Annotated in this window: 56 protein-coding genes and 1 pseudogene (2 of these 57 running past the window's edge); 26 read left to right on the top strand and 31 right to left on the bottom strand. The window is 61.6% G+C overall.

From position 1 onward, the window contains the following. On the top strand, positions 1-1,359 hold the 3' portion of the coding sequence (locus FFR93_RS22800; RefSeq protein ID WP_064708745.1) for a sigma-54 dependent transcriptional regulator. 186 nt of this gene lie to the left of the window's left edge; only the last 1,359 of its 1,545 coding nucleotides appear in the window; its start codon lies off the left edge, out of view; its stop codon occupies positions 1,357-1,359. Between the two features lie 178 nt (positions 1,360-1,537). Then, a complete protein-coding gene (locus FFR93_RS22795; protein WP_138394874.1) occupies positions 1,538-3,379 on the top strand; it encodes a DUF882 domain-containing protein in 1,842 nt (613 codons plus the stop codon). Positions 3,380-3,536: 157 nt separating this feature from the next. On the opposite strand, the gene FFR93_RS22790 is transcribed toward FFR93_RS22795, so the two are convergent. From FFR93_RS22790 to FFR93_RS22780, 3 genes are all read right to left on the bottom strand, one after another. Beyond that, positions 3,537-3,800, bottom strand: coding sequence for a DUF2312 domain-containing protein (locus FFR93_RS22790; RefSeq protein WP_008533181.1), 264 nt, complete (start codon positions 3,798-3,800; stop codon positions 3,537-3,539). Between the two features lie 91 nt (positions 3,801-3,891). Next, positions 3,892-4,197: a DUF1244 domain-containing protein gene (locus FFR93_RS22785; RefSeq protein WP_138394873.1), complete on the bottom strand. Its 306-nt coding sequence runs from the start codon at positions 4,195-4,197 to the stop codon at positions 3,892-3,894. Positions 4,198-4,223: 26 nt separating this feature from the next. Then, positions 4,224-5,012: an N-formylglutamate amidohydrolase gene (locus FFR93_RS22780; RefSeq protein ID WP_138394998.1), complete on the bottom strand. Its 789-nt coding sequence runs from the start codon at positions 5,010-5,012 to the stop codon at positions 4,224-4,226. Positions 5,013-5,211: 199 nt separating this feature from the next. Between FFR93_RS22780 and FFR93_RS22775 the strand changes: the two genes are divergently transcribed. From FFR93_RS22775 to FFR93_RS22765, 3 genes are all read left to right on the top strand, one after another. Continuing rightward, positions 5,212-5,697: a DUF1036 domain-containing protein gene (locus FFR93_RS22775; RefSeq protein WP_138394872.1), complete on the top strand. Its 486-nt coding sequence runs from the start codon at positions 5,212-5,214 to the stop codon at positions 5,695-5,697. Further along, complete coding sequence (gene pyk / locus FFR93_RS22770) at positions 5,697-7,136, top strand: pyruvate kinase (RefSeq protein ID WP_064712174.1); 1,440 nt, start codon at positions 5,697-5,699, stop codon at positions 7,134-7,136. The genes FFR93_RS22775 and pyk overlap by 1 nt, the downstream gene beginning before the upstream one ends. A 124-nt stretch (positions 7,137-7,260) precedes the next feature. After that, positions 7,261-7,896 (top strand): LysE family translocator, encoded by a 636-nt coding sequence (locus tag FFR93_RS22765; protein WP_064708750.1) that lies wholly within the window; start codon positions 7,261-7,263, stop codon positions 7,894-7,896. Positions 7,897-7,898: 2 nt separating this feature from the next. On the opposite strand, the gene FFR93_RS22760 is transcribed toward FFR93_RS22765, so the two are convergent. Both FFR93_RS22760 and FFR93_RS22755 read right to left on the bottom strand, forming a co-directional pair. Further along, on the bottom strand, positions 7,899-8,453 hold the full coding sequence (locus tag FFR93_RS22760) for a DUF4865 family protein (RefSeq protein WP_138394871.1): 555 nt from the start codon (positions 8,451-8,453) through the stop codon (positions 7,899-7,901). Further along, positions 8,450-8,869 carry a tautomerase family protein gene (locus FFR93_RS22755; RefSeq protein WP_064712171.1) on the bottom strand — a complete coding sequence of 140 codons (420 nt, stop codon included), beginning with the start codon at positions 8,867-8,869 and terminating at the stop codon, positions 8,450-8,452. The genes FFR93_RS22760 and FFR93_RS22755 overlap by 4 nt, the downstream gene beginning before the upstream one ends. A gap of 115 nt (positions 8,870-8,984) precedes the next feature. On the opposite strand from FFR93_RS22755, the gene FFR93_RS22750 reads away from it, so the two are divergent. Both FFR93_RS22750 and FFR93_RS22745 read left to right on the top strand, forming a co-directional pair. Then, complete coding sequence (locus FFR93_RS22750; RefSeq protein WP_138394870.1) at positions 8,985-9,881, top strand: LysR substrate-binding domain-containing protein; 897 nt, start codon at positions 8,985-8,987, stop codon at positions 9,879-9,881. A 235-nt stretch (positions 9,882-10,116) separates the two neighbouring features. Beyond that, a pseudogene (locus FFR93_RS22745) lies at positions 10,117-10,925 on the top strand (phytanoyl-CoA dioxygenase family protein). 35 nt (positions 10,926-10,960) lie between these two features. On the opposite strand, the gene FFR93_RS22740 reads toward FFR93_RS22745, so the two are convergent. After that, positions 10,961-11,905: a GlxA family transcriptional regulator gene (locus tag FFR93_RS22740; protein ID WP_138394868.1), complete on the bottom strand. Its 945-nt coding sequence runs from the start codon at positions 11,903-11,905 to the stop codon at positions 10,961-10,963. 114 nt (positions 11,906-12,019) lie between these two features. Between FFR93_RS22740 and FFR93_RS22735 the strand changes: the two genes are divergently transcribed. Continuing rightward, positions 12,020-12,817 carry an SDR family oxidoreductase gene (locus tag FFR93_RS22735; RefSeq protein ID WP_138394867.1) on the top strand — a complete coding sequence of 266 codons (798 nt, stop codon included), beginning with the start codon at positions 12,020-12,022 and terminating at the stop codon, positions 12,815-12,817. Positions 12,818-12,836: 19 nt separating this feature from the next. Here the strand turns inward: FFR93_RS22735 and FFR93_RS22730 are convergent, their stop codons facing one another. The 8 genes from FFR93_RS22730 to FFR93_RS22695 all read right to left on the bottom strand — a co-directional run bounded on the left by FFR93_RS22730 (position 12,837) and on the right by FFR93_RS22695 (position 19,748). Continuing rightward, the gene (locus tag FFR93_RS22730) at positions 12,837-13,811 is read right to left on the bottom strand and encodes a threonine/serine dehydratase (protein WP_138394866.1); all 975 of its coding nucleotides are present in this window, start codon (positions 13,809-13,811) and stop codon (positions 12,837-12,839) included. 122 nt (positions 13,812-13,933) lie between these two features. Then, positions 13,934-15,670: a gamma-glutamyltransferase gene (gene ggt / locus FFR93_RS22725; protein WP_138394865.1), complete on the bottom strand. Its 1,737-nt coding sequence runs from the start codon at positions 15,668-15,670 to the stop codon at positions 13,934-13,936. Positions 15,671-15,776: 106 nt separating this feature from the next. Next, entirely contained in the window at positions 15,777-16,832 is a 1,056-nt protein-coding gene (locus tag FFR93_RS22720; protein WP_064708758.1) for an alpha/beta hydrolase, read from the bottom strand. A gap of 113 nt (positions 16,833-16,945) precedes the next feature. Next, the gene (locus tag FFR93_RS22715) at positions 16,946-17,560 is read right to left on the bottom strand and encodes a hypothetical protein (RefSeq protein WP_138394864.1); all 615 of its coding nucleotides are present in this window, start codon (positions 17,558-17,560) and stop codon (positions 16,946-16,948) included. Positions 17,561-17,669: 109 nt separating this feature from the next. After that, positions 17,670-17,795 (bottom strand): type B 50S ribosomal protein L36, encoded by a 126-nt coding sequence (gene ykgO, locus FFR93_RS22710; protein WP_003582204.1) that lies wholly within the window; start codon positions 17,793-17,795, stop codon positions 17,670-17,672. A gap of 165 nt (positions 17,796-17,960) precedes the next feature. Then, positions 17,961-19,037 carry a 5-(carboxyamino)imidazole ribonucleotide synthase gene (locus FFR93_RS22705; protein ID WP_138394863.1) on the bottom strand — a complete coding sequence of 359 codons (1,077 nt, stop codon included), beginning with the start codon at positions 19,035-19,037 and terminating at the stop codon, positions 17,961-17,963. After that, positions 19,034-19,528 carry a 5-(carboxyamino)imidazole ribonucleotide mutase gene (purE, locus tag FFR93_RS22700; protein ID WP_138394862.1) on the bottom strand — a complete coding sequence of 165 codons (495 nt, stop codon included), beginning with the start codon at positions 19,526-19,528 and terminating at the stop codon, positions 19,034-19,036. The genes FFR93_RS22705 and purE overlap by 4 nt, the downstream gene beginning before the upstream one ends. Positions 19,529-19,544: 16 nt before the next feature. Beyond that, positions 19,545-19,748 (bottom strand): DUF465 domain-containing protein, encoded by a 204-nt coding sequence (locus FFR93_RS22695; RefSeq protein ID WP_010028538.1) that lies wholly within the window; start codon positions 19,746-19,748, stop codon positions 19,545-19,547. 227 nt (positions 19,749-19,975) lie between these two features. On the opposite strand from FFR93_RS22695, the gene FFR93_RS22690 reads away from it, so the two are divergent. Continuing rightward, a complete protein-coding gene (locus FFR93_RS22690) occupies positions 19,976-20,149 on the top strand; it encodes a DUF465 domain-containing protein (protein WP_008533139.1) in 174 nt (57 codons plus the stop codon). A gap of 185 nt (positions 20,150-20,334) precedes the next feature. Here FFR93_RS22690 and FFR93_RS22685 read toward each other — a convergent pair whose 3' ends face one another. Continuing rightward, entirely contained in the window at positions 20,335-20,595 is a 261-nt protein-coding gene (locus tag FFR93_RS22685; RefSeq protein WP_003552646.1) for a metalloregulator ArsR/SmtB family transcription factor, read from the bottom strand. A gap of 66 nt (positions 20,596-20,661) precedes the next feature. Beyond that, the gene (locus FFR93_RS22680; RefSeq protein ID WP_138394861.1) at positions 20,662-21,426 is read right to left on the bottom strand and encodes a sulfite exporter TauE/SafE family protein; all 765 of its coding nucleotides are present in this window, start codon (positions 21,424-21,426) and stop codon (positions 20,662-20,664) included. 108 nt (positions 21,427-21,534) lie between these two features. Here FFR93_RS22680 and FFR93_RS22675 point away from each other — a divergent pair, with 108 nt between their 5' ends. Then, positions 21,535-22,188 carry a thiamine phosphate synthase gene (locus FFR93_RS22675; RefSeq protein WP_138394860.1) on the top strand — a complete coding sequence of 218 codons (654 nt, stop codon included), beginning with the start codon at positions 21,535-21,537 and terminating at the stop codon, positions 22,186-22,188. 10 nt (positions 22,189-22,198) lie between these two features. Then, positions 22,199-23,281 (top strand): tetratricopeptide repeat protein, encoded by a 1,083-nt coding sequence (locus FFR93_RS22670; RefSeq protein ID WP_138394859.1) that lies wholly within the window; start codon positions 22,199-22,201, stop codon positions 23,279-23,281. Between the two features lie 18 nt (positions 23,282-23,299). Here FFR93_RS22670 and FFR93_RS22665 read toward each other — a convergent pair whose 3' ends face one another. Continuing rightward, complete coding sequence (locus FFR93_RS22665; protein ID WP_138394858.1) at positions 23,300-25,042, bottom strand: chemotaxis protein; 1,743 nt, start codon at positions 25,040-25,042, stop codon at positions 23,300-23,302. A gap of 338 nt (positions 25,043-25,380) precedes the next feature. Here FFR93_RS22665 and FFR93_RS22660 point away from each other — a divergent pair, with 338 nt between their 5' ends. The 10 genes from FFR93_RS22660 to FFR93_RS22615 all read left to right on the top strand — a co-directional run bounded on the left by FFR93_RS22660 (position 25,381) and on the right by FFR93_RS22615 (position 37,012). Next, entirely contained in the window at positions 25,381-25,710 is a 330-nt protein-coding gene (locus tag FFR93_RS22660; protein WP_138394857.1) for an STAS domain-containing protein, read from the top strand. After that, on the top strand, positions 25,707-26,075 hold the full coding sequence (locus FFR93_RS22655; protein ID WP_064708768.1) for a response regulator: 369 nt from the start codon (positions 25,707-25,709) through the stop codon (positions 26,073-26,075). The genes FFR93_RS22660 and FFR93_RS22655 overlap by 4 nt, the downstream gene beginning before the upstream one ends. Continuing rightward, positions 26,072-28,117 (top strand): chemotaxis protein CheA, encoded by a 2,046-nt coding sequence (locus FFR93_RS22650; RefSeq protein WP_064708769.1) that lies wholly within the window; start codon positions 26,072-26,074, stop codon positions 28,115-28,117. The genes FFR93_RS22655 and FFR93_RS22650 overlap by 4 nt, the downstream gene beginning before the upstream one ends. Continuing rightward, on the top strand, positions 28,114-28,623 hold the full coding sequence (locus tag FFR93_RS22645) for a chemotaxis protein CheW (RefSeq protein ID WP_064708770.1): 510 nt from the start codon (positions 28,114-28,116) through the stop codon (positions 28,621-28,623). The genes FFR93_RS22650 and FFR93_RS22645 overlap by 4 nt, the downstream gene beginning before the upstream one ends. Before the next feature lie 31 nt (positions 28,624-28,654). Further along, positions 28,655-30,367, top strand: coding sequence for a methyl-accepting chemotaxis protein (locus tag FFR93_RS22640; protein ID WP_138394856.1), 1,713 nt, complete (start codon positions 28,655-28,657; stop codon positions 30,365-30,367). A gap of 261 nt (positions 30,368-30,628) precedes the next feature. Continuing rightward, positions 30,629-32,554, top strand: coding sequence for a methyl-accepting chemotaxis protein (locus FFR93_RS22635; RefSeq protein WP_138394855.1), 1,926 nt, complete (start codon positions 30,629-30,631; stop codon positions 32,552-32,554). Between the two features lie 168 nt (positions 32,555-32,722). Continuing rightward, the gene (locus FFR93_RS22630; RefSeq protein ID WP_138394854.1) at positions 32,723-34,540 is read left to right on the top strand and encodes a methyl-accepting chemotaxis protein; all 1,818 of its coding nucleotides are present in this window, start codon (positions 32,723-32,725) and stop codon (positions 34,538-34,540) included. Continuing rightward, positions 34,537-35,019, top strand: a complete 483-nt coding sequence (locus tag FFR93_RS22625) for a chemotaxis protein CheW (RefSeq protein WP_171049239.1) — start codon at positions 34,537-34,539, stop codon at positions 35,017-35,019. Before FFR93_RS22630 ends, FFR93_RS22625 begins: the two co-directional genes overlap by 4 nt. 29 nt (positions 35,020-35,048) lie before the next feature. Continuing rightward, the gene (locus FFR93_RS22620; protein ID WP_064708773.1) at positions 35,049-35,906 is read left to right on the top strand and encodes a CheR family methyltransferase; all 858 of its coding nucleotides are present in this window, start codon (positions 35,049-35,051) and stop codon (positions 35,904-35,906) included. Between the two features lie 8 nt (positions 35,907-35,914). Next, positions 35,915-37,012 (top strand): chemotaxis response regulator protein-glutamate methylesterase, encoded by a 1,098-nt coding sequence (locus FFR93_RS22615; RefSeq protein WP_138394853.1) that lies wholly within the window; start codon positions 35,915-35,917, stop codon positions 37,010-37,012. Positions 37,013-37,084: 72 nt separating this feature from the next. Here FFR93_RS22615 and FFR93_RS22610 read toward each other — a convergent pair whose 3' ends face one another. Next, entirely contained in the window at positions 37,085-37,825 is a 741-nt protein-coding gene (locus FFR93_RS22610; protein WP_138394852.1) for a 3-oxoacyl-ACP reductase family protein, read from the bottom strand. A 76-nt stretch (positions 37,826-37,901) separates the two neighbouring features. Further along, positions 37,902-38,480 (bottom strand): TetR/AcrR family transcriptional regulator, encoded by a 579-nt coding sequence (locus FFR93_RS22605; RefSeq protein ID WP_138394851.1) that lies wholly within the window; start codon positions 38,478-38,480, stop codon positions 37,902-37,904. Positions 38,481-38,692: 212 nt separating this feature from the next. Here FFR93_RS22605 and FFR93_RS22600 point away from each other — a divergent pair, with 212 nt between their 5' ends. The 3 genes from FFR93_RS22600 to FFR93_RS22590 all read left to right on the top strand — a co-directional run bounded on the left by FFR93_RS22600 (position 38,693) and on the right by FFR93_RS22590 (position 41,743). Next, positions 38,693-39,493: an inositol monophosphatase family protein gene (locus FFR93_RS22600; RefSeq protein ID WP_138394850.1), complete on the top strand. Its 801-nt coding sequence runs from the start codon at positions 38,693-38,695 to the stop codon at positions 39,491-39,493. A gap of 111 nt (positions 39,494-39,604) precedes the next feature. Next, positions 39,605-40,708 carry a MotA/TolQ/ExbB proton channel family protein gene (locus FFR93_RS22595; RefSeq protein WP_064708777.1) on the top strand — a complete coding sequence of 368 codons (1,104 nt, stop codon included), beginning with the start codon at positions 39,605-39,607 and terminating at the stop codon, positions 40,706-40,708. A 3-nt stretch (positions 40,709-40,711) separates the two neighbouring features. Then, the gene (locus tag FFR93_RS22590; RefSeq protein ID WP_138394849.1) at positions 40,712-41,743 is read left to right on the top strand and encodes a peptidoglycan -binding protein; all 1,032 of its coding nucleotides are present in this window, start codon (positions 40,712-40,714) and stop codon (positions 41,741-41,743) included. Here FFR93_RS22590 and FFR93_RS22585 read toward each other — a convergent pair whose 3' ends face one another. From FFR93_RS22585 to FFR93_RS22565, 5 genes are all read right to left on the bottom strand, one after another. Next, positions 41,744-42,994 (bottom strand): DUF6596 domain-containing protein, encoded by a 1,251-nt coding sequence (locus FFR93_RS22585; RefSeq protein ID WP_138394848.1) that lies wholly within the window; start codon positions 42,992-42,994, stop codon positions 41,744-41,746. Positions 42,995-43,001: 7 nt separating this feature from the next. Further along, positions 43,002-43,334, bottom strand: a complete 333-nt coding sequence (locus FFR93_RS22580) for a YciI family protein (RefSeq protein ID WP_138394847.1) — start codon at positions 43,332-43,334, stop codon at positions 43,002-43,004. A gap of 251 nt (positions 43,335-43,585) precedes the next feature. Continuing rightward, on the bottom strand, positions 43,586-43,774 hold the full coding sequence (locus FFR93_RS22575; protein WP_064694384.1) for a YegP family protein: 189 nt from the start codon (positions 43,772-43,774) through the stop codon (positions 43,586-43,588). Between the two features lie 147 nt (positions 43,775-43,921). Further along, positions 43,922-44,914, bottom strand: coding sequence for a tripartite tricarboxylate transporter substrate binding protein (locus FFR93_RS22570; protein WP_064708781.1), 993 nt, complete (start codon positions 44,912-44,914; stop codon positions 43,922-43,924). 139 nt (positions 44,915-45,053) lie between these two features. Continuing rightward, on the bottom strand, positions 45,054-46,856 hold the full coding sequence (locus tag FFR93_RS22565) for an ABC transporter transmembrane domain-containing protein (RefSeq protein WP_138394846.1): 1,803 nt from the start codon (positions 46,854-46,856) through the stop codon (positions 45,054-45,056). A 192-nt stretch (positions 46,857-47,048) separates the two neighbouring features. Between FFR93_RS22565 and rpmE the strand changes: the two genes are divergently transcribed. Continuing rightward, entirely contained in the window at positions 47,049-47,270 is a 222-nt protein-coding gene (gene rpmE, locus FFR93_RS22560; RefSeq protein ID WP_003566413.1) for a 50S ribosomal protein L31, read from the top strand. 133 nt (positions 47,271-47,403) lie between these two features. On the opposite strand, the gene FFR93_RS22555 is transcribed toward rpmE, so the two are convergent. The 3 genes from FFR93_RS22555 to FFR93_RS22545 all read right to left on the bottom strand — a co-directional run bounded on the left by FFR93_RS22555 (position 47,404) and on the right by FFR93_RS22545 (position 49,939). Next, positions 47,404-47,919, bottom strand: coding sequence for a DUF1465 family protein (locus FFR93_RS22555; RefSeq protein ID WP_064708783.1), 516 nt, complete (start codon positions 47,917-47,919; stop codon positions 47,404-47,406). Between the two features lie 390 nt (positions 47,920-48,309). Continuing rightward, positions 48,310-48,501, bottom strand: a complete 192-nt coding sequence (locus FFR93_RS22550) for a DUF1192 domain-containing protein (protein ID WP_064708784.1) — start codon at positions 48,499-48,501, stop codon at positions 48,310-48,312. Between the two features lie 157 nt (positions 48,502-48,658). Further along, the gene (locus FFR93_RS22545) at positions 48,659-49,939 is read right to left on the bottom strand and encodes an MFS transporter (protein ID WP_064712153.1); all 1,281 of its coding nucleotides are present in this window, start codon (positions 49,937-49,939) and stop codon (positions 48,659-48,661) included. 172 nt (positions 49,940-50,111) lie between these two features. Between FFR93_RS22545 and FFR93_RS40985 the strand changes: the two genes are divergently transcribed. Further along, positions 50,112-50,276, top strand: a complete 165-nt coding sequence (locus FFR93_RS40985) for a hypothetical protein (RefSeq protein WP_167358967.1) — start codon at positions 50,112-50,114, stop codon at positions 50,274-50,276. Positions 50,277-50,297: 21 nt separating this feature from the next. On the opposite strand, the gene FFR93_RS22540 is transcribed toward FFR93_RS40985, so the two are convergent. The 4 genes from FFR93_RS22540 to FFR93_RS22525 all read right to left on the bottom strand — a co-directional run. Further along, entirely contained in the window at positions 50,298-51,221 is a 924-nt protein-coding gene (locus FFR93_RS22540) for a PhzF family phenazine biosynthesis protein (protein ID WP_138394845.1), read from the bottom strand. A 140-nt stretch (positions 51,222-51,361) separates the two neighbouring features. Further along, the gene (locus FFR93_RS22535; protein ID WP_138394844.1) at positions 51,362-52,387 is read right to left on the bottom strand and encodes a class I fructose-bisphosphate aldolase; all 1,026 of its coding nucleotides are present in this window, start codon (positions 52,385-52,387) and stop codon (positions 51,362-51,364) included. Between the two features lie 221 nt (positions 52,388-52,608). Continuing rightward, complete coding sequence (locus FFR93_RS22530; protein ID WP_171049238.1) at positions 52,609-53,811, bottom strand: phosphoglycerate kinase; 1,203 nt, start codon at positions 53,809-53,811, stop codon at positions 52,609-52,611. A gap of 70 nt (positions 53,812-53,881) precedes the next feature. After that, a protein-coding gene (locus tag FFR93_RS22525) for a potassium/proton antiporter (protein WP_064708898.1) crosses the window boundary here: on the bottom strand, positions 53,882-55,193 show its 3' portion. It continues 563 nt past the right edge of the window; 1,312 of the gene's 1,875 nt are visible here — the last part of the coding sequence; the start codon falls outside the window, past its right edge; the stop codon is at positions 53,882-53,884.

The raw sequence follows: 55,193 nt of genomic DNA, 5'->3' as shown, positions 1-55,193 counted from the left end.
GACCTGATGATGCCCGAGATGACCGGCCTCGAATTTCTCGACGCGCTTCACGAATTCGGCACGCAGATCCCCGTTATCGTGCAGACCGGCCAGGGCGGTATCGAGACAGTGGTGCAGGCGATGCGCGCCGGCGCCTTCGATTTCGTTGTCAAACCGGTCTCGCCCGAACGGATCGCAACCTCGATCGCGAATGCGATGAAGCTCGACCAGCGCGAGGTGAGGGCGCGGGCCGGACGCCGGTCGCGCTCGGGCTCGGTCGGGTTCGATGACATCGTTTCGGCAAGTCCGGCGATGATCCGCGTCATCGATCTTGCCCAGCGGGCCGCGCAATCGAATATTCCCGTCGTGCTCGAAGGTGAATCCGGCGTCGGCAAGGAACTGGTGGCGCGGGCTATCCAATCCGGCGGCGAACGCTCCAACAAACCGTTCGTCACCGTCAATTGCGGGGCGATCCCGCACAACCTCGTTGAAAGCATCCTCTTCGGTCACGAAAAGGGCGCCTTCACCGGCGCGACCGAACGTCACATCGGCAAGTTCATGGAAGCCGATGGCGGCACCATCTTCCTTGACGAGATCGGCGACCTGCCGCTCGAGGTGCAAGTGAAACTCCTGCGCGCCGTGCAGCAGGGCGAGATCGAGACCGTCGGCGCGCGCACCGCCCACAAGGTCAATGTGCGGCTTATCTCTGCGACGAACAAGGATTTGATCGAAGAGGTCAAGAACGGCCATTTCCGCGAGGACCTCTACTATCGCCTCAACGTCTTCCCGATCACCATTCCCGCGCTACGCAAGCGCAAGGAAGACATCCCGCATCTGGTGCGCGTCTTTACCGACCGCTTCTCAAGCGAGCAGAAGAACGGCCGCCGCATGACCGTGAACTCAGGTGCGCTGGCGCTGCTGACCGCCTATGACTGGCCCGGTAATATCCGCCAGCTCGAAAATGCGATCTTCCGCGCGGTCGTTCTCGCCGAAGGGCCGGAGCTGACGGAGGCGGATTTCCCGCAGATCGCCGCCCAGCTTCCGGAATATGAAGTGGTGGACCACCTGGCGCTCGTTGCCGACAATACCGGCCTCGATCCCGACGAGGGCTATGGAGAGGACTTCCGGACGTCGCCGCCCGCCGAGGTGCACCACCGCCTTTCCGAAGTTTCGGAAAATGCGATTGCCAGTGTCAATCCCTCCGGAGACGTGCGCAAGCTTGCCGATGTCGAGGAGGAACTCATCCGATTCGCACTGAAATTCTATCGCGGGCAGATGAGTCAAGTGGCTCGCAAGCTTGGCATCGGCCGATCCACACTTTATCGCAAGCTCAAAGATTACGGCATAGATCCCGATAATCCCCAGAAAGATGCGGCTTAGGCCTTATTTATTAAGACTCGGGCAACCACGATTTGTTACTGATCATAAACCACTTGTTAGTGGCTCGTTCACTATGTAAAGAAAAGGTTGATCATGTGTGGCATTTTTGCCATCGTGTGACCGCATTTGACAGTCATCTGAGACAGTACGGGACATTGTCTGTCTGACGGGGATCGAGTTGCCGAATCTGAATGGGAATTCCAAGCCTTCGCGCTTGAGCTGGCGTTCTTTGTGCGCCGACATCTGCGGAAAGGCAGTAAGGACGGCAGGGGCCGCCCTTCTTGCGCTTGCGGTTTCCTCGCCGGTATTCGTCAGTACGCCTTCCGAGGCAGCGGGCGATACCCGCAGCCTCAAGCTCTATTTCATCCATACCGGCGAAAAAGCTGTCATTACCTATAAGCGGAACGGTAAGTTCGACCCCAAGGGTCTGGAGCAGTTGAACCGCTTCCTGCGCGACTGGCGCAAGAACCAGCCGACGAAGATGGATCCGCGCCTGTTCGACCTGATCTGGGAAGTCTATCGCCAGAGCGGTTCGAGAGATTATATCAATGTCGTCTGCGGGTTCCGTTCTCCGGCGACCAATGAAATGCTGCGCGGCCGCTCGCGCAAATCCGGCGTCGCCGAAAAGAGCCAGCACATGCTCGGCAAGGCGATGGACTTCTTCATTCCCGACGTCAAGCTTGCAACGTTGCGCGCCATCGGCATGAAGATGCAGGCCGGCGGCGTCGGCTTCTATCCGAAATCCGGTTCACCCTTCGTACACATGGATGTCGGCGGCGTTCGCGCCTGGCCGCGGATGAGCCGCGACGAGCTTGTCCGGCTTTTCCCGAACGGCAATACCATTCACATTCCCGCCGACGGCAAGCCGCTGCCCGGCTATCAGCAGGCGATGGCCGATTACAAGCGCCGCGTCAATGGCACGCAGATCGAGATCGCCAGCGCTTCCGAATCGGCGCCAAAGCACAAGACGCTGTTTGCGGCGCTGTTTGGCGGCGGGGCGGACGAGCAGGAAGACGAGACGGATGATTCGGCTCCTGTCGCGGTTGCCAAGGCGACACCGCCGAAGGCCGAGGCCGCTCCTGCCGAGCCGCAGCAGACCGAGGTCGCAGCCGTGAACGCGCCGGTGCCGCAGGTTCGTCCGGCCTTCAGCAATCAGCCGGCCGGCAGCCAAATGGCGACTGCGCTGGTGGCGCCGTCTTCGGGTAATGCAGCGCAGCAGGCCCTTGCCTCTGCGCTTCCGACCGATCAGGTCCAGCCGGAGCAATTCGCCGATCTCAGCGCTTATAGCATTCCCGTTCCCTCGCTTCTCGGGCAGCGCCGCGCGCCGGGTGACGCCGAGGTCGCGTCGGTGGATCCGAACCTGCAAAACGGAATGCCGGTTCCGACTCCGGTCGAGCGCCCTGCCGTTGCCGAAAATCTGCTTGCTGCAGCCGATGCCGATCCGGAAGCGGAGGCAGACGAGGCCGATCAGGATGGCGGACTGTCTCCTGCCATCGCCGAGGCGCTCGAGCAGCAGAACAAGGATGCGGAAAGCCAAGTCGCCTCGCATGAGCCTGAGATGACCGTGGAGCAGGCAATCGCCGCCGCGATGCCGCAAAATACGCCTGCTGAAAAGCCGTCGTTGCAGCTCGCTGCCTTGGCGCCTGCGACGAAATCGGCGAGCTTCGGCGATGCTTTCGACGCCCCGGCTGCGGAGGGTCCCGCGCCGCAGGCCCTTCCGACCAAGGGCGGCCGTCCGACACAGAAGGAAGCCGCCGCAGCCGATGCAAGCCGCGCGACGGTTCGCACCGAGCCGAAGCTGACGGAGAAGATGATTTCGCAATGGGCGTTGACCAATGCCCGTGTCGAAATGGCGTCCAAGCAGGTCAAGGCGCCGCGCTTCGTCAGCCAGACGATGCGCGCCCAGCCGACCGCGGTCTATGCCGAGGGCTTCAACCTCAAGACTGCCTCGGTCGATCCGGCCCGCTTCAGCGGCACGGCCGTCAACTTCATGGAAGTGCGCAAGTTCAACACGAACTGAGCCTGTCGATCCTGGGAGAATCGAAACCGCTGGGGTGCCCCGGCGGTTTTTCTTTGGTTGCTTCGGCCGGCGAGGAAGCCGCGGCACACTTCCGGGCGCTTGCGCAAAAGAAAAGCCGCCGAAGGCGGCGGCTTGTCGAAGCGGCGATGTCTGCGAATCAGCCTTCCGGCGGCGCCTCGATCATTCCGAGAGCATGCAGATAGGTATCGAGGATTGCTTCCTCCTCCATGCGCTCCTGCTCGTCCTTCTTGCGCAGCGCCACGACCTTCTTCAGAATCTTGGTATCGAAGCCCATTCCCTTGGCTTCGCCATAGACGTCCTTGATGTCGTCGGCGATGGTCTTCTTTTCTTCTTCCAGCCTTTCAATGCGCTCGATGAAAGCGCGAAGCTGATCGCGGGCGACGCCATGAGCATCAGACATCGTGTTCTCCTGATTTTCCGGTGATCAATTTTGGATGCACGTGACTGCCGCGAAGCGACGTCACGGTCAAGCCTGTTAGAGGCCAAGCGGACTATTTGTGTGTCTTGTTCAGCTCAAAAGCAGCCTTTTGCACAGGCGAAGCCTCCTTCTGGTGGAGGTTCTTCCAGTCCTCATAGGGCATGCCGTAGACCATTTCGCGCGATTCGTCCCGGCTGACTGGGACACCTCCGGCCTCGGCGGCCTCGCGGTACCAGTTCGAAAGGCAGTTGCGGCAGAAGCCTGCCAGATTCATCAGGTCGATGTTCTGGACGTCGCTGCGGTCACGAAGATGTGCAACCAGACGGCGGAAGGCTGCGGCTTCGAATTCGGTCTGTTGTTCCCTGCTGAGCGCGGTCATCTCGCTCTCCTTTCATTCCGTGGACCTCAATAGGGGCCGGTGCGCGACGGGTGGACGTCGTATTCGTGCAAGGCCGGATCGGCGTTCATCGCCGTAAAGATCGGGGCCAGGCGCCCCGCCCATGCCGATATGCCTGCTTCATCAGTGATCAAATCCTGACGCACTTCGAGCAGGGCATGCGGAATGCCTGTCACCATGCAATGGCGGTACATGGTATCGCCCTTCAGAGCGCCGTCATAGGGCTCGTTGTCGCCGACGATGAGATCGGGATCGGCGCGCAGCATGTTAAGTAGCGGGCCGACGGCGCGCCGGTCGCTGTCCCAGAGGACGGCTGCGTGCCAAGGTCGGGGAATGCTCTTCCACGCCGGCGTGAAAGAGTGCAGCGACAGCACCAGCGGTGCCTTGCCGGTGCTATTCGCCACCGTGTCGATCGTGTCTGCGACGGCATCGTGGTAGGGTCGATGAAAGGCTTCGATCCGGTAATTCCATTCCTGCGGCGTGATCGGGTGATTGCCTGATATGACGGCGCCGTCCGAGATCTTCATGATCAGCGTCGGGTCGTCCTCCCCGCGGTTAGGGTCGATCAGCAGGCGCGAGAAACCGCCGAGCACTGCCGGTATGCCGAGCTTCGCTGCAAGCTGTCGCGTCAGGCCCTCGATGCCGATGTCGTAGGCGATGTGACGGGTAAAGGCAGATTCTGGCAGGCCGAGCCTTTCATATCGGGCGGGAAGGCGGTTCATCGCGTGATCGGCGAGGATCACCATGCCTCTGTCATGTTTTCCGGGTATGATTTCGAAGGATTGGAAGTCGTCCATGAAGGATTCGCCGTTGGTCATTGCGCAGTCGCGCCCAGTGATTGCATGCGCCCGCGACCGGTTCAAGCGCAGCAGGCGGCGGGAGCGGAGATGAACCTCAGCGGACGGTTATGAAAGGAAATATAATCGATTAGCATTGCGTTGACTTTCGGATGACGGCGGCGCAAGAAGACACGGATACGAATAACCGTGGAGCTATTTGGGAGCCGTGTTGATTCAAGCCGCGCCAAGTTTCCTCACGCGGTCCGGACCGTTGGTCCGACTCGCCCTGTTTGCTCTTGCAGCCGCCATGCCGTTCTTCAATGCAGATGCCGCACGCGCCGATTTTCGCGTCTGCAACGGAACCCAAAATCTGGTTGGGGTGGCGATCGGATACAGGGCCAAGGACGGCTGGATCACGGAAGGTTGGTGGCAGGTGCCGGCAACGACCTGCGCCACTCTGATCGAGGGAGAATTGCAGTCGCGCTATTATTACCTCTACGCAGAGGACGCTGCCCGCGGGGGACGATGGACGGGGGACGTGCAGATGTGCGTGGCGGAAAACGAATTCAAGATCTCGGGCGTGCAGGATTGTTATGCCCGGGGTTACCAGAAGATGGGATTCAAGGAATATGACACGGGCCGCCAGGGCAGCTGGATGGTTCAACTCTCCGACACCCCAGGGACGCAAGAAAGTCAGAATTGATGAAGCGTAATCGCAAAGTTAAAATCCTCGCCACCCTCGGGCCCGCCTCATCCGAGGAGTCGATGATCGAGAAGCTGCACCAGGCCGGTGCCGACGTCTTCCGCATCAATATGAGCCATGCGAGCCACGACCTGATGCGAACGCTCATCCAGCGCATCCGCTCGGTCGAGGCGCGCTCCGGCCGGCCGATCGGCATTCTCGCCGACCTGCAGGGGCCGAAGCTGCGCGTCGGCAAGTTTACCGACAGCAAGGTCGACCTGAAACCTGGCCAGACCTTCACGCTGGACAACAACGAAGCGCTCGGCGATGCCACACGCGTCTACCTGCCGCATCCCGAGATCCTGGAATCGGTGCAGCCTGGCCACCGCCTGCTGATCGACGACGGCAAGCTCTGCCTGCGCGCCGACAAGTGCGACGGCAAGAGCATCGTCACGACGGTCATTTCGGGCACGCGCATTTCCGACCGCAAGGGCGTCAGCCTTCCCGACACGCTGCTTGGCGTCGGCGCACTGACCGACAAGGACCGTGCCGATCTCGACGCCGTGCTCGCCACCGATGATGTCGACTGGGTGGCGCTTTCTTTCGTCCAGCGTCCGGACGACCTTGCCGAAGTGCGCAAGATTGCCCGCGGCCGCGTCGGCCTGATGTCGAAGATCGAAAAACCGCAGGCTCTCGAGCGCATCGAGGAGATCATTGAGCTTTCCGACGCCTTGATGGTCGCCCGCGGCGATCTCGGCGTTGAGATGCCCCTCGAATCCGTTCCCGGCATCCAGAAGCAACTGATCCGCGCCTGCCGCCGGTCTGGTAAGCCGGTGGTCGTCGCCACGCAGATGCTGGAATCGATGATCTCCGCGCCGGTTCCGACGCGCGCCGAAGTTTCCGACGTCGCGACGGCCGTTTTCGAAGGGGCCGATGCCGTCATGCTTTCGGCCGAATCGGCCTCCGGCGACTATCCCGTCGAGGCTGTCTCGACCATGGCGTCGATTGCCGGCGCCATCGAGCGCGAGCCGCATTATCCCGGCATCATCTATGCCCAGCGCGCCCAGCCGGAAGCGACCGGCGCCGACGCGATCTCGCTTGCCGCCCGCCAGATCGCGGAGACGCTGAAGCTGTCGGCGATCGTATGCTACACATCGTCCGGCACGACGGGCCTTCGCGCCTCGCGCGAGCGTCCGCAGGTGCCGATCCTGGCGCTGTCGCCGATCATCAAGACAGCGCGCCGGCTTGCCATCGTCTGGGGCCTCCATTGCGTCGTCACCCACGATGCGACCGATCTCGACGATATGGTCAACCGCGCTTGCCGCATCGTGGCCGACGAAGGCTTCGGCAAGCCCGGCGATCGCATCATCATCTCGGCCGGCGTGCCGCTCGGCACGCCGGGCGCAACCAACATGCTCCGCATTGCCTATATCGGTTCGGACGGCCAGAGCGGCATCTGATCCCATCGCATCCGTGATGAAGCCCGCTGCCTGAAGAGGCGGCGAGCTCTTTTGTCCATGTGACGAGGCATTGCCAAGGGATGCAGGGCATGCAAGTCTCGATCCTGGGTTTGGAGGGATCACCATGGATGTCGTCACTCTTTTGGCTTTTGCGGCCGTTTCTTTCGTCGGTATCGCGACGCCAGGGCCGACGGTGCTGCTGGCTTTGACAAATGGCTCGCGGCACGGGTGGCGCCGCGCGATTGCCGGAATGGTCGGCGCGGTTCTTTCGGATTTCGTGCTGATCGGCGCTGTGGCTGTCGGGCTTGGTGCGCTGCTTGCGGCATCGGAATTCTGGTTCTCGATGCTCAAATGGGCGGGTGCTGCCTATCTCGCTTTTCTCGGCATTATGCTCTTGCGTTCGAAGGGCACGATCGATGCGGCGCTGAAATCAGATGAGGCGGCGGCCATGAGATCGGCCTTATCGATCGGGCTGAAGAGTTTCATGGTCGCCGCGACGAACCCGAAGGGTTATCTCTTCTTCTCCGCCTTTCTGCCGCAGTTCATCGATCCCACCCAGCCGCAGGCGGCGCAGTTTATGCTGCTCGCCCTAGTCTTCGCTGTGCTCGATTTCATCATCATGTTCGGCTACGCTTTCTTCGGCTCGCAGGCGGTCCGTTTTCTGAAAACGTCAGGCGCCTTATGGCTGGAGCGGGCCTGCGGCGGCGCGTTGCTCGCCCTTGCCGGGTCGCTTGCCCTCTACCGCCGGGCAACGGTTTGATTTCAGGGCCGAGGCAGCGATAGGTGGCCGACTCGATAGGTCTGCGTGTGCCTGCCTATCTCAGGCATATCTTTCCATAGGCTGAAGCGTACGCGCGTCCATGTCGTCGGTTCGAAACCGGAGACGGAGGCGAGCGCACCTCTTGCCCGATCAGCTTCGGCCTCCGCGTTTTCGGCCCGGCGAAGATCGGCAAGCGACGCATAGGCTTGGGTCTGAATGATATCGCGGATGGCAAACCTGGACGCCGCAATCTCGGGCGAGACTTCCGCTTGCCACACAATCCAGGTACTCACCTGCGGCCAGCCGAAGGCGCCGGTGAGTGCCTCGAAACCTGGGCCGCAGAGAAAGTCGCTTGCTCCCTCCGGTCTTTGCCAGAGATAGAAGGGCGCGTAGAGATTGTCGCGGCTGCCGAATTTGTCCTTCCGGGCGCTGAGATAGGCCTTAAAGCCGAGATCGGGGAAGCCGTCGAGAAGTGGCCCTTTTTCGCGGATGCGGCGCTCGATAATCGACATGTCGTAGTCGGCGGGCAGGGTGAAGCCGTATTGCATAGCGATCATGGCCGTGTCTCTACTGCACGCAGTCGCCAGTCAGGATCAGTCATCTGGGCGATGCCGTCGCCGAAGGACCAGTCCTCGGGCGCGCTGGTGCTGATAACGATCATCACGTCTTCCGGCCGGATGCCCGGCGATTGCGCCAGCAGTTCGGCGAGCCGACGATAGAGCGCTGCCTTCATCTCAGCCGTTCGCGGCCGTCCGATCGTGACCGAGATATAGACGAAATCGTCCGAGCGCGGTCCGGCAAGATAGCTGCGGTCGAAGATCAGTTCATTTTCATCATGCTGATGGATGGCCTGAAAGCGGTCGTTCTCAGGCACGTCGAAGGTTTCGACCAGCGCGCGCTGGACATTGTCGGCGAGGGCAGCGAGATATTCCTGTGACTTGCCTCTGCGAAGAGAGATGCGAACGAAGGGCATTGGGATCTCCATGGTTCGGCCGTCCGGCGGCCTTGACAACAGCATCATCGCAGCACAGGATGATACTGAAAATCAGAATTTTATGGACAAATTATCCTAAATAACGGAACTGTTGATGCGACGGACGATCTTCGATCTCGATGTGCTTCGAACCTTTTCGACCGGCATGGAGCTCGGCAATTTCGCCAAGGCGGCAGAAAAGCTCGGGCGTTCGACGTCGGCGGTCAGTGCGCAGCTGAAGAAGCTGGAGGAGCAGGCGGGCACGCCAATCTTCCGCAAGGCGGGGCGCGGGCTCGCGCTGACCGACGCCGGCGAAACGATGCTCGGTTATGCCAGACGGTTGCTGGAGCTCAACGACGAGGCGGCTGCGGCCGTCCACAGCGCCGAGCTGGAAGGCTGGGTGCGGCTCGGCTTGCAGGAGGATTTCGGCGAAAATCTGCTGCCCGAGGTGCTCGGCCGTTTCGCGCGGGCTCATCCGAAGGTGCGCATCGAGGCGCGGGTGGTGCGCAATGCCGAACTGCTGGAGCGCGTCACTTCGGGCAAGCTCGATCTGGCGCTCGCCTGGAGCGACGGCACGCTGACGGCTCATTGCGAGCGCATCGGCGAGGTGCCGATGCGCTGGATCGGGCCTGCGGAGGGGCTGCCGGGCTGGCATGCGGCAAGCGGCGAATCCGTACCGCTCGCCTCGTTGGAGGCGCCGTGCCTGATGCGAACTGCGGCGACCCGGGCACTCGATGAGGCGGGCATATCCTGGCGGCTCGCCTTCGTTAGTCCCAGCCTCGGCGGTCTCTGGGCGGCCGCGGCGGCGGGCCTCGGGCTCACCATCCGCACGCCAATCGGCCTGCCGGCCAAAGTCCGGCCACTTGCGCCCGAAGCGGTCGGCCTGCCTGACTTGCCGAAGCTCGGCTTGGTTCTGCACCGGGCGGAGGCCGAACTGCAGCCGGCTGGAGCGCGGCTTGGCGCGCTCCTACTGGAGTCCGTGCATGAGGCCCTGCGCGGGACAAGTGGCTGATATCTTCGTTGACCCTTCGGGCGCAGGCCTATAACCTCACCCATTATGAAGATGCTCACTGCCAATATCGCTTCGGTCCTCTTCTTGAGCCGCTGACTTCGCTGCCTTGGGCAGGTCTTGCCTCCCCGGCCTTTGGAGACGCGACCGCAGACCAGCTTCGGCTGGTTCTTGGTCGTGGAGCGAAACAACCTCCGCCCGGTAATCCGGCTTGAGAGGTTTACGACAGAGAGTTTTCATGACCGATGAACATTATCCGCCGGCGCTGACCGCAGCCGAGATCGAAGGGTTCTCCGCGACGGATTTGTCCGAATCGACAGAGCCTTTCCACGCGAGTTGGCCGAAGAAGCACGCGCCATCATGTGGTGCGACATCCCCTGCGCTCCTGACGATCCCGCGACATGGACAAGGCCAGTGATCCGGCTTCCGGGTTATGGCGGAGGGCCATTCGCGGCAGCCGCCAACACGCCGGTCCTGCATGCTGCTTTCGACCAGCTCGTCGGCATTGGGCGCTGGGTCCGGCGTGACGGGCTCGGCAGTTTTCCGGTGCGCTTTCCACATCCCGATGACCCGGGCGATGCCGGCTGGCATGTCGATCTGAGCTTTCCCGGCGAGAATTGCGACGCGAATGAACAGCAGGATTTTTCGACCTGGCGAGTGAACATCACCTCGCGCGGCCGGGCGCTGCTGATGCTGTTTCTGTTTTCCGATGTTGGCGAGGAGGATGCGCCGACCCGCATCAGAGTGGGTTCGCATATGGATATGGCGCGCTACCTCGCACCGGCGGGCGAAGCTGGCCGCTCGCACATGGATCTCGAAACCATGGGCGCGGATCGTCCGCTGGCATTGGTGACGGGGCAGGCAGGCACTGTCTATCTCTGCCATCCCTTTCTGGTGCATGCGGCGCAGAAACATCGCGGCACTACGCCGCGTTTCATGGCGCAGCCACCGCTTGGCCTCACGCGGCCCTACAGGCTGGAGCGGAAAGACGGCAACTATTCGCCGGTCGAGGTGGCGATCCGGCGGGCGCTTCACGATCCCTGCTGACGGCCGATCAGGCATTCGGCCGCGGGCCGGACGCCTCACGATTGGTACTGCTGCTGAGCGTTGCGGCGGATGGCCTGGGGCGGTTGACCGAAGGCACGCAGGAAGGCTCGCCGCATGCGCTCGCGGTCGGCGAAGCCGGTCTCGTCGGCGACCACGTCGATCGGATGGCGACTCTGCTCCATCATCAGCCGGGCGGCTTCGAGCCTCAAGTTCTCGACGGCCTTGGCGGGGGACTGGCCGGTTTCGGAGCGGAAGGCGCGGCTGAACTGGCGGGGGCTGAGATGAGCGGCTTCCGCCAGCTCTTCGACGGACAGCTGCGATTTCAAATTCTTGCGCGCGAAGTCGAGCGCCTTCTGAATGCGGTCTGATTTCGGCTCCAATTCCAGCAGCGCGGAAAACTGTGACTGGCCGCCGGCGCGGCGGTGATAGACGACGAGCATGCGCGCGACGGCGCGGGCGACCTCGATGCCGTGATCCTTTTCGACCATCGCCAGCGCCAAGTCGATACCGGCTGTCATTCCGGCGGATGTCCAGACCGAACCATCGATGATGAAGATGCGGTCTTCTTCCACCCGGATCTTCGGGTAACGCGCTTTCATTTCGCGGGCAAGGCACCAATGTGTCGTCGCGCGGCGGCCGTCGAGAATGCCGGCTTCGGCAAGGTAGAAGGCTCCGGTGCAGATCGAAGCAATACGACGAGAGGCGCCCAATGCGGCACGCATGAAGGCGCTTTCGCTGGGCTTCGGCAAGACGAGGTCGGGTGCGCCGACGACGATCAGCGTGTCGAAGGCCGGATCACCAAAAGGCTCGGTCTCGATCGGCATGCCGAGCGAGGTGCGCAGCACTCCGCCAGCCTCAGAAATGTGGGCGATGTCATAAGCCTTCCGGCCGAGTTCGAGATTGGTGAACTCGAAGACCGAGACGGCCGCCAGACTCATGATCTGGAAGCCGGGATAGAGCAAGAAAGCGATGTGCTGCATGGCTAAGCTCCAACGTCCTAAAAAGTGGTATATATGACATTCAGGACGTCGGCAATCCCGCGTATTATTATCTTCACGCGCAGGGCGAGGTCCGGCGCATGAAGGAGATGGAGCATGGTACAGGAACATAAGGGTACGGCGCTTATCACCGGCGCATCCTCGGGCATCGGCGCAATCTATGCCCACAGACTGGCAAAGCAGGGGTACGACCTGATCATCGTCGCCCGCAATGAGGAGCGGCTGAGGGCATTGGCAGATCGGCTGACGACGGAAACCGGCAGGACGGTCGAGACCCTTGTCGCTGATCTCGGCAGGAAGGTGGATCTTTCCCGCGTCGAGAGCGTGCTGAAGGGAGACCGAAGCATCACGCTTCTGGTCAACAATGCCGGCTTCGGCGGAACGGCCCCGTTGCTTGCCGCCGATGTCGATAAGATGCAGGAAATGATCGAGCTTAACGTCACTGCACTGATGCGGCTGACTTATGCCGCCGTTCCTGGTTTCGTCTCACGCGGCGGCGGAACGGTCATTAATATCGCTTCCATTGTTGCGATTGCGCCGGAACTGTTGAACGGCGTCTATGGCGGTACGAAGGCCTTTGTGCTTGCCTTCAGCCAGTCGTTGAAGCACGAACTCGCAGAAAAGAATATCCGCGTCCAGGCTGTGTTGCCTGGTGCCACAGCAACGGAGTTCTGGGGCGTCGCCGGCACACCCGTGGAGCATTTACCCGGTGAAATCGTGATGTCGGCGGAAGATATGGTCGATGCCTCGCTCGCAGGCCTCGAGCTCGGCGAATTCGCGACGATCCCGTCGCTTGAGGATGGCAGTCTGCTGACTGCCTATGAACAAGCGCGCCAGGCACTGATGCCGAGCCTCTCCCGGACAGCGCCGGCGAAACGATATAAGACGGCCTGACTGACGCGCCCGCGTTTACTCAGCCGAAGCGTTCCAGCGCCATGGTGAAGATGTCGGCATCGACATTGCCGCCGGAGGTGACGGCGACGACCGCATCGCTTTCCAGCGCCTCACCATGGAAAAGGGCGGCAGCCAGCGCCACTGCGCCACCCGGCTCGACGACGATCTTCAGCCTTACGAAGGCGAGCGCCATCGCCCGCAGCGCCTCCTCGTCGGTGACCACGATGCCGGCGCCGGCGAGGCGCTTCAGGATCGGAAAGGTGACATTGCCCGGCTGCGGCGTGATGATCGCATCGCAGATCGAGCCCGACATTGAGGCATTGCGTTCGATCCTGCCGGAGGCGAGCGAACGGGCGGTATCGTCGAAATTCTCGGGCTCGCATGGACGGACGCGAAAATCCGGCGCGCTGGCTTCGAGGGCAAGGGCGATGCCGGAGCTCAGCCCGCCGCCGCCGCAGGGAACGAGAACTTCGGCTGACGTGACACCCTCTTCTTCAGCCTGCTCGGAGATTTCGAGGCCGGTCGTGCCCTGGCCGGCGATCACCAGGGGCTCGTCGAAAGGCTTGATCAGCGTCAGGCCGCGTTCGGCGGAGAGCCGGGCGCCGATTTCGTCCCGATCCTCATTGGCGCGGTCGTAGAGCACGACTTCGGCACCGAAGGCGCGGGTATTGGCGATCTTCAGCTTCGGCGCATCGCTCGGCATGATGATCACGGCGGGCACGCCGTGCAGCTTGGCGGCAAGGGCGACACCCTGCGCATGATTGCCGGAGGAGAAGGCGATGACGCCGCGCGCGCGTACGGCCGGGTCGAGGCCGGAGACGGCAGACCAGCCGCCGCGAAACTTGAAGGAACCCGAATGCTGCAAACATTCCGCCTTCACGAACAGGCGCCGGCCGGCGATCTCGTTCAGGAAGGGGGAGGAGAGAAGCGGCGTGCGTCTGATGTGACCGCGCAGTCGGGCGCGGGCGGCAACAATCATTTCAATGCTGACCATTCGGGAATCGTCCTGCTTGCGGGATCGCTCATGGCATAGGACGGGGCAAACGGTTTGTGAACGGCGACTTTGTCACCGTGACATGAATGCCCAACGCGCCTATGCCCGCGGCTCGCCGACCGTCAATAACCGCCCGCCGAGCCTTCCGTCGCGCGGGCGTCCATGGCGCCGTTGTAGCGCGCGCCGCCGCCCTTTTCGATGGCGGCAAGGCTTTTGCCGCCTACGAGTATGCCGGCCGCCTGGCCCCAGAGCGGCGCGTCGTTGCCGCCGTCGAAGCTATAACCCATCGCCGCAAGCGTCCTTTCCGTATCCGGCGAAAGCGCATAGGGCTCGAGATAGACTTTGTCGGGCTGCCATTGGTGATGGAAACGCGGTGCATTGACCGCCTGGCCGATATCCATTCCGAAATCGACGACATTCAAAATCGCCTCCAGCGTGATGGTGATGATGCGCGAGCCGCCGGGGCTGCCGATCACCATGAAGGGCTTGCCGTCGCGGGTGACGATCGTAGGGCTCATCGAGGAGAGGGGCGTCTTCTTCGGGGCGATGGCATTGGCTTCGCCCTGAACAAGACCGTAAAGGTTCGGCACACCCGGCTTGGAGGTGAAATCGTCCATCTCGTTGTTGAGCAGAACGCCGGTGCCGGGCGCTACGACCGCCGCGCCGAAGGAGCCGTTCAGCGTATAGGTCACGGCAACCGCATTGCCCGCGTCGTCGATGATGGAATAGTGGGTCGTCTCGTTGCTTTCCTTGCCGCCGAGCGGTTTCAAATTCGCCGAAGTCCCGGCCTTATAAGGGTCGATCTTTGCTGAGATCTCTTTGGCGTAGCTCTTGTCGAGCAGTTTTTCGATCGGGTTCTCGACGAAATCGGGATCGCCGAGTGCGGCGTTGCGGTCGACATAGGCGTAGCGCATCGCCTCGACCATGACATGCACGGTTTCAGCCGAGGCGTAGCCGAGATAGGAGAGCGGATAGCCTTCGAGGACGTTGAGGATCTCGCAGATGATAACGCCGCCGGAGGAGGGTGGCGGCGAAGAGATGATGTCGTAGCCGCGGTAATTGCACTCGATCGGCTTCAACTCGCGCACGGTATATTGCTCGAAATCTTCCTTGGCAAGGATACCACCCTTGGCCTGGCTCGCTTGGACGATCGCCTCGGCGGGGGCGGCCTTGTAGAAGGCGTCGGGGCCTCTTTCCGAGATGGCTGCCAGCACCGCGGCGAGATCCGGCTGCGCAAGCTTTTCGCCGGAGGCATAGGTCTTGCCGTCCGGTTTCAGGAAAATCTTCGCTGCCGTCTCGTCCTTCGCAAGGCGCTTGGCGCTGCCAGCAAGGATCGCCGCGTCGCCCTGCTCCAGAGTGAAGCCGTCTTTGGCGAGACGCAGCGCCGGCGCGATCAAATCCTGGCGTGATCGGGTGCCGTATTTCTCGCGCGCCGTCTCGAAGCCCATGACGGAACCGGGAACGCCGACGGCGAGATAACCGTCAAGGCTGGCGCGCGGCACGATATCGCCCTTGCTGTCGAGATACATGGTCTTCGTCGCGGCGAGCGGCGCCCGTTCGCGGAAATCGAGGAAGGTTTTGGTGCCGTCTTTCAGGCGGATGGTCATGAAGCCGCCGCCGCCGAGATTGCCTGCCGAGGGATAGACGACCGCCAGTGCGTAACCGACGGCGACCGCCGCATCGACGGCGTTGCCGCCGCTCTTCAGCACCTCGACGCCGACATCGGTCGCCAGATGCTGGGCAGTGACGACCATCCCGTGTTCGGCTTCGACAGGTGCGGGCGACGCCGCGAAAGCCGTGGTCAGACTTAGCGACAATGCCGATATGACGGAGATCGTCCCGATATGCAGGCGGCCCATGATTTCCCCTCCTATGGACAACAACGGAAAGACATATGGGGCTGCCGCGGTCGGCGGCAATGCGGCGACCTAGGCTTTGTGGGAGCTGGCTGTCCGACCGGCGATACTAGACGCCGGAGAGAGCCCCCGGCATCAGCGACGGCTGGATCTGCATCGCGTGATCTTCAAGAGAGGCGGCAAGCCTCTCCTCGGCCCGGCGGGCGCTCGCCTGCAGGTCGCGCGGCTCGCCGGCGATCTTTTCCATGGCGGCGATGGCGACATCGGTGGCGAGATAATCCGGCTTGTGTCCGACGCCGCGGACCGTAACGAGTTCGGAGCCCGCTATATCGCGGGCAAGGCCGCGAGAATGCAGGTGTTCCCAGACGATTTCGTCGCGGTCGCCTGTTATGATGACGGTCGGCGCGGTGATCTGCGAATAAAGCAGCGACTGCTCCTTCACATAGGCGAGCAACCTTTTGAAATCAGCGGCATTGTTGTGGAAGGTGCGCGGCCGCAGCACAAGCGACGGACCGGTTTTCTCGATGTAATCGGCAGGCCGCGGATTGGGACGGAAAACATTCAGCGTGCCGCGCTCCAGCCGGCTCAGTCCAAGCGGAACGACGATAGCGTGGTTGAAGAGCCAACCAACGAGCGGCACGGTTGCCACATGATAATACCAGTCGATGCCGCCGGGCCACGGATGGGTGGCGGGCGCGAGGAAGAGAAGGCCTGCGGTTTTGTCGGGATGTCGCAGGCCGAAGGCGGCGGTGATTGCGCCGCCGAAGGAATGGCCGACGATGATCGCCTTCTCAATGCCGCGCTTTTCCATCAGTCGGGCGATTGCATCGGCCTGGCCTGAGGGGACGGCGTTCTCGGGGCCGCCACGTTCGGAATAACCGTGACCGGGACGATCGACGAACAGCATTTCCGCCCGCCCTTCGAGCGCAGCGCGAAAGGCAACGATCTGATCGAGCAGATTGCCGCTGGCGCCGTGAATGAAGACGAGCGCCGGCAGATCCGCATTCTCGGGACGCTCGATATGGACGGCATTCATGCGGTAGCCGCCGACATCCGTCAGTTCGCCGATATTCGGATAGGTCTGTTCGAATTGCCGCGCCTTGTAAGAGGAGTAACCTATGGCGGCGGCCAGCGGGGCGAGAAGAACGGAAACTTCTGCAAGCATGATCTTAACGGCGACAATCGATGGTTCTTGCGAGGGCAGCAGTCGTGTCAAAATGCCTCGACAGTTCTGAAAATTGCGCGATCTGGGCGGCGGTCAAGCGCGGCGACTCGGCTTCAGGTTCGATTGCCTGCCAGTTTTTCCGCAAGCATGTTGACCTGTTCCTGCGCGGTGCGTTCGGCGGGATAGATATCGAGGAACCGTTCCCAGGCCTTCAGCGTCAATTGGTCGTTGCCGGAATTGCTGAGGATCGCGGCCATGCCGGAGAGGGCGCCGAAATGGCGCGGCTCGAGATCCAGCACGCGCTCGATGTCGGACATCGACTTGCGGTAATTGCCCATGACAAAATTCAGCGAGGCGCGGCGATTCCAGCTCTCGGCATAATCTGGCTTGAGGGCGATCGCCTCGTCGAGGAAATCGAGAGCGGCGGGATTGCGCTTTTCCTCGATCGCCTTGTCGGCCCATTGCATCAGCAGATTGATGGTCGCGCTGCCGGAATCATTCCATTCCATGCGAATTTCGTTCGCGATGCTGCTGGCCTTGTCGGGATCGCGCTCGCGTTTCAGCTGGCTGAAAAGCTGATCGAGACGCTGCTTCGGCGAACTACTGGCATCCCTCTGCTCGACAATGACGTCCTTTTCCGCCGCGGCGGCAGGAAACGGGGAGGCGACGAGGATGAAAGCAAGCGGCAGCACCGCTGACGTCAAAGCAAAAAAGCGCATAGCGGACATATTAGTCCGCCAGCGCCGAAGATCAAACAAATTAGACGTGATCACCGCAGCGACCTACCGGATATGCCTGGCCGTAACATGCGCGGCGCAGCAATCCGGATTCGCGCAATCAGCCCTGACGAGCCTTATAGCGCGGGTTCAGCTTGTTGATGATGTAGATGCGGCCCTTGCGACGAACCAGACGGTTGTCACGGTGACGAGCCTTGAGCGACTTGAGCGAATTCTTGATCTTCATTTTTCTGATCCGCGATCTCTATGGGGGAATTCACATTCGCCCGTAACTTTAACAATCAAAAGCGCGCCGTCGGGGCGCGCTCTTTAGGTGGGGGTGCAGATACCTCGTCACCTTTTCCGTGTCAACCACATGATGCTGTTTTTCCAAAGCCGCAGGGCCGCTTTCTCACCGCGAAACCGGCGATTTCGGCGTCAATGTGGTGACATGACCCATCTTGCGACCTGGGCGCCACTCGCTCTTGCCATAGAGGTGAACCAGCGTGTCGGGACGCTGCAGCCAATCGGGAACGGCAAGGATATCGTCGCCGACCAGATTCCGCATGACGCAGTCGGAGTGCCGCTCGCCATTGCCGAGCGGCAGGCCGGCGACAGCGCGTATATGCTGCTCGAACTGGCTGACGACGCAGGCGGCTTCCGTCCAATGACCAGAATTGTGGACGCGAGGCGCCATCTCGTTGGCGATCAGGCTGCCGTCGGCAAGCACGAAGAATTCGATGCCGATGACGCCGACATAGTTCAATGCGGCGAGGATCTTTTCGGCCGATCGATGAGCGGCCTCCGCCGTCGCCGCCGAGATTGCGGCTGGAACGGTCGAGGTGTGAAGAATGCCGTTCCGGTGGATGTTTTCGGCAGGATCGAAGCAGACGATCGCGCCGTCCGTGGCGCGTGCAGCGATGATCGAGACTTCGCGCTCGAAGGCGATAAAGCTTTCGAGGATCAGCGGCACGGCCCCGAGCGCGGCATATGCGCCGTCAGGATCGTCTGCCGCGGAGCGGAATACCTTCTGCCCCTTGCCGTCATAACCGAGGCGGCGGGTCTTCAAAACGCCCCGGCCGCCGAAATCCTCAAGGGCGGCCTCCAGATCGGCCTGGCTGTCAATCGCATGAAAGCGGGCGGTTGATATGCCGCAGCCGTTGAGGAAGCGTTTTTCAACCAGCCGGTCCTGTGCTGCCTCAAGCGCCTTCGGCGGCGGGTAGACGGCGATGCTTGCCGAGAGCCTCTCGGCGGCCGCGACGGGCACATTCTCGAATTCGTAGGTGACGACGTCGCAGGCGGCGGCGAGTTCGGCCAAGGCGGCCGGATCGTCATAGGCGGCAACGATCTGCCGGTTGGCAAGCTGGGCAGCCGGGCAGTCCGGCTGCGGCTCGAGGATGATAGTGCGGAAATTCAATCTGGCGGCGGCAATGGCCAGCATGCGGCCGAGCTGGCCGCCGCCGATGATGCCGATCGTTCCTGCCGTCATAGGTCGTCCATCGGGTATTCGGCAACGGCAGCACTCTGGCGCTCGCGCCATTCGTCCAGCCTATCGGCGATCTCTTCGTCGGAAAGGGCAAGCACGGCGGCGGCTAGAAGAGCGGCGTTGATCGCGCCCGCCTTGCCGATGGCGAGCGTCCCAACCGGAATGCCGGCCGGCATCTGGACGATGGAAAGAAGGCTGTCCTGCCCGGAGAGAGCTTTAGACTGGACCGGCACGCCGAAGACCGGCAGCGGCGTCATCGATGCGGCCATGCCCGGCAGGTGGGCCGCGCCGCCGGCGCCGGCAATAATCACCTTGAACCCTTCAGCCCGTGCACCCTTGGCGAAGTTGACCAGCCGGTCGGGCGTGCGATGCGCCGAGATAATGCGCGCATCGTAAGCAATCTCCAGCGATTCCAGCGTGTCGGCAGCGTTCTTCATGGTCTCCCAATCGGATTGGCTGCCCATGATGATGGCGACGGGGGGTCTGTCTGTCATCGCGCGGCCGCTCCTTTCAGGCAATGATGTCGGGAACGATCTGATCTTCCAGCTTGGAGAGCTTGTCCTTGATGACGAGCTTCTTCTTTTTCATGCGCTGGATTCGCAGAGCGTCGCACCCGGTCTCAATCATGGCATTGATCGCGGCATCGAAATCCTCGTGCTCCTGGCGCAGGCGCGCCACCATGAGCCTGATTTCCGCCTGTTCCTGATCGGCCATATGCATTCCCCGTTATCGTCCTCGGACCTTGTCCGATCTGCCGATGATTTCCGCAAGCTCCTATCACCAAATACGGGTAACGGCTAGTTAGTCTTGATCATGAATTTGCCATCTCATCTTCATCTTTTGGCCTTCGACAAGCCTTCAAAAATATGTCACAGTCCGCGCGTTGACACCTTGATCCCCGACGAAGACGGTTGGGGAGGGTAAGAGGAAGGAAGGGTCAAATGACAGTTGAAGCTCATCTTGAATCACTCCAGAAAAAGCATGTTGCTCTCGAGGAGGAGTTGCATGCACTTAGAACAGCTCCCTCTATCTCCGATACAGAAATTGCCGAATGCAAGCGCCGCAAGCTGCGCATCAAGGACGAGATTCAGCGTCTCAAGTCATCCGTCCATTGATCTTCCCAAGGGTCGCCGGGCGATCTTGCGCAAGAGGTAAATCCATCCATTCCGCCAAAAATTTGCAAGAACCGGTGATCACACCAGAATTGCGCCAGCCCGATGCTTGTGACGTCGCGGCTGGCGCTTTTGCGTCTGCTTGCAGCAAATGGCGTTACAATGATTGCGCCGGGGGAAGGGCGCGGTCAGGCCCAGAACTGATCTAGCCATAGATTGAGCTTGTCAAAGCCGCGGTTGTTGACCGCATAGATGCGTTTCGTACCTTCCGAGGTTACGGAGACGAGGTTGCTGTCCAGCAGCGCCTTCAGATGTTGCGAGACAGCGGGTCGGCTGATCGGCAGGCCCTCGGCAAGCTCATTGACCGTGCGCGGCGCGCGCCGCAATTCCTCCAGCAGAAAGCGCCGGTTAGGATCGGCAATCGCAGAGAAAGGGTCCGTGTTCGACATGCAGGAACGCTACGTCAAACCGCACGGCGCAGCAAGAAAATTGTGCATTGCAGCGTGCTGCGGCCATTACCCGCCAAGGCCCTCGCGCATGATCAGCAAGGCCGCGATCAGTGCCATCGCATACATGAAAGGGTAGAAAATCTGAGGCTTCATGCGGCGCACGCACCAGGCGCCGGCAAGGGTCGCGAGCGGCGCGACAGGCAGGAGCGTGGCGGAGGTCGCAAGGTTCTGTGTGTCGAGCTGGCCGAGCGCGAAATAGGGGATCAGCTTGATGGCGTTGAGGATCGCGAAGAAGCGCACGCTGGTGCCGGTATATTCGCGCGGCTCCAGCTTGAGCGGCAGGGCATAGATCTGAAACGGCGCGCCGCCGGCATGGGCGACGAAGCTGCCATATCCGGAAAACGTTCCCCAGAGACCGGCGGCCACCGGCCGCTGGCCGCGCGGCGGGATCGTCTTGCCGGCGCTGGGGCCGAAATTATTCCAGAAATAACGTAGACAGAAGAGGATCGTCACCGCGCCGATGACGACACGCAGCACGTTACCGGGTACGAGCGCGGAAGTCGCCCAGCCGAGGGCAATGCCTAAAATTGCACCCGGCAGCATGATCTTCAGCGTTGCCCAATCGCCGTACCTGCGCCAGATGACAAGCGAGATCATGTCCATGAAGACCAGGATCGGCAGCAGGATCGCCGCCGCCTCGAGCGGCGAGACCACGAGGGCAAGAAAGGGTAGGCCGATCAGCGACAAAGCATCGCCCATGCCGCCTTTTGCAAGTCCGACTAGCAGAACTGCGGGCACGGCGGCGTAGTAGAATGACAAGTCCTGCGGCATGCTTTCGACGTCCTCCTCTTGCAAGCCTCCTCTAACGGAACTACTCACACAAAACGAGTGCGGATCCGTCCTTTCGAGAAGGGAATTCGCAGGAAACGGAAAGACCTCATGACCGAACCCGAAAATCGCTGCCGCCTGGTCCTCATCGCCCCTGATATCGCCGACGCCGATGAGCAGGCAAGGATCGTCGCCGACGCGCTGAAGGGCGGCGATGTCGCCTCGGTCATCGTGCCGCAATACGGGCTCGACGACGGCACTTTCCAGAAACACGCCGAGAAGCTGGTGCCGGTAATCCAGGATGCCGGAGCCGCCGCGCTGATTGCAGGCGATAGCCGCGTGGCGGGACGGGCAAAGGCCGATGGCCTGCATCTTGCGGGTAACGCGCAGGCGCTGTCGGAGGCGATCGACAAACACGCACCAAAGCTAATCGTCGGCGGCGGCAACGCGAGCGACCGGCACACGGCGCTGGAGATCGGCGAGGTCAGGCCGGATTATATCTTCTTCGGCAAACTCGACGGGGACATCAAGCCTGAGGCGCATCCCAAGAACCTCGCGCTCGGCGAATGGTGGGCCTCGATGATAGAGATCCCCTGCATTGTCATGGGCGGCACCGATCCGGCGTCGGCTCTTGCCGTCGCCGAGACCGGAGCAGAGTTCGTGGCGCTCCGGCTGGCGGTGTTCGGAGAGCCCGCACGGGCGCCGTCCATCGTTGCCGAGATCAACGCTCTGCTTGACGAAAAAGCGCCACGGTTTGAGGATTGAAATCCCGCTCATGCCGATCCCGCCCGCCCGCCTTTTGAAATATCTGCTCTCCAGCATGGTCGCCCTCACCGCGGGCGGGTCTAATATCGCCCTGGCGCAGGCACCCGACAGCGTCATCAGCCAGCCGAGCACTGCGCCGGCTTCAAGCTTCCGCACGGACCGGCTCACCGGCGAGGACGTGAAGCCCTCGCACGGCGTCGGCGTTTTCGACCGCATGGGCGCGAAGCTGCCCGAGCTTCCGCCGGAGAAGGACTACAAAGGTCCGATCGATGAGGCTTACGGCGCCTTTCAGCGCGGCTACTACTTGACGGCAATGGACAAGGCCCTGCCGCGCGCCCAGCTCGGCGACCCCGCGGCGCAGACGCTTATCGGCGAAATCCTCTCGCAAGGCCTCGGCGTCAAGAAGGACATGAAGAATGCAGCCTTCTGGTACGGCAAGGCGGCCGAAGGCGGCGATCCTGCGGCGATGTTCAAATATGCGCTGATGCTGATGGAAGGCCACGGTGTGACGCGCGACAAGGCTAAGGCCGACGATTATATGCGCAAGGCTGCCGAGGCCGGCAATCCCTCAGCAGAATTCAACTGGGCCCAGATCCTCATCGCCGACAACCCCGGCGAAAAGGGGCTGAAGCTCGCGCTGCCGTTCTACGAGAAATCTGCCGAGCAGGGCATTGCCGACTCGCAATATGCGGTGGCGCAGATCTATGCGACGCTGAAGGACCTGCCGGAGGAAAAGAAGCAGCTTGCCCGCGAATGGCTGGTGCGTGCCGCGCGTGCCGGCTTCGATACGGCCCAGCTCGATCTCGGCATCTGGCTCGTCAACGGCGTCGGCGGGGCGAAGGACTACGTCAAGGGTTTCGAGTGGCTGAAACTTGCCGCCAATGGCGGCAATGTCGTCGCGCAGAACAAGCTCGCCCATCTCTATATCAACGCGATCGGCACGCCGCCGGATCCGATCGAAGCGGCGAAGTGGTATGTGCTGTCGCGCCGTGCGGGACTCGCCGATCCGGCCCTCGAGGATTTCTATCTCGGCATCGAGGAGGGACAACAGAAGGCGGCGATCGACGCCGCCAACAGATTCCGGCGGCGATAGCCGCCGCGCGTTTCATCTTTAGAAAAGCGCGTCGGCGAAAAGATCCTCATCATTTTCGGCTTTGGCGGTCTCGGCCGGAGCTGGAATGCTCTCTTCGCTTGCCGGGATGATATCGCGGTGAATGCTGCGCTCTTGGACCATGGTGTAGAGCCTGAAGATCTTGCGGTCGAGCGGCGCGATGGTCTCGGCGAGATCGGAGACATCGGAGACATCGGTGCCGGCGACGCCTTCGAGTACATCGGCGCAGCGGGCAAGGACATCGCCGAGTTCATGCTGGAAGTCCAGCTTGCCGATCAGCAGGCCAATCTTGGTGGCGACCTCGCGGCCGTTCTCGGCGAGTACCTTCAGCTCGTTTTCCATGACGTTGGCCGCGGAACGGATATTGCCGACGGCGAAGGTCAGGCTCTCTCCCAGTCCGCCGGCCGCCGCATCCGTAGCCGGAGCCACTCGCTCGGCTGCGGCTTCGAGCGCCGGCAGGCCATTGACGATGGCGTCGGCAGATTCGTCGAGCTTGCCGGCGAAGATGCGCAGCTCGGCAGTCACCACGTTGATCGACTTGCCTTCCTCGCCGAGCCGGCTGCAGCGCAGGTTGGTATTCAAAGCCATGTAATGGATGTCGGTCTTGACCGCGCGGATGTTGGCGATGGCTTCGGAAAGCTTGGCGGCCGTGCCGATCGTCGAATGGCTTACCTGATCGGCCTGGCGGCTTGCAGTGTCGACCTGCTTGACGATCTCGTGGGCGGCAGAGACGCTGGCTTCCAGCGCGCGCATGAAATTGCCGCCGGCTTCGCCGCTTTCCGTCCCCATTTGATCGCGCAGTTTGAGGATTTCCCGCATATCATGGTCGAAACTCGCGATCGTCTTGACGACGTTCTCCGAATCCCGCTGGAAATTGACGCACATGTCGCTGATCTGCGCGGCGGTCAGATGGTGAACAACATTCTGGAGACGCTGGCGTGCGCCGGCGTCGAGCCTGGCGCCATCTTCGCCGGCGAGGAAATCGTCAAGCAGCGAAAAGATTGCCTGCACATGCTCGATGCGCTGGCGGGTGATATCACCGATCTGGAGGGCCGATAGAGTGGCGCTGACCTTGCTCTGGACACCACGTGCAATAGCACCAACCTCTCGGGCGATGACGCCGAGATTCTTGCGGTGTTCGGTGATCTTGGCGGCATCATCGCGCAGGGCTCCGGCCACCGCGGGAACGGTATCGGCGTAGCTCTTAGAGATGTTGGCGCCGAAGGAGGCGGCGAGTTTGACCTCTTTCTCGAGACTGTCGAGATGGGCGGCGAAGCGATTGACCTCGTCGGTGCCCGAATAGATTCGTTCGAGGATCTCCTGAGCGAAGCCGGCGAATTCGGCAAGGCCGGCGCCGGTGATCTTTACGGTCACGGCAAAGGTTCTGAGATAGCGCATCGTCTCCTGCATGTCGGTGACATGCTTGCGCAGCTCCCTGCCGGTTTGTGCCAGCGAGATGAGCGCCTGCTGGCGGTTTTCTTCGATGACCGGCAATGCAGTCAGGCTTTCCACCGTGGCGCGGAGATCGGCGCTGGTATCGCTCGCCTCCTTGTCGTCGAGTGCCTTGGCGACACTTTCGAGCGAATTCAGCAGGCGGTTGAGGACATCCATCACTGACAGCAGCACCGAGCCGCCCTCGAGAAAGCGCTCCTCGACTTGGCTGCGGGCGGATTCCAGGGTCTGACTGATCTCCCGCCCCGATGCGTAGGCTGCAGCGTCGGATAATACCAGAGCGTGTGCCACATTTATACCTTTTCTCAAAACACAGACCATTCGACTCTAGTTTTACGGGCAGGATGGAAATGTCCGGTAAACGCAACAGACTCGCGTGCGTTGTGATTAATGAAAGGTGTGATCGAGGCGCCCGGCGCAGTTCTGGGTCAATAGAGACCATTTAAGACTCTGTTTTTACTCTATTGTTTCTAAATTTTGAGAGAAAGATACAACTTATTCCGGATGAGAATTGGGAGTCGCGGAATCCGCTACACGGCAGTTTTCTACAACCGCTGTTTACGCTGCATTAACGCTGTCGTGAGAGTCCTCTTAGGGTCACAAGTATTTCTCGGGCCTAGGGGGCTGCATTGGATACTCAGAGTCAATATTGTGAATCTATAAATTTGCCGGACATGCTAAGCATCCGCCATGTGTTGGAATTGCATTCCAAGCTTAGCGCTGAATTTCGTAGTAAAGACGAAATTGTCGTCAGCATCTCTGATGGCGCTGAAGCTGACCTCAGTTTCATCCAACTTGTGGAGGCGGCGCGTCGCCAAGCAAAATCTGAGGGAAAGACGTTCAGGCTTTCTTCCCCCGCCAGCGGCTCTGTTCTGAAGGTACTTGAGCGCGGCGGCTTTATCGAATCCTTCGATCAGGAAGACTTAAAGTTCTGGTTGCATAAAGAGGTGATGTTATGAGTGCCAACATCCTGACCGTAGACGATTCCGCCAGCATCCGCCTGACCACCAAGGTCACGCTCACCAATGCCGGTTATAGCGTCACCGAAGCGGTGAACGGGGCGGAAGGCCTCATGGCGGCCAAAAGCGGCAGCTTCGATTTGATCGTAACCGATCTCAACATGCCGGTTATGGACGGGCTGACGATGATCGAGGAACTGCGCAAGCTGCCAGCGCAGGCCGGTGTTCCGATTATCTTTCTAACGACGGAATCTGACGCCGATCTCAAGGCGCGTGCGAAGGCTGCAGGCGCGACTGGCTGGCTGACCAAGCCGTTCGACCCGGAAAATCTCGTGAAGATCGTGAAAAAGGTCTTAGGAAGATGAGCGCCCTCGATCCCGTCGCCGTATTCCGCATGGAAGCTGCCGAATGCCTCGAAGCGATCGAGGCCGGACTTCTCGACCTCACGCACCAGCTCGACAATAAGGATCTCGTCGACGCGGTATTCCGTGGGCTTCACACGCTCAAGGGATCGGGCGCGATGTTCGGTTTCGAGGCGCTCGCCGCCTTCACCCATCATTGCGAAACCGCCTTCGACCGCGTCCGGAAGGGCGAGGTCGCGGCGACCAGCGAACTCGTCGCCGCCGTTCTCGCCGCCCAGGATCATATGCGTGCCCTCGTCGAACAGCCCGACGCCGATCACGGCGACACCGGGCATAAGCTGCTGGCGCAGCTGCAGGCTGCCGTCGGCGGCAAGACTGCGACGCCCGCCACGGCGGCAGCCGCTGTCACAGCGCCCGTGCAAAATACATCGGGGAAGAACAGCTGGCGCATCCGCTTCAGCCTGCCGGCCAGTTCAATGGCCAACGGTACCAATCCGCTGGGTTTGCTGGACGAGTTGCGTGATCTCGGCGAATGCACCGTGCGCGCCAATACTTCGGCCATTCCACCGCTCGACGCGCTCACTCCGACGGAACTCTACGTTTCCTGGGATGTGACGCTGACCAGCGAGCAGGACCGTTCGGCGATCGACGACGTCTTCATCTTCGTGCTCGACGACATGGAACTCAGCGTTGATGAGATCGACGGCACAGTGGCGATAGCAGCCGCTCCGGCTGAAGCAGGGCCGGCGCGTGTCGCTGCCGCCTCCGTATCGCCGGCGCCTGTGCCGGCTGCTGCCGTGCCGGAATTCCGTCCCGTGGAGGCGGTTCCCGTCAAGCGTGAGGCGCCCGTCGCCGCCAGCCAGGCGAAGGCTGCCGAGAACGTGCGGGTCCCGGCTGAGCGTCTGGACGAACTGATGGACCGCGTCGGTGAGCTCGTCATTGCGCAATCGCGCCTCAGCCAGCTCGCCGGCGCCAGCACCGACATTGCGTTGCGCTCCGTATCGGAAGAAATCGAACGTCTTTCCGGCGAATTGCGCGACACGATGATGGTGCTGCGCATGGTGCCGGTCGCGACCCTCTTCTCCCGCTTCCGTCGACTTGTCCACGATCTCGCACGTGAAACTGGGAAGGTGATCGAGCTGGTGACGGAGGGCGAGACGACCGAAGTCGACAAGACGGTGATCGAGCGCCTGGCCGATCCGCTGGTGCATCTGGTGCGCAACTCGATCGATCATGGTCTCGAGACACCTGACGACCGCCTTGCCGCCGGCAAGACCGAAGCCGGCACGGTGACGCTTTCGGCCCGCCAGGCCGGCGGGGAGGTGATCATCTCGATCAAGGACGATGGCCGCGGCATTAATCGTGAACGGGTTCGGGCCAAGGCGGAATCCTCCGGTCTCATTCTGCCTGGCCAGCCGCTTTCGGACCAAGAGTTGCTGCAGTTGATCTTCGCTCCCGGCTTTTCGACGGCTGCGGCGATCACCAATCTCTCCGGCCGGGGCGTCGGTATGGACGTCGTCAAGAAGACGGTCGAGGCGCTTCGCGGCGCGATTGATATCGTCAGCGTGCCGGGTCAGGGCTCGGAAGTATCGCTGCGCATCCCGCTGACGCTAGCCATCATCGACGGACTGCTGGTGCGTGTCGGCTCGGGCCGCTACGTCATTCCGCTCTCGGCGGTCGAGGAATGCCTCGAACTATCGCTCGAGGAAGATCTCCGCTCACGCGGCCGCAGCTTCATTTCGCTGCGTGACAGTCTGGTGCCGTTCCTGCGCCTGCGTGATCTATTCCGCACCGGCACGAAACCCGATGTGCACCAGAAGGTCGTGGTCATCTCGACCGGAACCGAGCGGGTTGGCCTCGTCGTCGACCAGATCATTGGCGATCACCAGACGGTCATCAAGTCGATGTCGAAACTCCACAATGACGTGGCGACTTTTTCGGGCGCCACCATTCTCGGCGACGGCAGCGTCGCCCTCATTCTCGACGTCGGGCATCTGGTTGCCGCGGGTCAGCAACAGGAGGCGCAATTGCGGGTAGCAGGATGAGAGCAGCAGCAACGGTCGAACGTTTCGACAATCATTGGAACTATGCCGAGGAAGTCGAGGTCCTGACCTTCGATCTCAACGGCGAGACCTTTGCGCTGGAGGCGGTCATCGTCCAGGAAATCCTGGACCTGCTTCCGGAGACCGCGGTGCCGGGCAGCCAGCCCTTCGTCGCCAGCGTCATCAACTTCCGCGGCAAGGTCATTCCGCTCGCCGACCTGCGTCTCGCCTTCGGGATGGAGGCGGCGGAGGCGACGATCGACAGCCGCTTCATCGTCATCGAGATCGACCTGCAGGGTGAGCCGACGCTCGTCGGTCTCAGAACCGACAAGGTGAACGAGGTGACGACGCTGACAAAAAACGCGAGCGAGGCGCCACCGAGCGTCGGCATGCGCTGGCGCGCCGACTACATCAACTGCCTGGTGAAGAGGGGTGGAGAGTTCATCATTCTCCCGAATCTGCAGGCGATTTTTTCATCGCGACATGACGCGGCGGGGGCCGTCAACTGAAGGCGGATGAATCCAAGAGGGGTTTGGGACGATGAGACTGACAATCAAGACGAAACTGGTGACGGCGTTCACCTTTATTATTCTCATGTTATTGGGCACTGCCGTTTATGGCATTTTCAGCCTCGGATCACTGAACGATACGATCGGCAATCTTCTTGCCGGCCCGGCGGCCCGCCTCGACCTTGCGCAGCAGATCAACATCGCGCAGCTCGAAGCCATCCGCCAGCAGAAGAACCTGCTCAATGCCCGTAGCGCCGATGAATCGGCCGCGGCGATCGACAAGGGCAATCAGGCCCGCAAGGACTTCAGTGACGCCTTCAATCAGGTGCTGACGCTTGCGACGGAAGAAGGCAAGGCGCGCTGGGCTCGTATCGCCGAATTTTCGAAGTCCTTCAACGCAGCCGACGACCAAATCCGTGACTACCTGAAGGTGGGCAATGCTGAAGGTGCAAACACTGTCTCCATTACGACGGCGCGGGATGCCGTCAACAATATCGACTCGACGCTCGCCGAGATCCTGGCGCTTGAAAAGCAGCGCATGAAGGCCGCCGACGCCGATGCCGACGCGCAGTATGCGACGACGCGCACGACGATGATCGCCGTCGCTGCCGTTGCACTGCTGATTGCCGCGATTACCGCCTTCTGGATCGCCAGCACGATCAGCAAAGGCCTCAGCCGCGCCAATACCGTGGTGCGTGAAGTGTCTGAAGGCGACCTGACGAAAATGGCCGATATCACCAGCCATGATGAAATCGGCGAACTCCTGGGCAACGTCAACATCATGATCGAACGCCTGCGCGGCGTGGTCGCCGACGCGATATCGGCCGCCGAAAACGTCTCGTCGGGCAGCCAGCAGCTCTCGGTAAGCTCCGAGCAGGTGTCGCAGGGCGCCTCGGAGCAGGCGGCTTCGGCCGAAGAGGCTTCCGCCTCGATGGAGGAGATGGCCGCCAACATCAAGCAGAATGCCGACAATGCCGCCCAGACGGAAAAGATAGCCCGTCAGTCGGCCAAGGATGCGGAAGCCAGCGGCGAGGCGGTGACGCGCGCGGTCGACGCCATGCGCACGATCGCGCAGAAGATCAGCATCGTCCAGGAAATCGCGCGTCAGACGGATCTGCTTGCCCTCAATGCCGCTGTGGAAGCGGCACGCGCCGGCGAGCACGGCAAGGGTTTTGCAGTGGTCGCATCGGAAGTGCGCAAGCTTGCCGAGCGCAGCCAGTCGGCCGCGGCCGAAATCAGCTCGATGTCCAGCGATACCGTCAAGGCCGCTGCCGATGCCGGTGAGATGCTCGGCCGCCTAGTGCCCGATATCCGCAAGACGGCGGAACTCGTTTCCGAGATTAGCGCCGCCTGCCGCGAGCAGGATATCGGTGCGGCCCAGATCAACGAGGCGATCCAGCAACTCGACAAGGTCACGCAGCAGAACGCCGGCGCCTCCGAACAGATGTCTGCAACTTCCGAGGAGCTCGCCTCCCAGGCGGAAGAACTGCAGACGTCGATCGCCTTCTTCAAGGTCGATACGGCAGGCAGAGCGGGTTCCGGCGCCCAGAAGTCGCCGGCAAAAGGTCCGGCCAAGGTGGTCAAGGCTCCGACCGTTGCCCGCAAGCCTGCCCAGCAGGCCCAAAGCCAGGGCGGCCGTGGCCAGACGGTTGCGGCTCAGCAGCAGCGTCTCAAGGGCTTTGCTCTCGATATGTCGATGGGCGGTCCGGATGCCAGCGACGACGATTTTCGGGAAAGCGCGTAGGCGCTTTCCGGGGGAGAGCGCATAGCGTTTCCCGGCGAGGCAGTGAACGCCTTCGCCCTCATTTGATCCCTCGGGCCGCTCCGGTGGCCCGAGGCCGAAATCTCCCCAACGCGTGTAGGCGTTGACGCTGCGACCGACAGATGTTCGGCTGCCGGGAAGTGAATGCAGTCGCTTTCCCTCTTTCAGACAAATCATTCTGAAGTTCGGCGTTCCCTGGATCGGAACGTCTTTCTATCCAATCGTTTTGGCACGGGGTATCACATGCGTTTCACCATTAAGCTCAAACTAGGCCTTGCCTTTGCAGTCATGACGCTGCTTTTGATCGGCATCGCGGTTTACGGAAGCCTGAGCCTCGGCACCTTGAACGAGGCGAGCGGCAATATGATCGATGGGCCGGTGCGCCGCCTGGAGCTGGCGCTGAATGCCAATATCGCCGAAGTCAATGCGATCCGCGCTCAGAAGAACGCGCTGCTTTCGACCGATCACGAGACCGCAGCCGGCTTCTATAAGGAAGCCGACCAGAACCTGCAGACGCTGTTCGACACCGTTGACGCCGGGCTTGCCATCGCCTCGCCGGAGGGCAAGCCTCATTGGGAGAAGCTGCGGACGATCGGAGAAAAATTTAGTGAAAAGTCGACCGAACTGCAGCAGCTCGACGAAAGGGGCGACAAATCGGGCGCGCTGGCGCTTTCACTCGGCGATCTCAGGGTGATGACCGACGAGATGGCCGGTGCGATTGCCTCCCTGACCGAGATCCAGCGCAAGGGCATGCAGGCGACCGATCAGGCCAACACCGATCTTTATAGTTCGACGAAGCTCATCCTCACCACGGCATCTGGAATAGCTGTGCTCCTGGCGCTCGGCGCCGCCTTGTGGATCACGTTCGGCATCAACAACGGCCTGAGGAAGATCACCAGCGTCGCAAATGCCGTGGCAATCGGTGATCTCAATCAGAAAGTCGACATCAGGACGAATGACGAGATCAAGGATCTCCTCGATACGGTCAACACGATGACCGCCAATCTGCGTGCGACCGCCGCGCTTGCTAACCAGATCGCCATGGGCGACCTGACCACTGATGCCAAGCCGCTCTCGGACAAGGACACGCTCGGGATTGCGATGCAGAGCATGATCGCCAATCTCCGGACCACGGCCGGGATAGCCAACCAGATCGCAAACGGCGATCTGACCGTGTCTCCGAAGCCGCTCTCCGACAAGGATGCGCTTGGCCTTGCCCTGGAGCAGATGGTCGAGCGGTTGCGCGGCGTGGTCGCAGACGCGATTTCGGCGGCCGAAAATGTTTCGGCCGGCAGCCAGGAGCTTTCGGCAAGTTCCGAACAGGTGTCGCAAGGCGCCACCGAGCAGGCCGCGTCGGCCGAAGAGGCGTCGGCCTCGATGGAAGAGATGGCCTCGAACATCAAGCAGAATGCCGACAATGCCGCTCAGACGGAAAAGATCGCCCGTCAGTCGGCCAAGGATGCGGAAGCCAGCGGCGAAGCGGTGACGCGCGCCGTCGACGCCATGCGCACGATCGCTCAGAAGATCGGCATCGTCCAGGAAATCGCCCGCCAGACTGATCTGCTCGCTCTTAATGCGGCTGTGGAAGCGGCACGCGCCGGTGAACACGGCAAGGGTTTTGCGGTGGTCGCATCGGAAGTGCGCAAGCTTGCCGAACGCAGCCAGTCGGCCGCGGCCGAAATCAGCGCCATGTCGAGCGATACCGTGACAGCCGCTCAGGAGGCCGGCGATATGCTGGGTCGCCTAGTGCCCGATATCCGCAAGACGGCGGAACTCGTTTCCGAGATCAGTGCTGCCTGCCGTGAACAGGATATCGGTGCGGCCCAGATCAACGAGGCGATCCAGCAGCTCGACAAGGTCACGCAGCAGAACGCCGGCGCCTCCGAACAGATGTCTGCAACTTCCGAGGAGCTCGCCGCGCAGGCGGAAGAACTGCAGACGTCGATCGCCTTCTTCAAGGTTGACATGGCTGGCAACCGCCAGTCCCGCGCGCCGGCCGTCAAGATGACGGTACGGGGTGCAACTCCCACCGCTGCGCGCAAGCCTGCGGCCAAGAAACCGGCTGCCGGTAGCGTGGCCGCCCAACAGGCTCGTGCGAAGGGGTTTGCTCTCGACATGTCGATGGGCGGACCGGATATGGCGGACGAAGAATTCCGCGAGAGCGCGTAGCGCTCTTCGGACACAGGATTGGGGCGCGGCGACACCGGCCCCAGCATCGAACCGGTGCATGGACGCACTTGGTCATGCCGGCCCTGCCGGCAACGCATGAAGCGTTTTCACGACGGCACTATGTGCGATTTCGCGGAATACCCGCTGCGGTACTAACGAGGGCTTGAAATGCGCTTCACAATCAAACTCAAACTAAGCTTGGTGTTCGGTTTCATCGTGCTACTCACGTGCGGCATGGCCGGTCTTGCGATCTATAATCTTTCGTCGTTGAACAGTGAGATATCGATCATGGTCGCCGGTCCGGTCGCCAACCTGCGCGATTCGGGCGATCTTTCCGATGCCGTCATGCGCTCTATCCGCGCCGAAAAGGACGCGATCATCAATACGGATCCGGTCAAGATTACAGGCTATGTCGAGGAGATTGCGCAACAGCACGAAGTCATCAAGACACTGCAGGGCCGTCTTGCCGCTTCGAACGATGCGGAGATCAAGAAGGAGATGGCCGAGTTCGGTGATCTCTATAGTAAATGGACCACGTTGCAGGATCGCATCGCCGGTCTCGCCACCGAGAATACGACGGAATCCAATGCTCAAGCCGGCGTCATTTCGATGGGCGAAGGGCAGCAGGCGACGGCCCAGCTGCTCGGTATTCTCACCAAGCTGAACGACACCGTGACAGCCAATCTCGCGGAAACGGATGCGGCCACCAACGAGCAGTATGCCCACTCGCGTAATCTGCTTGTCATGATGACGATTGGTTTGATCTTTGTCTCGTCGGCGGCCGCGATCTGGATCCTGCTTAACATCTCCCGCGGCCTGAAGCGCGCCGTCAACCTCGCCGACGCGGTCAGCATCGGGGATCTCGAGCAGAAGATAGAGCATAAGAGCAATGACGAAATCCGCGATCTCGTCGATTCGATGAGCAGGATGACGGCAAATCTGCGCAACACCGCGACGATCGCCAACCAGATTTCGAACGGCGACCTCATGGTGTCCCCGAAGCCCCTTTCAGAGAAGGATACGCTCGGCATTGCGCTCGAACAGATGGTCGAGCGGCTGCGCGGCGTCGTCGCCGATGCCATCTCGGCCGCTGAGAATGTTTCCGCCGGCAGTCAGCAGCTTTCGGCAAGTTCCGAGCAGGTATCTCAGGGTGCCAGCGAACAAGCGGCTTCGGCCGAAGAGGCGTCGGCCTCGATGGAGGAGATGGCCGCCAATATCAAGCAGAACGCCGACAATGCCGCACAAACGGAGAAGATCGCACGGCAGTCGGCCAAGGACGCGGAAGCGAGCGGTGATGCGGTGACGCGCGCCGTGCAGGCGATGCGGACTATTGCCGAGAAGATCAGCATCGTTCAGGAAATCGCTCGTCAGACGGACCTTCTCGCTCTCAATGCCGCTGTGGAGGCGGCGCGTGCCGGCGAACACGGCAAGGGCTTTGCAGTGGTCGCGTCGGAAGTGCGCAAGCTTGCCGAACGCAGCCAGTCGGCCGCGGCCGAAATCAGCGCCCTGTCAGGCGATACGGTCAAGGCCGCGCAGGAAGCCGGTGACATGCTCGGCCGCCTGGTGCCCGACATCCGCAAGACGGCGGAACTCGTTGCCGAAATCAGCGCGGCCTGCCGCGAGCAGGATGTCGGTGCGGCTCAGATCAACGAGGCGATCCAACAGCTCGACAAGGTGACTCAGCAGAATGCCGGCGCCTCCGAACAGATGTCGGCGACCTCGGAAGAACTTGCCTCCCAGGCGGAAGAACTGCAGACCTCGATTGCATTCTTCAGGGTCGATACGGCAGGCAACCGCCTGTCACGCGCGCCGGCCGTCAATATGACGGCCCGCAGCCCGGCTCCCAGCGCCGCCCGCAAGCCGGCGATCAAGAAACCGGCGGCCAGCAGTGTCGCCGGCCAGCAGGCGCGGGTGAAAGGTTTCGCTCTCGATCTCTCCATGGGCGGTCCCGATGATGGTGACGCCGAATTCAAGGAAAGTGCATGATCATGGCAACGACATCTCTGGAAGCGCAATTCGTGACCTTCAGCCTCGGCGAGGAAATTTTTGCTGTGCCGGTCGAGGTCGTGCGGGAGATCCTCGACTATGCGGAAGCCTTCAAAATTCCGAATGGTCCCGACTATCTGCTCGGTCTGCGTGATGTGCGCGGGCAGGGCGTGCCGACCATCGATCTTCGATTGAAGCTTGGCATGACGAAGACGGTGCCGACGCCACATACGCGGGTGCTCGTGCTCGACGTGCCGATGGAAAGCCGGCTGCTAACGCTCGGCCTCGTCGCCGACCGCGTCTTCGAGGTTACACCGTTCCGGCGTGACCAGATCGAGGCGGCGCCTGACATCGGCGTGCGCTGGCGCTCGGACTATATCGCCGGCGTCGTTCGCCGTGAAAACGGCTTTGTCGTCATCATCGATCTCGCACGTCTCTTGTCGCGCGAGGATGCTTCTGCACTGCAATCGGCGGCATGACCGCGCGTCAACCCGGAGTAATGCGTTCCATGAGTATGGCAGCAGCGGTGGAAACCCAATTGCCGGGCGACCGGATCAGCAAGCGGAATTTCGAAAAGCTTGCCCGGTTCATCTACGACTATAGCGGCATCAAGATGCCGCCGACCAAACTGACGATGCTCGAAGGGCGGCTGAGACGCCGCCTTCGCGCCACCAACCATTCGACCTTCGACGATTATTGCGACTTCCTGTTCAATCACGACGGCCTCGCCCAGGAAACTGTCTACCTGATTGACGTGGTGACGACGAACAAAACCGATTTCTTCCGCGAAGCAAAGCATTTCGACTACCTGCAGAGCGTCGCACTGCCGGCAATCGTCAACAGCGGCGTGCGGACCATCCGCGCCTGGAGCTCGGCGTGCTCGACCGGAGCCGAACCCTATACGATGGCGATGGTGCTGGCAGAGTTCACGGAAGGCCGCAACGATGTCTCCTACAGCGTGCTGGCGACCGACCTTTCCACAGATGTGTTGCAGACGGCGCGCCGGGGCATCTATCCGGAAGATCTGATTGCGCCCGTGCCGCGCGACCTGCAGCGCAAATATGTGCTGAAAGCCAAGCAACCGGATCGGCGGGAAGTGCGTATCACGCCCAAACTGCGCAGCAGGATCGGCTTTGCCCGCATGAATCTGATGGACGACAAGTATCCGATCGGCGATCCAATGAACGTCATCTTCTGCCGCAACGTACTCATCTACTTCGACAAGCAAACTCAGGCGGGTGTGCTCAGCCGTCTCTGTGATTGCTTGGCGAAGGGCGGCTATATGTTCATCGGTCATTCCGAATCGATCACCGGCTTCGATCTGCCGCTCAAGCAGGTCTCGAACACGGTGTTTCAGCGTATCTAGAGGCATTCATGCGCAAGAAAATCCGCGTTCTCATCATCGACGATTCCGCCAGCGTCCGGCAGACGCTGGCCCATGTGCTGGAGCAGGATCCCGATATCGAGATCATGGGGGTGGCACCCGATCCTTTCGTGGCGGCGCGGAGGCTGCAGGAGGAGATTCCCGACGTCATCACCCTCGACGTGGAGATGCCTCGTATGGACGGCATCACTTTCCTGCGCAAGCTGATGTCGCAGCGGCCGATCCCAGTGGTAATGTGTTCGTCGCTGACGGAAGCGGGCTCGGAAACGCTGATCCAGGCGCTGGAGGCTGGTGCCGTCGACGTCATTCTCAAATCAAAGATCGGGGCAGCCGACGGCTTGGCCGATGATGCGATACGCATTCGCGAAGTCGTCAAGAGCGCTTCGCATGCGCGGCTTTCCACCGTGCGCCGCGCCGCCGGAACCATCCGCTCGGCTTCCGCCGAGGGCCCAGCCAAGAAACTAACGGCGGATGCCATGCTGCCACCGCCGACGGGTCGAGCCATGGCGAAGACGACGGAGATGGTCGTCTGCGTCGGCGCCTCCACCGGCGGCACCGAAGCACTGCGCGAATTTCTCGAGGAACTGCCGGCCAATGCACCGGGCGTGGTGATCGTCCAGCATATGCCGGAGAAATTCACCGCGGCCTTCGCCAAGCGCCTGAACGGGCTTTGCGAGGTCGAGGTCAAGGAAGCCGTCGACGGCGATCCAGTGCTGCGCGGCCATGTGCTGATCGCGCCCGGTGACAAGCACATGCTGCTCGAACGTCAGGGTGCGCGTTATTATGTAAGCGTGAAGACAGGGCCGCTGGTCTCGCGCCACCGGCCTTCCGTCGATGTGCTCTTCCGTTCGGCGGCGCGTTCGGCCGGCTCGAACGCCATGGGGATCATCATGACGGGCATGGGCGACGACGGTGCGCGTGGCATGCTGGAGATGCATGAGGCCGGCGCCTACACGGTGGCGCAGGACGAGGCGAGTTCCGTTGTATTCGGCATGCCGAAGGAGGCGATCGCCAGGGGAGGGGTCGACCGCATTCTGCCGCTCGATCAGATCGCCCGCGAAGTGCTGATCACGCAGCAGAAGTTCTGATACCTGTTTCAATCGAGCAAGGCCGGCGGTATCAGGGGAGGCCGCCGGGACATTAATCCTTACGCGTGCGCGTCAGGCGAGATAACCACCATCGATCGTCAGGCTGGCGCCGGTGACGAAGCCGGCTTCCTCGCTGGCGAGATAAGCGGCGAGACCTGCGATCTCCCGATCCTCGCCCAGGCGGCCTAGCGCCATCAGCGGCTTGAGGCGCTCATGATCTTCCTCATTAGGGTTCATTTCGGTAACTGTCGGGCCGGGCTGGATATTGTTGACGGTGATGCCGCGCGGCCCGAGATCGCGGGCAAGTCCGCGGGTCATCGACGCAATGGCGCCCTTTGTCATGCTGTAGACCGCCGATGTCGGAAAGCCGCTGCGCTCAGCCGTGACGCTGCCTATGGTGATGACGCGGCCGCCCTCTTTCATATGTCTTGCCGCTGCCTGGACGCCGACGAAGACAGCGCGGACATTGACCGCGAACATGCGGTCGAAATCCTCTAGCGAGTAGTCGTCGAGCGGATTGCGGATTAGAATGCCCGCATTGCTGACGAGAATGTCCAGACCACCGAAGCGGTTGACGGTCAGCGAGACAGCGTCCCTCACAGCCTGTGCATCGGCGCTGTCAGCATGGATCGACAGCACCCTTCCGCCGGCTGTTTCCAGTTCCTCGACGACCGCCTTCGCCCTCGCTTCGGAACTGGAGTAAGTGAAAGCGACCGCGGCGCCATCGGCAGCAAGTCTTCGCACGATGGCGGCGCCGATGCCGCGTGATCCACCGGTGACGAGGGCGATCTTGCCGGAGAGCGATTGGGACATATGCGTTTCCTTTCTTTTTGGATCGTTTAGTCTATAATAGAGCGCGGAAAAATTTTTGTTGGCGATATCCCTTTCTTCAGCGAAGACTCCTGACCGCCAAGCGGGCAATGTGGCGCAGTATCTCTGGTGAGGCACCGTTGCGGGCACTGATTTTCATGCCCGATAGCGTAGCGCCGAGAAAATGAACGGCATCGGAGATCTCGATGTCGTACGCAAGTTCTCCCGCGCTACGAGCCTGCTTGAGAAGGATTTCCAGGGCGGAATGCAGTGCGCGGCCGGCGCTGTCGGTAAGAGCCCCGATCTCTGCGTCGGTGCGGCCGAATTCGCAAATGGCGCTGACGCCGAGGCAGCCGCGCTTCGCCTCGGCTGCAGGACGGGAAGCGAAAGCGACAAGGGCGCCTTCCAGCGCCTTGATCGGTTGGCCGGGAAGGCGAAGGTCAGCGACGATCTTGCCGATGCTGTCGGCATTGTAGCGTTCCAACGCTTCGAGATAGAGGCCGCGCTTGTCACCGAAAGTGTCGTACATGCTTTGCCGGCTGATCTTCATCGCTCTCAGCAGTTCGTCGGTGGAGGTGCCCTCATACCCGTGCTCGGAAAACACCCCGATGGCGGCATGCAGCGCGTTGTCGCGATCGAATTCCTTGTGTCGTGCCATGATCAGCAACTAGCATTTCTGGATTGATCTGTCCAGAATAGATTGATGGTTTCCGACGAGGCGCGGCGCCATGCGTGCCTCCCCTTGAAATTTCCGCGATTTTGTGGTCTTGAGGCCGCCAATCTTTGCAGCGCTGCCTGTCATGCATGTTCAGGGACATTTCCCGCCCCTGGCAGAGCGCGTCCCGTATCAGTCCCAAGGAAAATGCGCCGATGGCCCGTTCAGCTCTTCTCAATGTCATGGTTCAGGCCGCTCTCAAGGCAGGAAAATCGCTGGCGCGTGATTTCGGCGAAGTGCAGAACCTTCAGGTTTCGGTGAAGGGACCGGGTGATTTTGTTTCCGCCGCCGACCGCAAGGCCGAGAAGATAGTCAGGGAAGAGCTGATGAAGGCGCGTCCGACCTACGGCTTCCTCGGCGAGGAAGGCGAGGAGATCAAGGGCACGGACGGCGCGCATCGCTGGATCGTCGACCCGCTCGACGGGACGACGAACTTCCTGCACGGCATCCCGGCCTTCGCTGTCTCGATTGCGCTTGAGCGCAACGGCGAGATCGTTGCCGCCGTCGTCTTCAATCCGGCGACCGACGAGCTCTATACCGCCGAGCGCGGCGGCGGCGCTTTCCTCAATGACCGGCGCCTGCGCGTGGCTGGGCGCCGCGTGCTGTCGGATTGCGTCATAGGTTGCGGCATGCCTGCGCTCGGCAAGCGCAATCACGGCAAGTTCCTGGTGGAACTTCGCCACGTGATGGGCGAAGTGGCGGGCATCCGCCGCCTGGGCTCGCCGACGCTCGATCTTGCCCATGTCGCCGCAGGACGTTTCGACGGTTTCTGGGAGGCGGAGCTTGCGCCCTGGGACATGGCAGCCGGCATCCTGCTGATCCGCGAAGCCGGCGGCTTCGCCACCGATTGGGACGGTGGAGCGGGCATTCTGGAAGGGGGTGCGATCGTCGCCGGCAACGAGCACATTCACAAGGCGCTGATCGAGGTGATCAAGCGGCCGGTCCCCGCCAAGTGACCTGGGAAAAACCGGCTGTTGTAAAGTCACGGTTTTCGCCCCGGCATACTTCAATTCGGCACAATGTTGCTCTAGTCTCCGCCAGCAATGAGTTCGGAGGCTGCTGAACCTATGGAAAATGTGAATGTGGCGGAGATCGGCTCCACCGAAAAGACGGCCGGCGGTTATACCTACAGGCTCTCGAGCCCCATGCCCTTCCTCTGGACGATGCTGCTTTTCCTCGTCATCGTCGGGTTCATTGCCGCGATCCTCTTTCGGCAGACGCAGACCGCCTTCATGCACAATCCGGGCCTCAACGGCCTGATCCTCGGCGTTCTTGCAGTCGGGATCATCCTTGTTTTCAATCACGTGCTGGCGCTTCGCCCCGAAGTGCGCTGGTTCAACTCCTTCCGCGCTGCCGGCAGCGCGGACAAGGTCAACCGCAATCCCCGGCTGCTTGCGCCGATGCGGGCTCTGATCGGCAGCCGCACAGCGTCTGTGGCGCTGTCGACCACCGCTTTGCGGTCGATCCTCGACTCGATCGCCACCCGCCTCGACGAATCGCGTGACGTTTCGCGCTACCTGATCGGCCTCCTGGTCTTCCTCGGCCTGCTCGGCACCTTCTGGGGCCTCATCGGCACGATCGGTTCGATCAGCACCGTCATCCAGTCGCTCGATGCCGGCTCGAACGGCACGGGAGACGTGCTCTCGGCGCTGAAGGAGGGACTTTCCATGCCGCTTTCGGGCATGGGCCAGGCCTTCTCCTCCTCGCTGCTCGGTCTTTCCGGTTCGCTCATTCTCGGTTTCCTCGACCTGCAGGCCGGCCGCGCGCAGAATCGCTTCTACATGGAGCTGGAAAACTGGCTCTCCTCGGTTACCGATGTCGGCTCCGATCTGGCGCCAGCGCTCGAGGCCGTTGCCGGGTCTTCCTCGGACGACATGCGCGCTCTCTCCGAGTATCTGCGCAAGGTCTCCGAAGAGGGCGGTGTCGGCAACCAACGCTCGGTCGCCGCCATGGCAAGCCTTGCCGAAGGTATTCAGGGTCTCGTCAAGAATATGCGCAACGAGCAGCAGATGCTGCGCGACTGGATCGAAGCGCAGCAGGACGAGGCGAAAGCAATGCGCCGCACGCTCGACCGGCTGGCCGAGCGCATCGGTCTGCAGGAGCGGGGCGGCGACCGGACCGAGCGCCAGCGCGACCGCATGAGCCAGACAGAAAAGAGCGAGGGCAAGTAGGCCATGGCACTTGCCCGCAACCGCCGCCGCGAACGCACGGTGGATTACTGGCCGGGCTTCGTCGATGCGCTGTCGACGCTGCTCATCGCGATCATGTTCCTGCTGACGGTCTTCGTCGTCGGGCAGTTCATCCTCAGCCGGGAGATCACCGGGCGCGATGAGGTGCTCAATCGCCTCAACAGCCAGATCAACGAGTTGACGCAGCTGCTCGCGCTCGAAAAGGGCAGCAATCAGGATCTTCAGGATTCGATTGCCAATCTGCAGGCATCGCTTGCTACTGCCGAAGGCGAGCGTTCGCGGCTGCAGACGCTGCTGAATGCCGGCGCCGGCGGCCAGGATGCGGCGCAGAAGCGGATCGGTTCGATGACGCAGGAACTCGACGAGCAGAAGCAGGTGAGTGAGCGGGCGCTCAACCAGGTCGAACTCTTGAACCAGCAGATCGCCGCGCTTCGCAGTCAGATCGCCGCCGTCGAGGCAGCCCTTCAGGCATCGGAGGAAAAGGACCGGGTCTCACAAACCAAGATCGCCGATCTCGGCAGCCGCCTCAACGTGGCGCTTGCCGCACGCGTGCAGGAGCTGAACCGCTACCGCTCCGACTTCTTCGGCCGCCTGCGCGAGATCCTTTCGGATCGTGAAAATATTCGTATCGTCGGCGACCGCTTTGTCTTCCAGTCGGAGGTGCTATTTCCCTCGGGCGGCGCGGATCTCAATCCGGAAGGGCAAACGGAGATGGCGAAGCTTGCCGCCGCCCTTCTCGACCTCGCCAAGGAAATTCCGCCGGAGATCAACTGGGTGCTGCGGGTCGACGGCCATACCGACAATGTGCCGCTTGCGGGAACCGGCCGCTATCGCGACAACTGGGAACTGTCCTCAGAGCGCGCGATTTCCGTGGTCAAGTTCCTGATCGGGCGTGGCGTGCCAGCCGATCGGCTCGTTGCGGCCGGCTTCGGCGAATTTCAGCCGATCGCACCGGGTGATTCGCTGGACGCACGATCCACGAACCGCCGCATCGAACTGAAGCTGACCGAGAAATGATCAGCTCGACTTTGCCTGGCGTGCCTGCTTCAGCCGCTCGGCGAGAAAGGCGCGCACCGCAGGGCTGTCGCTGAGGCCCATCGCGGTCATGTAGGCATCGGCCGCTGCGGCATCGTCGCCGGCGCTTGCGAGAAGAAAGGCCCGTACGGCCCAATAGGGCTGATAGGCCGCGATGGCACATGGATCGATCCTGTCGAGCAGGTCCAAGCCTTCGGCCGGGCTTGAAGCTCTGCCGATCACCGCCGCTTGGGCGACGCGTGCGCCGAGCGTCGGCTTCATCCTCAGCAGCGCGGCGTAAAGCGTCGTCAGCGCTTGCCAGTTGGTTGTCCCCGAGAGGCGCCGCGCCGCATGCACCGATTGTATCGCCGCCTGGCACTGGTAGGGGCCGAAACGGTTTAGGGCGCCGGCCTTGCTCAGTAGCGAGTCGGCTTCCGCGATCATCATGGCATTCCAGCCGGCCGGTTCCTGCTCGTCCAGCGGCACATATCGACCGTTGCCGTCACGACGGGCACTGCGGCGGGCTTCGCAGTGAAGCATAAGCGAGAGAAGGCCGATCGCTTCCGGCTCATCCGGCAGCACAGCCAGAAGCGTCCGCCCGAGCCAAATCGCTTCGCCGGCAAGTGAATGGTGTGCTTCCTCGCCATCGAGGCCGTCCCATCCGAGGCCATAGGCGGCGTAGATCGCCGAAAGCACGGCGGCAAGCCGCCCAGGCAGCGCGGGCCAAGGCGGTATGGTGAACGGAATGCCCGCATCACGGATCTTCACCTTGGCCCGCACCAGCCGCTGGCTCATCGCTTCCGCCGAAACGACGAAGGCGCGTGCGATGGTCCTTGCTTCGATGCCGAGAATCGTCTGAAGCATCAGCGCCGTATGCACGGAACTGTCGATGGCGGGATGGGTGCAGGCGAAGAGCAGCTTCAGCCGTTCATCGGAAAAAACGGAATTGCCGGCCTCGTTCATCCGTTCCTCCGCTTCGTCGAGGGCGATCGATATCGTCGTTTGTGCATTGGCCTCGACAGTTCGGCGGCGGGCCGCCTGCATCAGGTTGCGGCGGGCGGCAACCAGCAGCCAGGCTTCGGGATTGGCAGGAATGCCGCGCTCCGGCCAGACGCGCAGGGCCGAAGCCAGCGCTTCCGACAATGCGTCTTCTGCTGCCGGCACATCGCGCGAGCGGGCGGCGAGAAAGGCGATCAGCTTGCCATAGGAGTGTCGCGCCACCTGTTCGGCGGCGCGTCCGGCATCGGGCGGCATTGCCGCCTCACATCTGCAGGCGTGGGCGCACCTCGACCGAACCCTTGTCGGAGATTGGAACACGGGTCGCCCATTCGAGTGCGGTGTCGATGTCGGGGACCTCGATCAGATAGAAGCCGCCGAGCTGTTCCTTGCCTTCCGGATAGGGACCGTCCTGGACATCGTGGTCCTCACCTTTGCGGCGCACGATCGTGCCGGGGGCTGTCAGGCCGGCGCCGCCGGTCATGATCCCCGCTTGGGCGAGCGCTTTGCTATAGGCCACCCAGCCATCTCGATAAGCCGGATCGCCGCGTCGAGCGAAATCCTCGGCGGCTTCGCGAATAATGAGAGCGAATTGCATGGAAAACTCCTGATCTCGTTGTTGGCTTTGTTCCAGGGGGGCCGACGGAAGACCGTAATGCCTGGTAGAGCGGCTCAGCCGTTCCGAGACAATGAGGCGCGACGGCCGGGCGTTTCGACATGGTTTTGAAAAAATAGTTGAGAAAGAAAACAACGCCTGCAATCCAAGCAGGTGAGCCGGTCTCAAAACACCAGCGCCGCGCAAGGGCGCGAAAAAGCAGGGCGGCATTGACGCCGCCCATGCCGTGCCGCTCAGGCTTCGGCCTTCGTCTGGTCGACGATTTCGGCGCCGGAGGTATTCTTCTTGATGGATTCGATGGCATTCAGTGCGGACGCCTTCGCCTTGTAACCCTCGGAACTGAACATGGTTTCCCCGTTCGATGCCTTGAAGCGGAAACGGAATTCGCCTGATTTATCCTTGTAGACTTCGAATTTATACATGGATGTCTCCCGAAACGCTGAATTGCACCATCAGCGTTGCGGAAGCTAGATCAAAATGGCGAGCTTTTCCACTGCCTTAATGACAATTGAGTTGCCTTGCACCCAATGGGCGGGTCCACGTGAGATACCCCGACAAATGCCTCCGCATCACTCCATCTGGATGTTTGCTCCCTTGACGACCGGCCCCCATTTGGCGAGCTCAGCCTTGACATGGGCTGCAAGTTCCTCGGGTGGCGAGCCGACGATGGTGGCGCTGAACTCCTTCATGCGTTCGGCAACTGCGGGGTCGGCGAGCGCCTTTTTGGCCGAGGCGTTGAGGCGCATCACCACCTCGCTCGGCGTCTTTGCCGGAGCGAAGAGCGCGTTCCAAGTATAGGTCTCGTAGCCTGGAATGCCGGACTCCGCGACTGTCGGCACATCGGGGAAAGAGGGCGCGCGCTCGGCCGTCGTCACCGCCAGCGCCCTTAGCGTGCCCGCCTTGATATGGCTGGACGATGAGGGCAGGTTATCAAACATGATCGGCACCTGGTTGCCGATGACGTCGTTCAATGCCGGCCCCGCGCCCTTATAGGGGATGTGCTGCATGCTGACGCCAGCCATGGACTTGAAAAGTTCGCCGGAAAGATGCAGCGGCGTGCCGTTGCCCGACGAGGCGTAACTGTATTTATCCGGCTCGGCTTTCAAGAGCGCGATCAGCTCCTGCACCGTCTTTGCCGGCAATTCCGGATTGACCACCAGCACGTTCGGCACGACGACGAGCAGTGAAACCGGCGCAAAATCCTTTTCCGGATCATAGGGGGTCGATTTGAGGATCAGCGGGTTGAGGGCGTGGGTCGCTACCGTGCCCATCAGAATGGTGTAGCCATCAGGCTCAGCGCGCGCGACGTTGCCGGCACCGAGATTGCCGCCGGCGCCGGCGACGTTCTGGACGATCACCTGCTGGCCGAGATCCTCTGACATTTTCTGCGCGACGATACGCGCGACGACATCGGTCGAGCCGCCGGCGGCAAAGGGCACGACCATGGTTATCGCGCGCTCGGGAAAATCCGCAGCAACGGCAGACTGGCCAAGCCCCAGCATTACAGACAGGCCTAGAGCGAGCGCAAGGCCCGTGCGTCGCGTCATGTTGGAAAGCACCATTCCTAATCTCCTCCCACGATTTCAACAGGAATCCCACCCAGGGGCATGAAGAGGGTAGCGCGGGAGGCCGGAAAGGCAACCGCGGCGAGGCGCAACGGAATCAGACTTTAGTTGCGGTGCGACTAGTAGCGCCTGCTGGCTATCTCACGGCGGCAAGCACATCCTGGTTGGCGGCGTCGAATTGCAGCCGGGCGAGGCGCGCATAGATGCCGCCGTGGCGGATCAGACTTTGATGCGTGCCTTCCTCGACGACGCGTCCCTCATCCATGACGAGGATGCGGTCAGCTTTCAGCACGGTTGCCAGGCGATGGGCAATGACGAGTGTCGTGCGGCCATCCACCAGGCCGTCGAGCGCCTTCTGCACGAGCGTCTCACTTTCGGCGTCAAGCGCGGAGGTCGCCTCGTCGAGCAGCAGCACCGGCGCGTTCTTCAGAATGGCGCGGGCAATGGCGATGCGTTGTCGCTGGCCGCCGGAGAGGGTGACGCCGCGTTCGCCCACCTCAGTCTCATAGCCGTTCTCCAGCCGGGCGATGAATTCGTCGGCTTGGGCGGCAAGCGCTGCGGCGCGGACTTCCTCACGCGATGCGCCGGGGCGACCGAAGGCGATGTTGTCATGGATCGATGCGGCGAAGATGGTGACATCCTGCGGCACGATGGCGATGCGCTGGCGCAACCCGTCAGGTGTCGTCAGCCGGGCGTCGACACCGTCAATCGTCACGCTGCCCTGCTGCGGATCATAGAAGCGCAGCAGCAGCGAAAAGACGGTGCTCTTTCCGGCGCCTGAGGGGCCGACGATGGCGACGGTTTCGCCTGGGGCAACCGCAAAGTTCAAGCCATGCAGGGCCGATTTGCCGGGGTGCGAGGGATAGGCGAAATGCACGCCGGAAAACTCGACGCGGCCACGGCTGGGCGACGGGAGAGCCTCGGGGCTGGCGGGGGCGGCGATCGGTGACGCCTCGTCAAGAAGCTCGGTCAGCCGATCGGCGGCGCCGGCGGCCTGCGAGAGTTCGCCCCAAACCTCCGACAGCGCGCCGAGCGACCCCGCGGAGATGACAGCGTAGAGCAGGAACTGGCCGAGCGTGCCGGCGGACAGCGTACCGGCAAGCACGCTGTGAGCGCCGACCCAGAGCACGGCGACGACGCTGCCGAAGATCAGCGTGATGGCGATGCCCGTCAGCAGCGCGCGCGAGCGGATGGCCGCGCGCGCGGCTTCATAGGCGGATTCGACGGCGCCGCCGTATCGCGCCGCCGCGGCATCCTCGCCGTTGAAGGCCTGTACCGTACGCGTCGCGGCGATCGTCTCGTTGGCGAAGGCGGACGCTTCGGCAAGCGTATCCTGGGCGGCGCGGGAACGCCTGCGCACCGAGCGGCCGAAGGCGACGAGCGGGAAGACGATCAGCGGGATCGCTCCGATAACGAGGCTCGAGAGTTTGGGTGAGGTGACGACCATCATGCCCATGGCGCCGAGACAGAGAATAAGGTTCCTGAGCGCCACAGAGGCTGTGGCGCCGACGGCGGACTTGATCTGCGTGGTATCGGCGGTCAGACGCGAGACGATCTCGCCGGACTGATTGACGTCGAAGAAGGAGGGCGACAGCCGCGTCACATGGTTAAAGACGTCGCGGCGAAGATCGGCGACGATGCGTTCGCCGATGGTAATGACGAAATAATAACGCAAGGCGCTCGCGATCGCGAGGACGACGGCCATGACCATCAGCATAGCGAAGTAGCTGTTGATGAAGCTCCCGTCGGACCGGGTGAAGCCGTGATCGATCATGCGGCGCACGGCAAGCGGCAGCGCCAGCGAGGTGACTGCGGCAAGCGCCAGTGAAATCAGCGCTCCGGCCACCAGGCCGCGATAACGCATCACGTAAGGCGTCAGCCTGCCGAGCGGCCGCAGCGACCGCCTTCTGTTTTCCTCAGCCCGTGCCTGTTCTGCCAAATCGTCTCCGATCGCCTGCAGGACCCGCTAATGCGGCCTGTTGGCTCTTGTTATCCCGACGTCCTTCATGTATAGGCACCGCATCCTAATGGGAAGCCGTAGCCATCACGACTGCGGCTTCATTTATTCAATCGGTTCGGTGGCCGCAACTGCATGCGGCAATTTGAACTCCGGTATCGCAGGAAGATTGTTATGAAGGCAGGCATCCATCCCGACTATCACATGATCAAGGTAGTCATGACCGATGGCACCGAATACGAAACCCGCTCGACCTGGGGTTCGGAAGGCGCTGTCATGAACCTCGAAATCGATTCCAAGTCGCATCCGGCCTGGACGGGCGGCAACCAGCAGCTTATGGACCGCGGTGGCCGCGTTTCCAAGTTCAACAAGCGTTTCGGCGGCCTCGGCCTCTAATCGCTTTTGCTTGACAAGATTGCGCAAGGAGCCCGGTTCTGCCGGGCTTTTTGCGTTTGCAGGGCGCGTGCAGTGGCAACAAAAAACCGGCCGCACACTGCGCAGCCGGTTCAATGGAAGTTCTAAGATCGGCTCAGTTGTTGCCGAAGGCCGTCTGCAGCAGGGAAAGCTGCGCCTGGACGCTGTTTTGATTGTCATGAACGATCACGGCTTCGGCCGGTCGATAGATTTCGCGATCGAGCAGGGCGACGCGGTTCTGCAGCCGCAGGGAGCGCTCGACGAGATCCCGGAAGGATTCCGGCAGATCAGCCCAGCCCGGCGCGGCGCGGTCGACGTTGAAGCCGTCAAGGCGGACTTTGTTCTTCTCGGCCAAAACCTGGTCGCGCGACATTTCGCCGTTGTTGACGGCGCGCTGCAGCAGCAGCCACGAGGCCATCTGCATGAGGCGAGTGGTCAGCCGCATCGATTCCGCGGCGTAGAGGACCGACGCCATGCGCGGCAGAACCTTGGAAGCTGCGCGGCCTTGGCCATCGAGATAGGCGGCGGTCTCTTCGACAAGCGACATGCCTTCGGCATAAAGTGCCTTGAACTGTGAGGATGCAGCCGCGCGGCCCGCAAAACTGATCGTGTTCAATCCAACTTCCGACATCGCAATAGTCCCTGTTGCACGCAGCTACTTATGGTCAGGTAACGCCGGGGTTGACGGAAAAGTTTCCGCGTCCGGTCTTTATGGCTTTAAGATGGTATCATTAGCGCAAATGCGCAAGCCGTTTCTTAAGAAAAGGTTAATCTCCACAGTTTCATGGAAATGTGCCAGCGGTAGCAAAAAGAAGAGCCGCAAAAGCGGCTCTCAAGGTAAAACAGGGAGAAAAATCAGACCAATTCACCGCTTGGAAAACTGTCTGAGATCCAGAGAAAATCTGGATAAGTACAGTAATACCTTATAAAGCTTAATAATTTATTAACATTGTGCCGAATGAAGACTTGGGACCAGTTCAGTCTTCTGCCTATCGTCTTGTATTTGGAGGCTTTTAGCGGATTACGAGCGGAAGAGGCTTTCAGCCGCCTGTCGTCCGGAGGCTTTGCGGGCGGCTTCGGCTTCGAGCCGGGCGATTTCCGTTTTCAGCAATTCCACCCGCGCTTTCAGCTCATCCACCGAAAGCATGGAGAGATCGGCGCCGATCTCGTGTGCTGGTGTCTTCTGCGGCCGGTCGTCATCGATAAAGCTCATCGGTTCTCCTCCATTTGCTTCTGTCAGCACAATGCCGAAAGAAATAGGCGATACGGAATCGGAATTTAGGCCGATCCGGCTCAAGTCCAGCCTCGCCTGGAGTTTTTGCGTATCTCGCGCGCCACGGATGAAACCGCAGTGAAATTTTGCTCGACGCTTATCCGAATTTTACAGCAGGATCGCCGCTTTCGGGAGATTTGCCGGTGCCGCGATCAGCCAGAGACATGCTCTGCGGTGTTAGCATCGGCGACGTTCCGGTCGGAATCGTTGTATAGGCGTCGCGGTCGCTGGCCGGGACGGCGGCGCGGATGCGGCTTCTGATGATGGCATAAACGGTGATCAGCACATGGGCGACGGCTGTGACCAGGAAAAGCGCATGCGGGGTGATTGCCGACATGACTGGGCCGCCGAGCGTCGGGCCGATGACTGTGCCGATGCCGTAGAGGAGCAGCAGGCCACCGGAAACCTTGACGAAATCTTCCGATGCCGCGAAGTCGTTCGCGTGAGCGACAGCGATCGGGTAGAGCGTATTGGCCACTGCGCCGTAAAGGACAACGAGCCCAATCAGCAAGGCGGGCGATGTCGGGTGAAGCAGAAAGATCAGCAAGCCGGCGAAGGCGGCAATAGCCGACAAGGCGGCGAGCACGTAGCGACGGTCGATACGATCAGAAAGCCGGCCGGCCGGCAGTTGCATCAGGGCGCCGGCGAAGATGGTAGCGCTCATCATGACGGCGATGCTGGTGTCGGACAGGCCGGCACCGGCGCCGAAAACAGCCCCAAGCGTGCCGTAAGCGCCGTTGGCAATGCCGACGAGCAGGATTCCGAGGCAGGAAACGGGCGAATTGCGATAGAGCGCAGGCAGGTCGAGGCGAACAGCCTTCAGCGGCTGCGGTGAGGCCGCAGTCGACAGCGTCGTCGGCAGCATGGCGATGCAATAGAAGATGCCGCAGATCATGAAGAGCACCGGCGTACGCACGTCTTCGAGCGGGATCATCATTTGGCCGGCGACGACGCCGATCAGGGTGATGCCGATATATAGCGAAAAGATTGCGCCGCGGCTCTCGTTGCTGGCACGTTCGTTCAGCCAGCTTTCGATGATCATCGACGTGCCGGCAGTGGAGAAACCGGTAACCGCGCGCAGGACCACCCACCAGATCGGATCGATAATAATGCCGCTCACCAGCGCGATGATGGCGATGATCGAGATGAAGCCGGAGAAGGCGCGCACATGGCCGACGCGGCGCACCAGTTTCGGCGCTACCAGGCAGCCGATGACGAAGCCTCCGGCCCATGAGGTACCAAGCAGGCCAAGCGTCGTCGTGGCGTAACCTTCGATATTACCGCGCACCGGGAGCAGGATGCCCTGCAGGCCATTGCCCATGAAAAGGAACAGCGTGCCAAAGAGCAGCGCGGCGACGGACAGCAGATTTCTTTTCATTTCCCCAGACTCGGTCTCAGCGATTATGAACGGACATAAGGCAAGACCTGCGCCTGCCCAGCCTCAAGATGATTGATTGTGCCCCGGAATGCCTTTACGGCCTGACGAGGTCCTGTGTTCGCGCGGAAAAATGTCCGTCCTGTGACATTCTGAAAAATGGAAAAAATAAAGCATGACAAAGCTGATAGGCTTGCTGCTCATCCTTGCCATGGTGATACAGGTGATCAAGCCGCTCGGACTTCCCGGCCTCAGACGCAGGATCGATTTCTGGAAGATCGCGCTGATCGCCTTTGGCGTCTGGGCAGTGGCGCTGCTGTCGCGCGACTTCCTGATGTAGGCCTGGGTGGCGCGGGGATTGTCAGTCCCGCAAGGTGATTTCTCCGCGCATGACGGAGACGCAACTTCCCGAGATCATAACGTCGGTGACGATCCCGCCGGATTTTGTGACATCAAGAGCGATAATGCTGCGGCGGCCCATTTCCACGCCCTGTTCGATAGTGATGCGGACGTTCATATCGGCCTCCGGCGCCAGCGAAACGAGGTAGGCGCCGAGGGCCGCCGCAGCGCTGCCCGTCGCGGGATCCTCGGGCACATTATCGAGCGGCGCGAACATGCGGGCGCGAATATTCCAGGGATTTTCAGGTGCCCTAATGTAGACGAAGAGCGAGAAGTCGTGGCCGCTCGTAGTCTGACGGCCGGCAGCTTCATGGAAGCCGGCGAGGTTCGGGCGGGCGGCGGCCAGTGCTTCAACTCCGCTCAATTCAGCGACGGCGAAGTTCAGGCCGACGGAGGCAAAGACCGGCGCATGGGTGGTCGCGACCACGACGCCGGGATCGAGCGAGACGCAGCGGGCGACAGTTTCTCCCGTGATGGTATCGCCGATCGCCAGCGGTTGCGGCGCGCGGATAGCGGCGGCCGTCACCCTTCCCTCGTTGCGTTCCAGAATGACCTCGACCAGTCCGGCCCTTTCTTCGAAGCGCAGTGTATCGCCGACAGGCTTACCGAAGATCTCCGCCTGCTGGCCGAGCACAAAGGCGGTGCCGACATTCGGATGTCCGGCAAAGGGGATCTCCATCGTCGGGGTGAAGATGCGCACGCGGGCGGAATTGGCGGGGTCTTCCGGCGGCAGGACGAAGGTGACTTCGGAATAGTTGAATTCTGTGGCGATCTTCTGCATTGCCGCATCGGTGAGGCCGCGCGCATCGAAAATCACGGCAAGCGGGTTGCCCTCGAAACGCGTGGTGGTGAAGACGTCGACAGTGAGGTAGGGGACGGTAGTCATAGCGGCTCCTGTAGCAGCGGCCGTTATGAATAATCACGATTTTTGGTGCGGCGAAGCGGTTTCTTGTCGCCGAGACAATACAGAAAGGGCGGCAACATCCAGTTGCCGCCCTTTCTGCAATCGACTTGAGGCTACCTGGATCAGGCCGCCTTTTCCAGGTCCTTCTGCCAGTTGCCCTTGGCAGCAAGGCTGTTCATCTCGGCGCGGTGGGTGAATTCGCGCTGCCCGGCGGCGACATTTTCCGGCTTGCCATTCCAGGCCTTGAGCGCGCTGTCCTGCAAGGCGCGGCCATAGGAGAAGGTGACGAACCAGGGCAGGTCAGCCATGGCATTGATGGCGGAAAGGTGCGCGGTCGCCTCTTCGGTCGACTGGCCGCCGGAGAGGAAGGCGATGCCCGGAACCGCTGACGGGACCGTGCGCTTGAGCACCTGCACGGTGCGTTCCGCCACTTCGGTGACCGAGGCCTTGCGGGCGTTCTTGCCGTCGATGACCATGTTCGGCTTCAGGATCATGCCTTCGAGGCTGACGCGGGCATCGGCCAGTTCCTCAAAAACGATGCGCAGCGTGGATTCGGTGACCTCGGCGCAGCGGTCGATATTGTGGTCGCCCGGCTTGCCGTCCATGAGGCATTCCGGCTCGACGATCGGAACGATCTTGGCTTCCTGGCAAAGAGCGGCGTAGCGAGCAAGCGCCTGAGCATTGGCGCGGACCGAGCCGCGGGTCGGCAGCGTCGAGGAGATGGCGATGACGCCGCGCCACTTGGCGAAACGGGCGCCGGCCTCGTAATATCGAGCAAGGCGCTCGCCGAGGCCATCGAGGCCCTCGGTGATGGTCTCGCCCGGAAATTTGGCCATCGGCTTGGCGCCGGTATCAACCTTGATGCCGGGAATGGAACCAGCGGCGCGGATAATATCGACGAAAGGCGTGCCGTTTGCGGCGTTCTGGAAGAGCGTCTCTTCGAACAGGATGACGCCGGAAATATATTTCTTCATCGCCTCGTCGGAGCGGAAGAGCATCTCGCGGTAATCGCGACGGCTCGTTTCGGTTGATTCGAGATTGATCGTGTCGAAACGCTTCTTGATGGTGGAGGTCGATTCATCAGCGGCTAGCAGTCCCCGGCCACCAGCAACCATCTGCACTGCAATGTCTTCCAGTCGTTCGCTCATTCGTTCTCTCCACAGCATGAAACATCGGCGGTTTAAGAATATAGGACGGCGATAACAGAAGTTTATAGAGAGGAAAATGGAGGGCTAAGTCATTGAAACGATTGAAATGAATTCAATCGTTTGAAAGATTGGGATTTTTTACCGCGCCTGAGCAAAAGACCGCGGAGGCTCCTCGCCGCCGCGGTCTATCCACATGTAAAACCTGCCAAATTGCTTGATGCTTATCTCCCGGCGCCGAGGACGGCGACGCCGGGAAGTTCCTTGCCTTCCATCCACTCGAGGAAAGCGCCGCCAGCGGTGGAGACATAGGTGAAATCGTCGGCAACGCCGGCATGGTTCAGCGCTGAGACGGTGTCGCCGCCGCCGGCAACGGAGGTCAGCTTGCCGGCCGCTGTGCGCTCTGCGGCGTATTTTGCCGCAGCGACCGTTGCGGCATCGAAGGGCTCGATCTCGAAGGCGCCGAGCGGGCCGTTCCAGACAAGGGTCGAGGCGCGCTCAATCCAGGCATTGATGGCATGGACGGATTTCGGGCCGACGTCGAGCATCATGGCATCGGCGGGAATGGCGTTGATATCGACCGTTTCATTGGCGGCACCCGCCTTGAACTCGCGGGCGACGACGCCGTCCTCCGGCAGGATGATGGCGCAACCGGCGGTCGCTGCCTCGATCATGATCTGCTTGGCGGTTTCGGCGAGATCATGCTCGCAAAGCGACTTGCCGACATTGGTGCCGCGGGCGGCGATGAAGGTGTTGGCCATGCCGCCGCCGATGACGAGCGCGTCGACCTTCTTCACGAGGTTCATCAAAAGATCGATCTTGGTTGAGACCTTGGCGCCCCCGACGATGGCGACGACGGGGCGGGCGGGATTGCCGAGACCCTTTTCCAGCGCTTCCAGCTCGGCCTGCATGGTGCGGCCGGCATAGGCCGGCAGGAGATGGGCAAGGCCCTCGGTGGAAGCATGGGCGCGGTGGGCGGCGGAGAAGGCGTCATTGACATAGATGTCGCCGTTGGCGGCGAGCGCCTTGGTGAAATCGGGATCGTTCTTCTCCTCGCCCTTGTGAAAGCGAGTGTTTTCCAGGAGCAGGATATCGCCGTCCTTCATCGCGCCGACGGCGGAGGCAGCCGCATCGCCGATGCAGTCGGAGGCCGTCAGCACGGTATGGCCGAGCACTTCCTCGACGGAAGGGGCGATCAGCGACAGCGACAGATCCGGCGAAGGGCCGTCCTTAGGCCGGCCGAAATGAGCTAGCAGGATCACCTTGGCGCCCTTGCCCGACAATTCGAGGATCGTCGGCGCCACGCGCTCGATGCGCGTCGTATCGGTAACCTTGCCGTCCTTGACCGGGACGTTGAGGTCAACCCGGATGAGCACACGCTCGCCGCTGATGTCGGAGAGATCGTCGAGGGTCTTGAAAGAAGGCATGGGGGAAATCCAGTCTTGGTTGGCGGAAGTCGCGCCGACCATAGCAAGGATCATTCGAGACGCAAGGCGTTCAACGGCCGTTTTCGCGTCTGGCTTTGTCGCCTCCGGCCGATGCTTTCGGCATGGTTTCGGAGGCCGCGGCTTCGCGGCTGCGGCGTCCGTCCAACCGCTCGCGGATGCGCTGGATGATGTCCTTGAGATTGATGAAAATCGGTAGGGTGGTGGCAGGTTCGACCGCTTCGAGCGACATGCCGACGGAGGTGATGTGGTCGTGCTCGTCGAGATCGCGGACGATGAGGATGATCGAGCCGAGGCGGACGCGATCGGCATAATCGGCCTTGCCGCCGAGGCGCTGCCGCATCAGTTCCGCGATCGTCAGGCCTTTTTCAGATTCGTGGAGCAGGCCGGGCCCGTAGGCGGCATCGAGATCGGCCGCGGGGCGGGCAGGGGAGAGCGCGAAGGCGCCGAAGAATTCGGCATCGTCCTCATCCACGGGCGCGCGGCTGGCAAAGAGGCGGTCGAGCAGGCGGGAATAACTCGGCACGATGAAGAGATAGACGAGATCGTTCTCGCGCAGCCGCCCGGCATACTGATAACGCATTGACTTGCCGTCGCGGATGACAAGCGAAGGAGTGGCCCAGCGCGGAATGCGCTCGCCGCGCAGTACGGGACTATCCTTGATCACACGATAGGAGAGAAGTTCGTGGTTGGCAGCGCCTGGAAGGTCGACCTCGACCTTGTCGACGGCGCCAATGCGCGGCGGAATGATCAGGCCGAGCTTCTTGGCGATCGGCTTGATCGTCCAGCCTTGGATGAGCAGGGAGACCAACACGATGATGAAGGCGGTGTTGAAGAAGAGCTGGCCGTTTTCCAGCCCGCCGAGGATGGGCATGATAGCAAGCAGAATGGAGACGGCGCCACGCAGGCCGACCCAGGCGACGAAACCGATCTCCTGTTGTGTATAATCGAATGGAAGCAGCGACAGCCAGATTGCCAGCGGCCGGGCAATGAAGATCAGGAAGAGGGCAAGCAGGATGGCCGGCACGACGATGGCGGGAAATTGTGAGGGCGTGGCGAGCAGGCCCAGCACCAGGAACATGATGATCTGCGCCAGCCAAGTCATGCCGTCCTGGAAGCGTTTGATCGTGCCGAGCGCCTGCATTCTCCGGTTTCCGGCATAGATGCCGGCGACATAGACGGCTAGGAAGCCGCTGCCGCCGACCGCACCGGCAAAGGAGAAAACGAGAAGGGCGAGCGCCAGCACGAAGATCGGCGTCAGGCCCCGATCCGTATCAAGCTTGCTGACGATCAGCACGATCATCATGCCGCCGAGCAGGCCGAGAATGACACCGAGCCCCATCTGCTGGATGAACATGGCGAGC

The organism is Rhizobium sp. MHM7A, from assembly GCF_005862215.1.
GTDB classification, from domain to species: domain Bacteria; phylum Pseudomonadota; class Alphaproteobacteria; order Rhizobiales; family Rhizobiaceae; genus Rhizobium; species Rhizobium bangladeshense.
This window is presented reverse-complemented; position numbering and strand designations above follow the sequence as displayed.

Excerpts from the sequence above, each read along its gene's own strand:
- FFR93_RS22790 (WP_008533181.1), bottom strand. The coding sequence starts at position 3,800 with ATGTCTGATGCTCATGGCGTCGCCCGCGATCAGCTTCGCGCTTTCATC.
- FFR93_RS22785 (WP_138394873.1), bottom strand. The coding sequence starts at position 4,197 with ATGACCGCGCTCAGCAGGGAACAACAGACCGAATTCGAAGCCGCAGCC.
- FFR93_RS22780 (WP_138394998.1), bottom strand. The coding sequence starts at position 5,012 with ATGGACGACTTCCAATCCTTCGAAATCATACCCGGAAAACATGACAGA.
- pyk (WP_064712174.1), top strand. The coding sequence starts at position 5,697 with ATGAAGCGTAATCGCAAAGTTAAAATCCTCGCCACCCTCGGGCCCGCC.
- FFR93_RS22765 (WP_064708750.1), top strand. The coding sequence starts at position 7,261 with ATGGATGTCGTCACTCTTTTGGCTTTTGCGGCCGTTTCTTTCGTCGGT.
- FFR93_RS22760 (WP_138394871.1), bottom strand. The coding sequence starts at position 8,453 with ATGATCGCTATGCAATACGGCTTCACCCTGCCCGCCGACTACGACATG.
- FFR93_RS22755 (WP_064712171.1), bottom strand. The coding sequence starts at position 8,869 with ATGCCCTTCGTTCGCATCTCTCTTCGCAGAGGCAAGTCACAGGAATAT.
- FFR93_RS22750 (WP_138394870.1), top strand. The coding sequence starts at position 8,985 with ATGCGACGGACGATCTTCGATCTCGATGTGCTTCGAACCTTTTCGACC.
- FFR93_RS22740 (WP_138394868.1), bottom strand. The coding sequence starts at position 11,905 with ATGCAGCACATCGCTTTCTTGCTCTATCCCGGCTTCCAGATCATGAGT.
- FFR93_RS22735 (WP_138394867.1), top strand. The coding sequence starts at position 12,020 with ATGGTACAGGAACATAAGGGTACGGCGCTTATCACCGGCGCATCCTCG.
- FFR93_RS22730 (WP_138394866.1), bottom strand. The coding sequence starts at position 13,811 with ATGGTCAGCATTGAAATGATTGTTGCCGCCCGCGCCCGACTGCGCGGT.
- ggt (WP_138394865.1), bottom strand. The coding sequence starts at position 15,670 with ATGGGCCGCCTGCATATCGGGACGATCTCCGTCATATCGGCATTGTCG.
- FFR93_RS22720 (WP_064708758.1), bottom strand. The coding sequence starts at position 16,832 with ATGCTTGCAGAAGTTTCCGTTCTTCTCGCCCCGCTGGCCGCCGCCATA.
- FFR93_RS22715 (WP_138394864.1), bottom strand. The coding sequence starts at position 17,560 with ATGTCCGCTATGCGCTTTTTTGCTTTGACGTCAGCGGTGCTGCCGCTT.
- ykgO (WP_003582204.1), bottom strand. The coding sequence starts at position 17,795 with ATGAAGATCAAGAATTCGCTCAAGTCGCTCAAGGCTCGTCACCGTGAC.
- FFR93_RS22705 (WP_138394863.1), bottom strand. The coding sequence starts at position 19,037 with ATGACGGCAGGAACGATCGGCATCATCGGCGGCGGCCAGCTCGGCCGC.
- purE (WP_138394862.1), bottom strand. The coding sequence starts at position 19,528 with ATGACAGACAGACCCCCCGTCGCCATCATCATGGGCAGCCAATCCGAT.
- FFR93_RS22695 (WP_010028538.1), bottom strand. The coding sequence starts at position 19,748 with ATGGCCGATCAGGAACAGGCGGAAATCAGGCTCATGGTGGCGCGCCTG.
- FFR93_RS22690 (WP_008533139.1), top strand. The coding sequence starts at position 19,976 with ATGACAGTTGAAGCTCATCTTGAATCACTCCAGAAAAAGCATGTTGCT.
- FFR93_RS22685 (WP_003552646.1), bottom strand. The coding sequence starts at position 20,595 with ATGTCGAACACGGACCCTTTCTCTGCGATTGCCGATCCTAACCGGCGC.
- FFR93_RS22680 (WP_138394861.1), bottom strand. The coding sequence starts at position 21,426 with ATGCCGCAGGACTTGTCATTCTACTACGCCGCCGTGCCCGCAGTTCTG.
- FFR93_RS22675 (WP_138394860.1), top strand. The coding sequence starts at position 21,535 with ATGACCGAACCCGAAAATCGCTGCCGCCTGGTCCTCATCGCCCCTGAT.
- FFR93_RS22670 (WP_138394859.1), top strand. The coding sequence starts at position 22,199 with ATGCCGATCCCGCCCGCCCGCCTTTTGAAATATCTGCTCTCCAGCATG.
- FFR93_RS22655 (WP_064708768.1), top strand. The coding sequence starts at position 25,707 with ATGAGTGCCAACATCCTGACCGTAGACGATTCCGCCAGCATCCGCCTG.
- FFR93_RS22650 (WP_064708769.1), top strand. The coding sequence starts at position 26,072 with ATGAGCGCCCTCGATCCCGTCGCCGTATTCCGCATGGAAGCTGCCGAA.
- FFR93_RS22645 (WP_064708770.1), top strand. The coding sequence starts at position 28,114 with ATGAGAGCAGCAGCAACGGTCGAACGTTTCGACAATCATTGGAACTAT.
- FFR93_RS22640 (WP_138394856.1), top strand. The coding sequence starts at position 28,655 with ATGAGACTGACAATCAAGACGAAACTGGTGACGGCGTTCACCTTTATT.
- FFR93_RS22635 (WP_138394855.1), top strand. The coding sequence starts at position 30,629 with ATGCGTTTCACCATTAAGCTCAAACTAGGCCTTGCCTTTGCAGTCATG.
- FFR93_RS22630 (WP_138394854.1), top strand. The coding sequence starts at position 32,723 with ATGCGCTTCACAATCAAACTCAAACTAAGCTTGGTGTTCGGTTTCATC.
- FFR93_RS22625 (WP_171049239.1), top strand. The coding sequence starts at position 34,537 with ATGATCATGGCAACGACATCTCTGGAAGCGCAATTCGTGACCTTCAGC.
- FFR93_RS22620 (WP_064708773.1), top strand. The coding sequence starts at position 35,049 with ATGAGTATGGCAGCAGCGGTGGAAACCCAATTGCCGGGCGACCGGATC.
- FFR93_RS22615 (WP_138394853.1), top strand. The coding sequence starts at position 35,915 with ATGCGCAAGAAAATCCGCGTTCTCATCATCGACGATTCCGCCAGCGTC.
- FFR93_RS22610 (WP_138394852.1), bottom strand. The coding sequence starts at position 37,825 with ATGTCCCAATCGCTCTCCGGCAAGATCGCCCTCGTCACCGGTGGATCA.
- FFR93_RS22605 (WP_138394851.1), bottom strand. The coding sequence starts at position 38,480 with ATGGCACGACACAAGGAATTCGATCGCGACAACGCGCTGCATGCCGCC.
- FFR93_RS22600 (WP_138394850.1), top strand. The coding sequence starts at position 38,693 with ATGGCCCGTTCAGCTCTTCTCAATGTCATGGTTCAGGCCGCTCTCAAG.
- FFR93_RS22595 (WP_064708777.1), top strand. The coding sequence starts at position 39,605 with ATGGAAAATGTGAATGTGGCGGAGATCGGCTCCACCGAAAAGACGGCC.
- FFR93_RS22590 (WP_138394849.1), top strand. The coding sequence starts at position 40,712 with ATGGCACTTGCCCGCAACCGCCGCCGCGAACGCACGGTGGATTACTGG.
- FFR93_RS22585 (WP_138394848.1), bottom strand. The coding sequence starts at position 42,994 with ATGCCGCCCGATGCCGGACGCGCCGCCGAACAGGTGGCGCGACACTCC.
- FFR93_RS22580 (WP_138394847.1), bottom strand. The coding sequence starts at position 43,334 with ATGCAATTCGCTCTCATTATTCGCGAAGCCGCCGAGGATTTCGCTCGA.
- FFR93_RS22575 (WP_064694384.1), bottom strand. The coding sequence starts at position 43,774 with ATGTATAAATTCGAAGTCTACAAGGATAAATCAGGCGAATTCCGTTTC.
- FFR93_RS22570 (WP_064708781.1), bottom strand. The coding sequence starts at position 44,914 with ATGGTGCTTTCCAACATGACGCGACGCACGGGCCTTGCGCTCGCTCTA.
- rpmE (WP_003566413.1), top strand. The coding sequence starts at position 47,049 with ATGAAGGCAGGCATCCATCCCGACTATCACATGATCAAGGTAGTCATG.
- FFR93_RS22555 (WP_064708783.1), bottom strand. The coding sequence starts at position 47,919 with ATGTCGGAAGTTGGATTGAACACGATCAGTTTTGCGGGCCGCGCGGCT.
- FFR93_RS22550 (WP_064708784.1), bottom strand. The coding sequence starts at position 48,501 with ATGAGCTTTATCGATGACGACCGGCCGCAGAAGACACCAGCACACGAG.
- FFR93_RS22545 (WP_064712153.1), bottom strand. The coding sequence starts at position 49,939 with ATGAAAAGAAATCTGCTGTCCGTCGCCGCGCTGCTCTTTGGCACGCTG.
- FFR93_RS40985 (WP_167358967.1), top strand. The coding sequence starts at position 50,112 with ATGACAAAGCTGATAGGCTTGCTGCTCATCCTTGCCATGGTGATACAG.
- FFR93_RS22540 (WP_138394845.1), bottom strand. The coding sequence starts at position 51,221 with ATGACTACCGTCCCCTACCTCACTGTCGACGTCTTCACCACCACGCGT.
- FFR93_RS22535 (WP_138394844.1), bottom strand. The coding sequence starts at position 52,387 with ATGAGCGAACGACTGGAAGACATTGCAGTGCAGATGGTTGCTGGTGGC.
- FFR93_RS22530 (WP_171049238.1), bottom strand. The coding sequence starts at position 53,811 with ATGCCTTCTTTCAAGACCCTCGACGATCTCTCCGACATCAGCGGCGAG.